Source organism: Streptomyces sp. HNM0574, assembly GCF_012726235.1.
In the GTDB taxonomy this organism is placed as follows: domain Bacteria; phylum Actinomycetota; class Actinomycetes; order Streptomycetales; family Streptomycetaceae; genus Streptomyces.
The window spans coordinates 1-57,671 of record NZ_JAASAH010000002.1 but is presented as its reverse complement, the minus strand read 5'-3'; the positions used below and the strand labels follow the sequence as shown (position 1 = coordinate 57,671).

Annotated in this window: 44 protein-coding genes, 2 tRNA genes and 1 pseudogene (1 of these 47 running past the window's edge); 33 read left to right on the top strand and 14 right to left on the bottom strand. The window is 71.6% G+C overall.

The annotated features are described in order from the left end of the window. The 3 genes from HCC30_RS03870 to HCC30_RS03860 all read right to left on the bottom strand — a co-directional run. On the bottom strand, nt 1–494 hold the 5' end (the start) of the coding sequence (locus HCC30_RS03870; RefSeq protein WP_169440582.1) for a 6-phospho-beta-glucosidase. Its footprint begins 778 nt before the window's first position; 494 of the gene's 1,272 nt are visible here — the first part of the coding sequence; the start codon lies at nt 492–494; its stop codon lies off the left edge, out of view. 64 nt (nt 495–558) lie between these two features. After that, nucleotides 559–1,761 carry an ROK family transcriptional regulator gene (locus HCC30_RS03865; protein ID WP_169441363.1) on the bottom strand — a complete coding sequence of 401 codons (1,203 nt, stop codon included), beginning with the start codon at nt 1,759–1,761 and terminating at the stop codon, nt 559–561. Nucleotides 1,762–1,986: 225 nt separating this feature from the next. Beyond that, the gene (locus HCC30_RS03860) at nt 1,987–2,949 is read right to left on the bottom strand and encodes a mechanosensitive ion channel family protein (protein ID WP_169441361.1); all 963 of its coding nucleotides are present in this window, start codon (nt 2,947–2,949) and stop codon (nt 1,987–1,989) included. A 378-nt stretch (nt 2,950–3,327) separates the two neighbouring features. On the opposite strand from HCC30_RS03860, the gene HCC30_RS03855 reads away from it, so the two are divergent. After that, nucleotides 3,328–3,867, top strand: a complete 540-nt coding sequence (locus HCC30_RS03855) for an HNH endonuclease (RefSeq protein WP_169440581.1) — start codon at nt 3,328–3,330, stop codon at nt 3,865–3,867. 76 nt (nt 3,868–3,943) lie between these two features. Here the strand turns inward: HCC30_RS03855 and HCC30_RS03850 are convergent, their stop codons facing one another. Then, nucleotides 3,944–7,318, bottom strand: coding sequence for a beta-N-acetylglucosaminidase domain-containing protein (locus tag HCC30_RS03850; RefSeq protein WP_346776484.1), 3,375 nt, complete (start codon nt 7,316–7,318; stop codon nt 3,944–3,946). A gap of 383 nt (nt 7,319–7,701) precedes the next feature. On the opposite strand from HCC30_RS03850, the gene HCC30_RS03845 reads away from it, so the two are divergent. The 5 genes from HCC30_RS03845 to HCC30_RS03825 all read left to right on the top strand — a co-directional run bounded on the left by HCC30_RS03845 (nt 7,702) and on the right by HCC30_RS03825 (nt 12,910). Next, nucleotides 7,702–7,977, top strand: coding sequence for a hypothetical protein (locus tag HCC30_RS03845; RefSeq protein WP_346776483.1), 276 nt, complete (start codon nt 7,702–7,704; stop codon nt 7,975–7,977). Then, nucleotides 7,977–10,064, top strand: coding sequence for a 4-alpha-glucanotransferase (gene malQ / locus HCC30_RS03840; RefSeq protein WP_169440578.1), 2,088 nt, complete (start codon nt 7,977–7,979; stop codon nt 10,062–10,064). The genes HCC30_RS03845 and malQ overlap by 1 nt, the downstream gene beginning before the upstream one ends. A gap of 53 nt (nt 10,065–10,117) precedes the next feature. Beyond that, nucleotides 10,118–10,357, top strand: a complete 240-nt coding sequence (locus HCC30_RS03835; RefSeq protein WP_169440577.1) for a hypothetical protein — start codon at nt 10,118–10,120, stop codon at nt 10,355–10,357. A gap of 219 nt (nt 10,358–10,576) precedes the next feature. Then, on the top strand, nt 10,577–11,710 hold the full coding sequence (gene alc / locus HCC30_RS03830) for an allantoicase (protein ID WP_169440576.1): 1,134 nt from the start codon (nt 10,577–10,579) through the stop codon (nt 11,708–11,710). Between the two features lie 132 nt (nt 11,711–11,842). Further along, nucleotides 11,843–12,910: a hypothetical protein gene (locus tag HCC30_RS03825; protein ID WP_169440575.1), complete on the top strand. Its 1,068-nt coding sequence runs from the start codon at nt 11,843–11,845 to the stop codon at nt 12,908–12,910. A gap of 135 nt (nt 12,911–13,045) precedes the next feature. On the opposite strand, the gene HCC30_RS03820 is transcribed toward HCC30_RS03825, so the two are convergent. Both HCC30_RS03820 and HCC30_RS03815 read right to left on the bottom strand, forming a co-directional pair. After that, on the bottom strand, nt 13,046–14,203 hold the full coding sequence (locus HCC30_RS03820) for a serine hydrolase domain-containing protein (protein ID WP_169440574.1): 1,158 nt from the start codon (nt 14,201–14,203) through the stop codon (nt 13,046–13,048). 59 nt (nt 14,204–14,262) lie between these two features. Beyond that, entirely contained in the window at nt 14,263–15,372 is a 1,110-nt protein-coding gene (locus tag HCC30_RS03815) for a DMT family transporter (RefSeq protein ID WP_169440573.1), read from the bottom strand. Between the two features lie 91 nt (nt 15,373–15,463). Here HCC30_RS03815 and HCC30_RS03810 point away from each other — a divergent pair, with 91 nt between their 5' ends. Beyond that, nucleotides 15,464–16,363 (top strand): LysR family transcriptional regulator, encoded by a 900-nt coding sequence (locus HCC30_RS03810; RefSeq protein WP_169440572.1) that lies wholly within the window; start codon nt 15,464–15,466, stop codon nt 16,361–16,363. 3 nt (nt 16,364–16,366) lie between these two features. Here HCC30_RS03810 and HCC30_RS03805 read toward each other — a convergent pair whose 3' ends face one another. After that, entirely contained in the window at nt 16,367–18,067 is a 1,701-nt protein-coding gene (locus HCC30_RS03805; RefSeq protein ID WP_169440571.1) for a TIGR03767 family metallophosphoesterase, read from the bottom strand. A 268-nt stretch (nt 18,068–18,335) separates the two neighbouring features. Here HCC30_RS03805 and pepN (HCC30_RS03800) point away from each other — a divergent pair, with 268 nt between their 5' ends. Continuing rightward, the gene (pepN, locus tag HCC30_RS03800) at nt 18,336–20,924 is read left to right on the top strand and encodes an aminopeptidase N (RefSeq protein WP_169440570.1); all 2,589 of its coding nucleotides are present in this window, start codon (nt 18,336–18,338) and stop codon (nt 20,922–20,924) included. 133 nt (nt 20,925–21,057) lie between these two features. On the opposite strand, the gene snpA is transcribed toward pepN (HCC30_RS03800), so the two are convergent. Then, nucleotides 21,058–21,774 (bottom strand): snapalysin, encoded by a 717-nt coding sequence (snpA, locus tag HCC30_RS03795; RefSeq protein WP_169440569.1) that lies wholly within the window; start codon nt 21,772–21,774, stop codon nt 21,058–21,060. A 232-nt stretch (nt 21,775–22,006) separates the two neighbouring features. Between snpA and HCC30_RS03790 the strand changes: the two genes are divergently transcribed. Continuing rightward, entirely contained in the window at nt 22,007–23,002 is a 996-nt protein-coding gene (locus tag HCC30_RS03790) for a LysR family transcriptional regulator (RefSeq protein WP_169440568.1), read from the top strand. Between the two features lie 64 nt (nt 23,003–23,066). Here HCC30_RS03790 and pepN (HCC30_RS03785) read toward each other — a convergent pair whose 3' ends face one another. Continuing rightward, entirely contained in the window at nt 23,067–25,700 is a 2,634-nt protein-coding gene (gene pepN, locus HCC30_RS03785) for an aminopeptidase N (RefSeq protein WP_169440567.1), read from the bottom strand. Between the two features lie 223 nt (nt 25,701–25,923). On the opposite strand from pepN (HCC30_RS03785), the gene HCC30_RS03780 reads away from it, so the two are divergent. Further along, nucleotides 25,924–26,553 (top strand): DsbA family protein, encoded by a 630-nt coding sequence (locus HCC30_RS03780; protein WP_169441359.1) that lies wholly within the window; start codon nt 25,924–25,926, stop codon nt 26,551–26,553. A 127-nt stretch (nt 26,554–26,680) separates the two neighbouring features. On the opposite strand, the gene HCC30_RS03775 is transcribed toward HCC30_RS03780, so the two are convergent. Then, nucleotides 26,681–27,322: a superoxide dismutase gene (locus HCC30_RS03775; RefSeq protein ID WP_169440566.1), complete on the bottom strand. Its 642-nt coding sequence runs from the start codon at nt 27,320–27,322 to the stop codon at nt 26,681–26,683. 122 nt (nt 27,323–27,444) lie between these two features. Next, nucleotides 27,445–29,001, bottom strand: coding sequence for an amino acid permease (locus HCC30_RS03770; RefSeq protein ID WP_206323362.1), 1,557 nt, complete (start codon nt 28,999–29,001; stop codon nt 27,445–27,447). Between the two features lie 356 nt (nt 29,002–29,357). Between HCC30_RS03770 and HCC30_RS03765 the strand changes: the two genes are divergently transcribed. From HCC30_RS03765 to HCC30_RS03750, 4 genes are all read left to right on the top strand, one after another. Further along, nucleotides 29,358–29,966 carry a biotin transporter BioY gene (locus HCC30_RS03765; protein WP_169440564.1) on the top strand — a complete coding sequence of 203 codons (609 nt, stop codon included), beginning with the start codon at nt 29,358–29,360 and terminating at the stop codon, nt 29,964–29,966. A gap of 92 nt (nt 29,967–30,058) precedes the next feature. Next, nucleotides 30,059–30,547, top strand: coding sequence for a ribose-5-phosphate isomerase (locus HCC30_RS03760; protein ID WP_169440563.1), 489 nt, complete (start codon nt 30,059–30,061; stop codon nt 30,545–30,547). Further along, nucleotides 30,547–31,398, top strand: a complete 852-nt coding sequence (locus HCC30_RS03755) for a DNA glycosylase (protein ID WP_169440562.1) — start codon at nt 30,547–30,549, stop codon at nt 31,396–31,398. The genes HCC30_RS03760 and HCC30_RS03755 overlap by 1 nt, the downstream gene beginning before the upstream one ends. Nucleotides 31,399–31,676: 278 nt before the next feature. Beyond that, the gene (locus HCC30_RS03750) at nt 31,677–32,834 is read left to right on the top strand and encodes a PP2C family protein-serine/threonine phosphatase (RefSeq protein ID WP_169440561.1); all 1,158 of its coding nucleotides are present in this window, start codon (nt 31,677–31,679) and stop codon (nt 32,832–32,834) included. A gap of 102 nt (nt 32,835–32,936) precedes the next feature. Here HCC30_RS03750 and HCC30_RS03745 read toward each other — a convergent pair whose 3' ends face one another. Further along, on the bottom strand, nt 32,937–34,223 hold the full coding sequence (locus tag HCC30_RS03745) for an acyltransferase family protein (protein ID WP_206323361.1): 1,287 nt from the start codon (nt 34,221–34,223) through the stop codon (nt 32,937–32,939). Nucleotides 34,224–34,848: 625 nt separating this feature from the next. Between HCC30_RS03745 and HCC30_RS03740 the strand changes: the two genes are divergently transcribed. Further along, nucleotides 34,849–35,043 (top strand): hypothetical protein, encoded by a 195-nt coding sequence (locus tag HCC30_RS03740; protein WP_169440560.1) that lies wholly within the window; start codon nt 34,849–34,851, stop codon nt 35,041–35,043. Between the two features lie 178 nt (nt 35,044–35,221). On the opposite strand, the gene HCC30_RS03735 is transcribed toward HCC30_RS03740, so the two are convergent. Next, nucleotides 35,222–35,295, bottom strand: a tRNA-Gly gene (locus HCC30_RS03735). Nucleotides 35,296–35,419: 124 nt separating this feature from the next. On the opposite strand from HCC30_RS03735, the gene HCC30_RS03730 reads away from it, so the two are divergent. From HCC30_RS03730 to clpX, 5 genes are all read left to right on the top strand, one after another. Beyond that, nucleotides 35,420–35,496, top strand: a tRNA-Pro gene (locus HCC30_RS03730). 111 nt (nt 35,497–35,607) lie between these two features. Then, the gene (tig, locus tag HCC30_RS03725) at nt 35,608–36,996 is read left to right on the top strand and encodes a trigger factor (protein ID WP_169440559.1); all 1,389 of its coding nucleotides are present in this window, start codon (nt 35,608–35,610) and stop codon (nt 36,994–36,996) included. Between the two features lie 231 nt (nt 36,997–37,227). Further along, nucleotides 37,228–37,833 carry an ATP-dependent Clp protease proteolytic subunit gene (locus tag HCC30_RS03720; protein WP_169441357.1) on the top strand — a complete coding sequence of 202 codons (606 nt, stop codon included), beginning with the start codon at nt 37,228–37,230 and terminating at the stop codon, nt 37,831–37,833. A 65-nt stretch (nt 37,834–37,898) separates the two neighbouring features. Further along, nucleotides 37,899–38,570 carry an ATP-dependent Clp protease proteolytic subunit gene (locus HCC30_RS03715; protein WP_169440558.1) on the top strand — a complete coding sequence of 224 codons (672 nt, stop codon included), beginning with the start codon at nt 37,899–37,901 and terminating at the stop codon, nt 38,568–38,570. 187 nt (nt 38,571–38,757) lie between these two features. Continuing rightward, on the top strand, nt 38,758–40,044 hold the full coding sequence (clpX, locus tag HCC30_RS03710) for an ATP-dependent Clp protease ATP-binding subunit ClpX (protein WP_169440557.1): 1,287 nt from the start codon (nt 38,758–38,760) through the stop codon (nt 40,042–40,044). Nucleotides 40,045–40,113: 69 nt separating this feature from the next. Here the strand turns inward: clpX and HCC30_RS03705 are convergent, their stop codons facing one another. After that, on the bottom strand, nt 40,114–41,127 hold the full coding sequence (locus HCC30_RS03705; RefSeq protein ID WP_169440540.1) for a hypothetical protein: 1,014 nt from the start codon (nt 41,125–41,127) through the stop codon (nt 40,114–40,116). Nucleotides 41,128–41,266: 139 nt separating this feature from the next. Between HCC30_RS03705 and HCC30_RS03700 the strand changes: the two genes are divergently transcribed. The 13 genes and pseudogenes from HCC30_RS03700 to HCC30_RS03640 all read left to right on the top strand — a co-directional run. Next, complete coding sequence (locus HCC30_RS03700; RefSeq protein WP_346776482.1) at nt 41,267–43,930, top strand: valine--tRNA ligase; 2,664 nt, start codon at nt 41,267–41,269, stop codon at nt 43,928–43,930. 233 nt (nt 43,931–44,163) lie between these two features. Beyond that, the gene (locus tag HCC30_RS03695) at nt 44,164–45,675 is read left to right on the top strand and encodes a folylpolyglutamate synthase/dihydrofolate synthase family protein (RefSeq protein ID WP_169441356.1); all 1,512 of its coding nucleotides are present in this window, start codon (nt 44,164–44,166) and stop codon (nt 45,673–45,675) included. Further along, a complete protein-coding gene (locus HCC30_RS03690) occupies nt 45,675–46,001 on the top strand; it encodes a DUF4233 domain-containing protein (RefSeq protein ID WP_169440555.1) in 327 nt (108 codons plus the stop codon). Before HCC30_RS03695 ends, HCC30_RS03690 begins: the two co-directional genes overlap by 1 nt. Nucleotides 46,002–46,111: 110 nt before the next feature. Next, nucleotides 46,112–46,525, top strand: coding sequence for a nucleoside-diphosphate kinase (ndk, locus tag HCC30_RS03685; RefSeq protein WP_169440554.1), 414 nt, complete (start codon nt 46,112–46,114; stop codon nt 46,523–46,525). A gap of 302 nt (nt 46,526–46,827) precedes the next feature. Then, on the top strand, nt 46,828–47,847 hold the full coding sequence (locus tag HCC30_RS03680) for a rod shape-determining protein (RefSeq protein ID WP_169441355.1): 1,020 nt from the start codon (nt 46,828–46,830) through the stop codon (nt 47,845–47,847). Between the two features lie 230 nt (nt 47,848–48,077). Continuing rightward, nucleotides 48,078–49,016 carry a rod shape-determining protein MreC gene (gene mreC / locus HCC30_RS03675; RefSeq protein ID WP_169440553.1) on the top strand — a complete coding sequence of 313 codons (939 nt, stop codon included), beginning with the start codon at nt 48,078–48,080 and terminating at the stop codon, nt 49,014–49,016. Nucleotides 49,017–49,020: 4 nt separating this feature from the next. Beyond that, nucleotides 49,021–49,788 carry a rod shape-determining protein MreD gene (mreD, locus tag HCC30_RS03670; RefSeq protein WP_169440552.1) on the top strand — a complete coding sequence of 256 codons (768 nt, stop codon included), beginning with the start codon at nt 49,021–49,023 and terminating at the stop codon, nt 49,786–49,788. Beyond that, nucleotides 49,785–52,124, top strand: a complete 2,340-nt coding sequence (gene mrdA / locus HCC30_RS03665) for a penicillin-binding protein 2 (RefSeq protein ID WP_169440551.1) — start codon at nt 49,785–49,787, stop codon at nt 52,122–52,124. The genes mreD and mrdA overlap by 4 nt, the downstream gene beginning before the upstream one ends. Continuing rightward, a complete protein-coding gene (gene rodA, locus HCC30_RS03660; protein ID WP_169440550.1) occupies nt 52,121–53,320 on the top strand; it encodes a rod shape-determining protein RodA in 1,200 nt (399 codons plus the stop codon). Before mrdA ends, rodA begins: the two co-directional genes overlap by 4 nt. Nucleotides 53,321–53,528: 208 nt before the next feature. Further along, nucleotides 53,529–55,454, top strand: coding sequence for a TIGR03960 family B12-binding radical SAM protein (locus HCC30_RS03655; RefSeq protein ID WP_169440549.1), 1,926 nt, complete (start codon nt 53,529–53,531; stop codon nt 55,452–55,454). A gap of 73 nt (nt 55,455–55,527) precedes the next feature. After that, nucleotides 55,528–56,082, top strand: coding sequence for a GNAT family N-acetyltransferase (locus HCC30_RS03650; RefSeq protein WP_169440548.1), 555 nt, complete (start codon nt 55,528–55,530; stop codon nt 56,080–56,082). A 242-nt stretch (nt 56,083–56,324) separates the two neighbouring features. Then, the gene (locus HCC30_RS03645; protein WP_169440547.1) at nt 56,325–57,095 is read left to right on the top strand and encodes a TIGR03936 family radical SAM-associated protein; all 771 of its coding nucleotides are present in this window, start codon (nt 56,325–56,327) and stop codon (nt 57,093–57,095) included. A 262-nt stretch (nt 57,096–57,357) separates the two neighbouring features. Then, nucleotides 57,358–57,671: pseudogene (locus HCC30_RS03640) on the top strand (hypothetical protein); the annotation flags it as partial.

Genomic DNA, 57,671 nt, shown 5'->3' with positions numbered 1-57,671 from the left:
TTGCACAGTCCGACGGCCTTGTGCCCCTCCCGCAGCAGGGCGCGGGTGACGATGCCGACCGGGTTGGTGAAGTCGATGATCCAGGCGTCCGGGTTGGCGCGCCGGACCCGCTCCGCGATGTCCAGCACGACCGGTACGGTGCGCAGCGCCTTGGCGAGCCCGCCCGCGCCCGTCGTCTCCTGGCCCAGGCAGCCGCACTCCAGGGGCCAGGTCTCGTCCTCGGCGCGGGCCGCCTGCCCGCCGACGCGCAGCTGGACCAGCACCGCGTCCGCGCCCGCGACGCCGTCCTCCAGGCGCGAGGTGGTGACGACGGTGGCGGGGTGGCCCTGGGCGGAGAGGATGCGGCGGGCGAGTCCGCCGACGAGTTCCAGCCGTTCCGCGGCCGGGTCGACGAGCACGAGCTCCGTGAGCGGGAACGACTCCCGCAACCGCGCGAATCCGTCGATGAGTTCAGGGGTGTAGGTCGAACCGCCACCCACCACTGCGAGTTTCACGCCAGTCAGCCTTTCGCTCCGGTCCTGCGGTTGCGGTTTGCGGTTGAGGTCCCGACGAGGGACGTCAGGCGGAGGTGTCGAACACCTCGTCGCGGGTCGTGGCCAGCGCGCTCTGCAGGGCGCCGCCGAGCACGGGCCCGTCCGTGACGGTGCCCAGCACCACCCGGGGCACCGGCACGGCGATCTCCCCGAGTTCGCCCTCCACCCGGGCGCGCAGCGGTTCGCCGCCGGCCTGCGGCAGCCCTCCGGCGAGCACCACCAGCTGCGGGTCCAGCACGGTCACCACGGCAGCCAGTCCGACGGCGAGCCCGGCGGCGAACCGCCCCAACAGCTCGCGGTACACGCCCCGTTCACCCGCGCCGTCCGTCGCCGGGGCGTGCCCCGGGCCGACGACGCGGGCCGCCGCCGACAGCAGCGCGGCGGCCGCGTCCTTCGGCTCGGCGGACGGGTCGTGCGGCAGCCCGAGCTCCCGCGCGGCCCGCAACACCGCCTCGGCGCCCGCGAGTTCCTGGTAGCCGCCGCTGCCCCGCCGCCCCGGGTCGCGGACGAGCGGGGCGCCGGGGACGGGCAGGAAGCCGACCTCGCCCGCGCCGCCGGTCCGCCCCCGGTGCAGACGGCCGCCGAGGACGACGGCGGCGCCGATGCCCTGCTCGTTCCAGAGCAGGACGAAGTCCTCCCGCCCCTGCGCCGCGCCGAGCCGCCACTCGGCGACCGCGGCCAGGTTCACGTCGTTCTCGTACCGCACGGGCGCGTGGACGGCGGCGGCGATCTCGTCGAGCAGGGTGGGGGAGTGCCAGCCGGGCAGGTGCGAGGCGTAGCGGAGCCGTCCCGTGCCCGGGTCGAAGGCGCCCGGGGTGCCGATGACGATCCGGTGCAGCGCCCCGGCGTCCACCCCGGCGTCGGCGGCGGCGCCTTCGACGGCTGCGGCGACCTGTTCCGCCGTCCCGTCCGGTGCGTCTCCCGCCGTCGTGTCCAGCGTGTACCGGCCGACGGTGCGGCCGGTGATGTCGGCGACGGCGGCGCGGATGCCGGCGGTGGTGACGTCCAGTGCGGCCACGTGCGCGGCACGCGGATTGACCTCGTACAGCTGGGCGTTGGGGCCGGGGCGGCCCTCGCTGCGGCCGCTCACGACGACCAGTCCGGCCGATTCGAGGCGGGCGAGCAGCTGGGAGGCGGTCGGTTTGGAGAGGCCGGTCAGGGTGCCGATCCGGGTGCGGGAGAGCGGTCCTCGGGCGAGCAGCAGGTCGAGTGCGCTGCGGTCGTTCATCGCGCGCAGCACCTGGGGGGTGCCCGGTCCGTTCACGTGGGCTGCCTCCTCCCGGCCGGGACAACTGTTAGGAAGGTTTCCTATTGCCGTCAGGACGGTAGGCGCACGCCGCTCCCGCGTCAACGGTGGGCCCGGATCCGCCGTCGCCCGGACGAGGGGCGGGAGACCGAAAAGCAGCGGGGTCCGGAGCCGTCACCCGGCTCCGGACCCCGCTCCCGACGCGGCTCAGCGCTGCGGCGGCACCCTGGACTCCTTGGCGCCCTCGTCCTTGTGCAGGTCGACCCGCGACCGCGCCTCCAGGGCCAGCGACTCGTCGTCCACGATCTCGATGCCGCGCCCGTCCAGCTCCTGCTTGATCCGCCAGCGCAGCTCGCGCTCCACGCCGAGCGCCTTGCCCGGCATGGTCTTCGCCGACACCCGGATCACCATCGAGTCGAGCGTCACCGAGTCCAGGCCCAGGACCTCGACCGGCTCCCAGAGCACCTCGTCCCACGGCGTGCCCTTCGCGAGCTGCTCGCCGGCCGTGGCGATGGCGGACCTGACCTCGTTCATGTCCGCGTCGGACCGGACCTGTACGTCGAGCGCGGCCGTGGCCCAGCCCTGGCTCAGGTTGCCGACGCGCTTGATCTCGCCGTTGCGGATGTACCAGATCTCGCCGTCGTCGCCGCGCAACTGCGTCACCCGCAGCCCGATCTCCAGGACCGTTCCCGACGCCTCGCCCACGTCGACCCGGTCGCCGACCCCGTACTGGTCCTCCAGGAGCATGAACATGCCCGCGAGCAGGTCGGTGACGAGGTTCCTGGCGCCGAAACCGAGCGCCACACCGGCCACGCCGGCACTGGCCAGCAGCGGCGCGAGGTTGATGCCGAGCACCGAGAGCACCATCAGCACGGCGGTGCCCATGATGACGAACGAGGCGACGTTGCGGAGCACCGAGCCGATCGCGGCGGAGCGCTGCATCCGGCGCTCCCGGTTGACCAGCAGCCCGCTCAGCGCGTTCCGGTCGCTCGCCTCCGACCTGCGGTTGGTGCGCTCGATCAGCTTGGTGATGGCCCGTCGTATGACGTAGCGCAGCACCACGGCGATGACCGTGATGAGGAGGATGCGCAGCCCCGTCGCGAGCCAGTCCGACCAGTTGGCCTCTATCCAGCCGGCGGCGTTGGTGGCCCGCTCGTGAGCCTCCTCCAGCGAGGTGGCGCCTCTCGCGCCGGAGGTCGAGTCCGCGAGGAGGGGCGCCCCGGTCTCCGGGGTGGCGGTGAGCAGCGAGAACACAGCAGTACCTTCCGTGCGGGCGCGTCCGCCGGGGGGCCGTCGCGAACGTGCGACCACACTAACGGCGCACGTCCTTCACAAATGGCGGTCAGGGGCCGCGCTGAACCCGATCCCGCCCCGCACATCCCCATGTTGGAGGGAGGAAACCCGCGATGCGGGGGATGAAGAGGGTGTGGCTGAAAACACGCTCAGTGCGTGACGTGGTCGTGGTGGCGAAGTCGCAGGGACACGGGACACACTGAGGAGAGATCGTCCCGGCGCGAGCCACGCGCCGCCGACGGAACTGGAGGCACCGTGCCGCATGTCCTGGTCCTCAACGCGTCGTACGAGCCGCTCGGCGTCGTACCGCTTCGCCGCGCGCTCATCCTCGTACTCAACGACAAGGCTGTCAGTCTCGAGGACTCCGGCGCCCTGATGCACAGCGCGACCCATGTCATACCCGCCCCCAGCGTCGTCCGCCTCAAGCGGTTCGTGAAGGTGCCCTTCCGCGGTGCCGTGCCGCTGACGCGCCGCGCCCTGTTCGCCAGGGACGGCGGCAGGTGCGCGTACTGCGGTGGTGTCGCAACCAGCGTCGACCACGTGATCCCGCGCAGTCGCGGCGGACAGCACATCTGGGAGAACGTGGTCGCGGCCTGCCGTCGCTGCAACCACGTCAAGGCGGACAAACACGTCGCCGAGATCGGCTGGCGGTTGCGCCATCAACCCGCACCCCCCTCCGGACTGGCCTGGAGGATCATCGGCACGGGACACAGGGACCCGCGCTGGATGCCCTATCTCCAGCCATACGGAGCGGACGACGCCCTGGCCCGGATCGAAGGCAGATCACCTGCCTGAGTCCGGGCTTCGTCATGTCCGGGCCGGTGGCCGCCGCACCGCGCGCCACCGGGCCCGGCCGTCCCCTCGCGAGGGCTCAGCCGCCGCCCGCGCCGTGCCCCGCACCGGAGTTGCCCGGCTGCTCCGTCCCGTGCCGCTCCCGGGCCCGCGCGTCCTCCGGGGCGCCCCGTCCCTTGCCCGCGTGGTCCGCGGGACGGCCGGTGTGCTTCCCGGCGGAGCCGTGCGCGTTCCGGGACGCCTTCCGGGGGCCGTACGCCTCCACCGCCCACAGCGAGTACCCGAACTCGGTGGCCCGTTCGTCGCCCTGCACCCGGATGTAGCGGGTCTTCTCGCCGGACGGGACGCGCACGGACTCCCGGCCGCCGCCGCTGTCCCGCACGGTCGCCGCGGTGCGCCAGCGCTTGCCGTCCGACGAGAACTGCACGCGGTACCGCTCGGCGTGGGCGTCCTGCCACCACAGCACCACCTCGCCCACCCGCGCGGGCTTCGCCAGCTCCAGCTGCACCCACTCGCCGTCCTTCGCGGGGGAGGACCAACGGGTGTCCCTCCGGCCGTCGTTGACGGCGCGGGCCGGGAAGTCGGCCGTCTCGTCGGCCGAGGACGTCGCCCGCGCCTCCCGCGCCAGGTCGGGCCCGTCCGGCTTCGGGTACGCGTGCACGGTGACGGTGCGCTTCTCGCCGCCGAAGGACAGCGTGACGCGGTGCTCTCCCGGCTCGGCCGACTTCCCGGCCGCGATCCGGACCGGGCTGGAGGCCGTCCCGCCGCGCGGGACGGTGGTGCGTTCCGGGGTGTGCACGGTGAAGCCCTCGGGGGCCGAGGCGCGGATGCGGTCGCGGACGTTTCCCGGGCGCTGTGCGCCGAGTTCGGCGGAGAGTTCGGCCGGCTCGCCGCCGATCGGCACGTACACCTCCTTCTCGGACAGTGCGAGGGACGCCTCGGGGGTGTCCGCGTACCAGGGGGTGATCTCGTTGACGACGGGTGCGGCGGAGCCCTTCGTCCAGGACAGCCGCAGCGCGTCGGCGCGGGTGTCCGCCCCGGCCTGCGTCCAGCCGCTGCCGGAGAGCGCGCCGAGCCGCCGCCAGCCCTCGCCGGGGACGTGCGCCTCGATGTCCGCGCGGGTGCCGGAGCCCGGCTCGGTGAGGACGGAGACGGCGGAGAGCCGCCGGGGCTCGGGCAGCCGCACGGTGAGCGAGCCGGGCGCCGACGGGTCGCGCCCCGGCGCGGCGGGGGCGATCCCGGGCCGTGCGCGTCCCGAGGTGAACCAGCCGGTGGCGGGCGCGGTGGCGCTGCGGTACGCGGTGGACGGGTCCCCGTCGACCGCGTCGGCGGCCGAGGAGCCCTCGCGGGCCCGGGGCGCCGCGTCCACGGTGGTGCCCTTGCCGAAGGCGTCCCGCTTCTCCTTCCCGGGGCCGTCCTTCTTGGTGAGGCCGTCGGCGCCGCCGGGGACGCCGGTCCACTTGTCGGCGGCCTTCAGCGCCTTGTCGGTGAAGGCGGACAGGACGCCCTTGCCGACCGTCGCCGGGCCCTTCGCGATCGCGCCGCGCGACTCCCGCAGTGCGTGCTGCGCGCGCCAGGCCGCCGCCCCGTCACCGCGGGACTGGGCCAGCAGCATCGCCACGGCCTGCTGCCCGGCCTCTCCGTGCAGCGCCAACTCCTCCAGCCAGGGCTGCACTTCGCGGCGCAGCTCCTCGGGCACGTGGTCGCCGGCCTCGCGCATCGTGCGGTAGGCGTCCTCCAGCCGGCCGGCGGCGCGGCGCAGCCCCGCGCGGTCGTGGCTCTCGTACGCGGACCAGAAGTCGTCCATCAGGGGCCGCAGGTACGCCGATTCCTCGCCGCCGAGGACGGACGAGGCGTCGTTGCCCGCGAGCGCCCGCACGGCCTCGCGCACCCGGGGCTCGGCCGCCGGGCCGCCCGCGAGGTCGTCGATCGCGGCCCGCCAGGAGGCGTCCGGCCGGTAACCCCTCGGGTTCCAGGCGTAGTCGGCGGCGGTGAACAGCGGGATGCGGGAAGCGGTGGGCTGCTTCATCGCGTTGGTGAGCAGCCCGGCCGAACCGGCGGCCACGGCGGGCTCCCGGCCGCGGTAGGGGCCGAGGAAGATGCGGTCCTGCGCCCAGTCGTTGACGGGGTAGTTGTCCATCGTGACGAGGGGGTGCTGCTGGAACGCCTCCCGTGCGCCGGCGAGTTCACGCCCCGTGATGGTGCGCGGGACGACGCCCACGCCCGTCCACGCGACCTCCACGCCGTCGTCCAGCTTGTCCGCGAGCGCCGTGCGGTACTCCGTTGCGCCCTTCTGGTAGTACTCCGTCGGCATCACGGACAGCGGTTCCGCGTCCGGGTGCCGCTCGGCCAGGTGGCGGGCGACCTCGTTGGCCAGTTCCGCGTGCGCCCTGGCGGCGGCGCCGGGGCCCGAGCCGTAGGTGTCGGCGTCGTCCCCGCAGTGCCATTCGCTGTAGCTGACGTCCTCGAACTGGAGCTGGAACGCGGTGAATCCCAGCGCCCGCATGGAGTCCACCTTGCGCAGCAGCGCCTTACGGTCGTCCTCGGAGGAGAAGCAGAGGCCCTGCCCGGGCGAGACGGCCCAGCCGAGGGTCACGTGGTTGGCGCGGGCCCGCTCGGCCAGCGCGCGGAACTCGGCGCGCTGTCCGGCCGGGTACGGGTCGCGCCACCGCGTCGCCTGGCGGAACGGGTCGTCACCCGGCGCGTACAGATAGCGGTTCTGCTTCGTGCGGCCCAGGAAGTCGAGCTGGGAGAGCCGTTCGCGCTGCGACCAGGACTGCCCGTAGAAGCCCTCGGTGACGCCGCGGACGGCGGCGGTGGGCCAGTCGCGGACGGTGGCGCCGGCGAAGCCGGTGCTGCCCTCCCGGGCGGTGATCAGCTGGCGCAGGGTCTGCGCGGCGTGGAACAGCCCCGCGCCGTCCGTGCCTTCGAGCGCGACGGTGTCCCGCTCCCGCTCGCCGTCCGGGGCGCGGCCCACGGCGAGGCGGTAGCCGCCCGCCGGGAGGTCGCCCTTCGCGGGCGCCTTCAGCGCGCGCAGGGCCGCCGCGGCGGACTCGCTGCCCGCGCGGACGACAAGTCCGCGGCCGGGGGCGCCGGTTGGCGCCTCGTCGGGGGTGGAGTCGTGCACGCTGCGGGCGCCGGCCTCGCGCAGCGCGGAACGGAGCACCTCCAGCGCCGCCTCGTCCGCGTCCGCGTCGGCGACGAGCGTGACCTCCCGGCCCACCGGTACGAACGCGCCCTGCGCGCGTATCGACTGGGGGCGCGGCCAGACGGAGGGCAGGCCGCTCGCCGTGCCGGTGTCCTCCTCCGGTGCGTTCGCCGCGGCGCCGTCCGGCGCGGGTGGCGGTGCCGCCTGCGCCGCCGGTGCTCCCGAGAGCAGCCCGCCGATGAATGCCGCCGCGACGGCAGTGGCGCCCGCCCGGCGCCGTACCCCTCCGCGTGACGCTGTGCCCACTTGCTTCCTCCCCGAGGCCAGAAGAGCGCCAATCGGCTGTGAGCCCATCACCAGCGGGTTGTGGGTGTCAATGTGAGGATCGGGTGCATGCGCCTCATTCGTGGAGCACACATGTCGGCCCGTCGCGTGCCGGGCGTACCGGCGGTGAACACTCGACCGGCGCGGCTGCTCGCTCAGCGTGACCCTCGGCCACCCCTCCGCAAATAGTGGCGCGGGATGCCCGATATGATCGTGTCTCTTCGCTCCGTACGGTCCGCCGCCGTGGATTTTTCCTGCCGCCGGGGAGTGAGCTGGACCACGTTCCCCCGCCGGGTACGTCTGCGCGGCCGCCGAATGGGTATGGCGAGTCGTGACCGCCTGATGTCGACGAACGGAGGCCCGTCGTGGCCGCGTCCGCACTTCTGATGTCCGCCCTGACTCCGCTCCCGCAGCAGACGCTGTCCAAACAGGGGCACGGGCCGGTAGCCCTGTCCGGTGTGTCCGACCCCGACTCCGGACTGGACGGCTCGTGCTCCTGCGGCTGCTTCGAAGCACCGCTCACCAGCGAACCCCCGCTCGCCGACGTCGCTCCGCTGACGAGCGAGCCGCCCCTCGCCGAGCTGCCGCTCACCAGTGAGCCCACCGGCACCGGCTTCGGCACGGAGTCCTCGGACATCTGATGAGCCGCCTGGCGCGGCTCGCGGCGGCGCACGGCGTCGCCACGTCCTACGCTCCGGCCCCCGGCCGGACCGTGGAGGTTCCCGACGACACGGTCGTCGCCGCGCTCGCGGCCCTCGGGGTCGACGCGTCCACGCCCAGGGCGCTGCGCGCGGCCCTGGAGCGCCACGAGCAGGACGCGCTGCGCCTCCTGCCGCCCACCGTGGTGCTGCGCACCGGCTCCGGCCGCCACACGCTGCCCTCGTTCCCGGACGGGACCGTCCTCCGCGTCCTGGCCGAGAGCGGCGAGACCCTCGACTGGGGCCCCGGCGTGAAGCTGCCCCCCGGCGTGCACAGCCTGCGGGCCCAGGCGCCGGACGGCCGCGCCGCGCACGCCACCCTGATCGCCGCGCCCGACGGCTTCCCCGCGCCGCGCACCCGCGCGGGAGCGGGGCGCGGTTACGGACTGCTCGTCCAGCTCTACTCCGTGCTGTCCTCCCGGTCCTGGGGGATGGGCGACCTCGCCGATCTGGCCGACCTCGCCGACTGGTCGGGCCGCACCCTCGGCGCCGACTTCCTCCAGCTCAACCCGCTGCACGCCGCCGTCCCCGGCGCCGCGGGAGCCCCCTCGGACCCGTCCCCGTACCGGCCCTCCTCGCGGCGCTATCCCGACCCGGTGCACCTGCGGGTCGAGGACGTGCCCGAGTACGGCGCGCTGCGGGGCGCGGACCGGGAGCGGGCGGGCGCGCTCCTCGCCCGGGCCGACGCGCTCCGCGCCGGCGTGCTGGAGGGCGGGGCGCACATCGACCGGGACGCCGTGTGGGCGCTCAAGCGGGAGGCCCTCGCACTCGTCCACCGCGTCCCGCTCCCGCCCGGCCGCCGCGCCGCCTACTGCGACTACCTCGCCGAGCAGGGCACGGCGCTGGAGGACCACGCCACCTGGTGCGCGCTGGCCGAGCTGCACGGCCCCGACTGGCGCGACTGGCCGCAGGGCCTGGACGACCCGCGCTCGGCGCGCACCGCGCGGGCCCGCGGCGAGCACATGGAGCGCGTCGACTTCCACTGCCGGCTCGCCTGGCTCGCCGACGAGCAGCTGGAGCGCGCGCAGCGGACCGCCAGGGAGGCGGGCATGCCCGTCGGCCTGGTGCACGACCTCGCGGTCGGCGTCCATCCGCACGGGGCGGACGCCTGGGCGCAGCAGCAGGTCTTCGCGTCCGGCATGTCCGTCGGCGCCCCGCCGGACGCGTTCAACCCGCACGGACAGGACTGGGGGCTTCCCCCGTGGCGCCCCGACGCGCTGGCGCGCACCGGGTACGCGGCGTACCGCGAGGTCCTCGCGGGGCAGCTGCGGCACACCGGTGCGCTGCGCGTCGACCACGTGATGGGGCACTCCAGGCTCTGGTGGATCCCGGAGGGCCGGAAGGCCACCGAGGGCTGTTACGTGCGCTACGACTCGGAGGCGATGTTCGGCTGCCTCGCGCTGGCCGCGCACCGCGCGGACGCGGCCGTCATCGGCGAGGACCTCGGGACGGTCGAGTCGGGGATACGGGAGGACCTGGCCCGGCGCGGTGCCATGGGGACCTCGGTGCTCTGGTTCGAGCGCGACTACGCCTCGGCCTCCCCGGGCGGCGAGGCCGAGCCGCTTGCCCCGGCGGACTGGCGGGCCGACTGTCTGGCCACGGTGACGACGCACGATCTGCCCAGTACCGCCGCGCGGCTCACGGGCGAACACGTCGCGCTGCGGCACCGGCTCGGGCTGCTCTCGCGCACGCTGTCCGAGGAGCGGTGCGCGGACAGTTCCGAAGTGGCCGAGTGGCTCAGCCATTTCGTCCGGCTGGGGCTGCTGCCGGAGGGCGTCGGCGACGAGGAGGGCGAGGTGCGGGCCGCGTACCGGTTCCTCGCCCGGACCCCGGCCCGGATGCTCGGCGTCTGGCTGCCGGACGCCGTGGGTGACCGGCGTCCGCAGAACCTGCCGGGGACCAGCAGCGAGTACCCCAACTGGCGCCTCCCCGTGGCCGATGCGGACGGACGCCCCGTGAGCCTGGAGGACCTGGCCGCCTCGCCGCGTGCGCACGCGCTGCTCGCGGACGTGCGGGACGCCCTGAGGTGACCCAGGGGGCACCCGGTCGCGCGGGCCCCGAGGGCGTCGGATATGTTGACTGCGTGAGCAACAAGGTCAACAAAAACGCCCTGCGCGCCGGCACCGTGACGGCCGGCTCCGCGCTGCTGATGCTGCTGTCGTCTCCCGCCTTCGCGCTCACGCGAGACGATGGCGACGACCCCGGTCCGGGCCTGAGTGTGATCGAGACACTCGGCCTCTATGTCGTGACACCCATCGTCCTGTTCCTGGTGATCGCCGGCCTGGTGGCCGTGGGCGACAAGTCCCGCAAGAAGCAGGGCTGAGTCGCAGGATCCCGGGACACCGGACCAGACCTTCATAGGTCGAGGACGCCCCCGCACCGGGGGCGTCCTCGACGTTTTTCCCGGCGTAGTGCGTGCCGCCTCGAATGTTCAGTTCGGCTGAACGGCGCCGGTGGATTGTTTCGATGGACCTGACAGCTCGGCCGCTGCCAGGGTCGTAGACGTCCACGGACGACCGCAGACCCGACGGAAAGGTCCCAGGTGACGCACTCCTACGACGCTCAGCCCTACCGCTCCGGCGACCCCTACGCCGACTACACCGACCGCATCGGAACCGGCCCCTCCGGGGAGGACTTCACCCGGCTGGCCGACCTCGCCGACCGGCGGTTCGGCGCCGGTGTCATTGCCGCCAACGACGAGTTCTTCGCCGAGCGCGAGAACCTCCTCAAGCCCGGCCCCGCCCGGTTCGACCCCACCGCCTTCGCGCACAAGGGCAAGGTCATGGACGGCTGGGAGACCCGCCGCCGCCGAGGCCCCGGGGCCGGCTCCCCGCACCCCGGCGCCGACGACCACGACTGGGCGCTGATCCGGCTGGGCGCCCCCGGCGTGATCCACGGAGTCGTCGTCGACACCGCGCACTTCCGCGGCAACTACCCGCAGCGCGTCTCCCTGGAGGCCGCCGCCGTCGAGGGCACCCCGGGCCCCGAGCGGCTGCTCGCCGACGACGTCACCTGGCACGAACTCCTGCCGCCCACCCGCGTGTACGGGCACTCCGCCAACGGCTTCGCCGTCGCCGACGGCCGGCGCTGGACGCACCTGCGGCTCCGGCAGTACCCCGACGGCGGCATCGCCCGGCTGCGGGTGCACGGCGAGGTGGTGCCCGATCCGTCGTGGCTGGACCTGCTGGGCACCAGCGACCTGGGCTCCGCGCTGAACGGATGCAGCGTCGAGGACGCCTCGGACCGGTTCTTCTCCGACCCGGCCAACATCACCCTGCCCGGCATCTCGCTGAAGATGGACGACGGCTGGGAGGTGCGCCGGAGGCGGGACACCGGGCACGACTGGGTGCGGCTGCGCCTCGCCGCCGAGGGCGAGATCCGGGCCGTCGAGATCGACACGGCCAACTACAAGGGCAACGCGGCCGGTTGGGTCGCCCTGCACGGCTCGGCCGACGGGGGTGAGACGTGGAGCGAACTGCTGCCGCGCACCGCGCTGGAGCCCGACGCCCCGCACCGCTTCGCCCTCTCCGCACCTGCGGCGGTCACCCACGTACGCCTCGACGTGTTCCCGGACGGGGGCATCGCACGGCTCCGGCTGCACGGGGGTCTGACGGAGCGCGGGCGGGAGGAGCTGCGCCGGAAGTGCGCACGGTCCGCGCCGGACGGGCGGGACTGAGCGGGCGGGGCGGCGGTGGGCGACTCTGCTCGGCATTCGAACTCCCGTACTTTAGGGCAGGCTTGTCCGGCTTTGTCGACGAACTCGTAACAGAGGATTGGGAGTTGGGCCGGACGGGGGATTCGCCGGAGCATGACGTACGACACCCCGCTCTCTCCCTGTTCGTCCGGCGACCTCACCGGCGGCGCGCGCTGCCGGGTCGCCACGGCCCGTGCCCTGCGCGAGTTGGGCGTCACCGCCGCCGCGGCCGGTGAGCGCTGCCGTCCCGGAGGCCCCTGGCAGATGCTGCTGCCAGGGGTCTACCTGTTGCACGCGGGGCCGCCGACGAGCGAGGAGCGCCTGCACGCCGCCCTCCAGTACACCGGGCGCCTCCCCATCCCGACCCAGCCGGGACCGTCGCAGGCGGCCGACGCCGCGGGGTCCGGCGAGCCGCCCGGGGCCCGGCCCGAGCCCCAGCCCGAGGTGATGATCACGGGGCTGGCGGCGCTCGCGCTGCACGGGTTCGACGCCGCGCCGCCGCTGCGCGCGCTGGAGGAGATCGACGTTCTCGTCCCGCGCACCAGGCGGCTGCGTTCCATCGGGTGCGCCCGCATCGTGCGGGGGAGTGATCTGCCCGAGCCGGAGCAGATCACCGGCGTCCCCGTCGCCCCCGTGCCGCGTGCGCTCGCCGACGCGGTGGCCCGTACGCCGGACGCGCTCGCGGCGCGCCGGCTGCTGACCGAGGCCGTGCGCGGGGGGCACTGCGAAGCCCAGCCCGTCGTGCGGGAGTTGAGCAACGCGCGGCTGCTGGGCCGGCCGCACATGGTGGACGCCGTCGACAGCCTGCTCGCCGAGAGCCGGGCCGTCACCGAGGGGCTGCTCTACGACATGGTGTTCTGCCACGGGCTGCCCGACCCGTGCTGGAACGTCGACCTGCGGCTGCCCGGGGCGCCGTCGGTGGGCCGGGTGGACGCCTACTGGCCGGACGAGGCGGTGGCCGTGGAGATCGCCGCGGACGCGCACGGGCAGGGCGACAACGGGCCCTGGCCCGACCTCGCGCGGAAGCGGGAGGCGCTGGAACGTCTCGGGATCACCGTGGTGCACATCCCGCCGGGGCGGCTGCGGGAGGACCGGCGGCTGCAGGCCGCGATTGTGCGTACCGCGCTGATGGCGGCGGTGGAGCGGGCGCCCGCCGAGTACGTGGTCGTCCGGCCGTACTGAGCGGTGGCCGGGTGGCCGAGTGGCCGGGTGGCTGAGCCACTGAGCCGCCGTGACGTGTGCGCGGCAGGTTGGAGGAGTGGCCGAGTGGATGAGCCACTCGTCCTCCGGCCGGACGGGGCTCGTCGGGTGACCGGTTCACTGGCTGAGCCACTGGACCGGGCGCGTCGGGCAGAACTCGGCCTCCAGGAGGTCCAGGGTGTCGCCCGCCCAGTCGCCGTTGAGGTTGAACGCCGCCGTGTGGGAGCCGTCGGACGTGGTGACGGCGGTGGAGCGCGAGCCGTGGATGGTGCCGTCGTGGCCCCACACGGTCGTGCCGCAGGACAGGGTGCGCCGGGTCAGCCCCAGCCCGTACCGGCTGCCGTCGTCGGCCGGCACCGTCCGCTTCATCTCGGCCAGTTGCTCCGGCGGCAGCAGCTCACCGGTCATCAGCGCACGTACGAAGCGCACCAGGTCGTCGGTGGTCGAGATCATCTCGCCGGAGGCGCCGGCCAGTGACGGGTCGAGCGCGGTGACGTCGTGGACGGCGGGACGGCGGCCGGGCGCGAACAGCGTGGAGTAGGACCGCCCGTGATCGCCGCGTACGCGCGGGGAGTTGCCCGGGAGCGAGGTGCCGTCGAGGCGGAGGGGGCGCAGCACGCGCCGCTCGATCTCCTCCGCGTACGGGCGGCCGGTGACTTCCTCGACCACCATTCCGGCCAGGACGTAGTTGGTGTTGGAGTACTCCCAGTCGGTGCCCGCGGGGAAGTCGGCGGGGAGCCGGGTGGCGGTGCGCACCAGGTCCGACGGGCGGTGCGAATCGAACCTGTTCCGCAGGAACTCGCGGCTGAAATAGGCGTGCTGGAACTCCGGATCCTCCACGAAGTCCGGTACGCCGCTGGTGTGCTGGAGGAGCTGCCGCAGGGTGACCGGCGGGGCGCCGCCGTCCTCCGTCCGCTCCAGGACCCCCGGCAGCACGCTCTCGACCGGTGCGTCGAGGTCCAGTACCCGCTCCGCCTCCAGTTGCAGGAGGACGACGGCGAGGAACGGCTTGGTCAGACTCCCTATCCGGAAGCGGTCGTCGGGGAGCCGGGGACGCCGCGTCTCCCGGTCGGCCACCCCGGAGGCGCCGTTCCACACGCCGCCGCCGTCCTCGGCCTGACCCAGTACGCCGGGCAGCCGTTCCCGCTCCACGGCGGCGTCCATCGCGTCCTGGGTGGCGGAGTGCCCCATGTCGGCGGCCGCGGACGAGCTGACGGAGAGGGCCGCGACCGTCGCGGTCACCACCAGGGCCACGACAGTCGAACGGACGAACATGCCGAGTGACCCTAGCCGTTCGAAGATCACCAGGGAAAGCCCTGGTCAGGGCTGTTTCCTCAGGTGTTCGCGCGGTCGTCGCCGCGGGTGTCGGCGGATGATCCGGAAGGTTCGGATTGGGTGTTTCGCGACCGGTGGATGTGGCCGCCTCTGTGCTGTGTGACCGTTTTCGACGGACGGCTGTCGCCTTCGTCACCCCGCCGTCCCGCCCGCCAGACCACCAGCACGATCAGGACGCAGCCCGCGTACTGGGTGGGCGTGGGACGTTCGCCGAGTGCGCCGATGCCGATCGCCATGGCGAGCACCGGCTGGAGGAGCAGCAGGGTGGCCCCGGTGTCCGGACTGAGGCGCGGGAGCGCGGGGTTGATGAGCAGCCAGGCGAGCACCTGGCCGAAGAGCGCCATCGGGACGATCCAACCCCAGGCGGGCCAGCCGGGGTTGAGGTCGATGCCCGTCCAGGCGGCGCCCAGTACGCCGGAACCCACCGCGGCGCCGAGCGTCGACATGCAGACGGGAAGGAACATGTGCGGCCGGCCCGTCCCGTCCGGTTTCCGGTCCGTGCCCCGGGTGCCGCCGAGCCGGGTGAGGAAGAGGTAGCCCGCGAAGGCCACTCCGGCCGCGGTGCCGTACGCGACGCCGGAGACCGGCTCGCTGCCCGGCTCGGGGCTGCCGAGCGCACCGCTGGCCAGCGCCACCCCGGCCATCATCAGCGGCGCGGTGACCCAGAATCCCCGGGACAGCCGCGCCCCGGTGAGCACGGCGAGCAGCGGGAAGACGACGAGCTGGACGTTGAGCAGGACGGTGGCGATGGAGGCGCCCACGTCCTGGATGCTCTGCGACCAGAAGACGAAGTCCACGCCGAGCAGCAACCCGGCCCCCACGTCGAGCAGTTGGAGCCGCAGCGGTCTCCCGCCCGCCCTGCGGTACTCGGCGATTGCGAAGGGCGCGAGGACGAGCAGCGCCAGCACGCAGCGGAGGAACGCGGCCGTGCCCGCGTTCACCTGGGAGAGCTTGATGAACGTGCCCGAGGCCGAGGTGCAGGCCGAGCCGAGGACGACGAGCAGCGCGGGCCCCGGCCGTACCGGCAGCCGTGCGCGCAGGCCGGGGAGGCGTCCTCCCGGAGCCGTCGTACCGCCGTTCCCCCGCGTGCCGCTCTCCCGCCGTCCCATGTGCTTCACTCTGCCTGCGTGCACGAGAAAGCAAAAGCAACGATTTGTTGTCGGTACTGTTGAGCGCTTCTTACTGATTGGCCTGGCGCCCGTGTTCAACCTGGAGAGACTCCGCGTCCTCGACGCCGTCGCCGTCCACGGCTCCCTGGCCGCCGGCGCGCGGGCCCTGCACATCACCCCGTCCGGCGTCTCGCAGCAACTCGCCAAGCTGGAACGGGAGTCGGGCCACCGGCTGTTCGAGCCGCACGGCCGCACCGTCCGGCTCACCCACGCGGGCCGGGTGCTCGCCGCGTACGCCGCCCGCGTCGTCGCCCAGGCCGCGGCGGCCGAGGCCGACCTCGCCGATCTGGACGACGAGATCCTCGGCCCGCTGCGGCTCGGCGGCGTCGGCAGCGCCCTGCGCGCGCTCCTGCCGGACGTCCTGGCCTCGCTCACCGCCGCCCACCCGCGGCTGACGCCCACCCTGGTCGACGGCGAGGGCGTCGACATGATCCCGCGACTGGCCCGCGGCGACCTCGACCTGCTGCTCGTCGAGAGCTGGACGAACCGCCCGGTGCGGCTGCCGGAAGGGCTCGCGCTGCGCACGCTCGCCGTCGAGCCGGTGCACGTCGCGCTGAGCGAGCGGCACCCGCTCGCCGACCGCGGCACCCTCGACCTCGCCGCACTCGGCGACGAGATCTGGACCAGCTGCCCACCCGGCACGGAACCGTACGAGGCGCTGCTCCAGGCGATGCGCGCCCAGGGTCCCGAGCCCGAAATCCGCTACACGGTCAGCGAGTTCGCGACCCAGCTGGCCCTGGTCGCCGAAGGGCTGACGCTCGCCCTGCTGCCCGAGGCGGGCCAGCGCCCGGCCCCGCCCGGCGTCCGTTTCCTGCCCACCAGACCGTCGTTGGGGCGCGAGGTGATGGCGGTGTGGCGCGCCCGGGCGGAGAGCCCCGCCGTACGGGCCTGTGTCGGGGCACTGGCGGAACGGGCGGGGACGCGGGACTGAGCCTCAGCGCTTGGGGAGCAGCAGTTCGGTGTTCCGGTCGCCCGGTTCGCCCGCCAGGGTGTCCCGCGCGCCGGGGGCGTTGAAGGACAACTCCCGGTAGAGCGCGGCCAGTCCCGTCTGCGAGAGGTCCTCGAAGTCCGTGCCGTGCGGCGCCGCCGACTCGACGAGGCTGGTGAACAGCGACAGGGTGCCGTCCTTGTTGTCGGTCACCTCGACGATCCTGGCCAGCTGCGGGAAGTCGATGTGCGAGGCGGTGGAGATCTCCCAGAAGGTCTCGCGCGGGGTGATGGCGTTCTTGTGGCTGTGCCCGTTGATCCACGCCAGGACGTGCGGGTTGCGCCGCAGCAGGTCGACGACCTCGGGGCCGCCCTCCGGGGTGGTGCTGCTGGTGTGGTGGCTGAAGAGCAGGACGTAGCCGTCCTCGTGCCGTCTCAGCTGCCGCTCCAGCCAGCGGAGTTGCTCCGTGCCGACCCGGCCCTCGAAGTGGCCGTCCGGGCGGGTGGTGTCCAGGCTGATGCCGACGACGTCCTCGGATATCCGGAAGGTGTAGTACAGCCGGTCCTCCGCGACGGACTCCTCGGTGTAGCCGTGCCCCACGGGCCCGGCGCCGCGGAACTCGGGGCGCAGATGGGCCCGCAGGTATTCCTCCCGGGTGAACGGGGCGCGCTTCTCGTCGGCCGTCACCGGACGCATCTCGCGTTTCCGGGAGCGCAGCAGCTCCCGGAACAGCTCACCCTTCGGGTCGCCGCCCTCCTTCACCGTCTTCCACAGCTGCTCGCCCTCCTTCTCCGAGGCGAGCTCCATCAGCTTCCTGCCGCCCACCGAGAACTCCCCGAAGAAGCTGTCCCCGGACGCGTAGCAACCGCCGGGCAGCAGGTCGTGGTTGCCCACCGTGGAGTACCAGGGCAGCGTCAGGCCGGGGCTGTTCACCTCGCGGATGGCGGCCTGGAGGAAGCCGTCGAGTGCGGGGAAGCCCAGTGCCTTGTCGTCGTCCCTGAGCGTGTCGTCCGGGTGCCAGTACAGCTTCAGGCCACTGTTCTGCACGCCCTCGTAGCGGCGCGGGTCCCCGGTGTTGGGGGTGATCCGCCCGCCGCTCATGACGGTGAGGAACCATTCCAGTTCGGCCCGGCTGTTGTTGTCCGTGTTGTCGCCGGTGGTGACGACGAACGACAGCGGGGCGCCCGTCGCGGGCCCGCCCTTCAGGCCGTTCACCCGCTCGACCAGGGACACCGCGCCGGCCACCGACAGGGCCTCCTGCGGGCGCCAGGCGCTGCTGGTCTCGGTGCGCAGGTACTCGTAGCGCAGCGGGTGCTGCACGTCCACGATGTGCAGGTCGGTGAACTGGACGAACGAGGCCAGGGCCGTCCGCCTGTCCTCCCGCCCGCCGGAGGCGGAGGCCAGCTCGGTCCGTACCACCCGCTGCCACGCGGCGCCCCGCTCCAGCCGCAGATAGCCCTCGCCCGAACCGTCCCCGCGCGGCGCGGAGACGGCCTCCAGCGTCGTGCCGGACACCGACGGCGTCGCCGCCGTCCCGCGCGGCGCGAGCGGCCGCGCGCCGGGGACCGCGCGGGCCGTCGCGGGCTGGCCCGCCGTGGCCGTGCCCGCCGTGAGGCCGAGGCCCGAACCGAGCCCGGCGGCCGCGCCCGCGGCTGCGGTGGCGAGCAGGGTACGGCGGTCGAGTGCGAGACGGCTGCTGCGTGACATACGCGGTCTCCCGAGTGCGAACGCGTCCGGTGCGGCGGGGCCTGCCCCCGCCCAGGTGGATGCTTGGCAGCCGGAATGGCCTGCGGCTGAACGGCACGGGAACGCCGTACGCCCATTGGCCTCCCGCGACGTGCCGCACCCCGCCCGCCGGTACGCACGGAAAGCCGGTCGCGGCGGTCTTCCCGGTGCCCGGACCGCGCGGCGCCGGGCGTGGAAGGATGGCGGGACTACGACAGAACAGAGGCCCGCGAGAGTTGGGAGACCACACGTGCCTGGCACGAATCTGACACGAGAAGAGGCCCAGGAGCGGGCACGGCTGCTCACGGTGGACTCCTACGAGGTCGAGCTCGACCTCGGCGGGGCGCAGGAGGGAGGCACCTTCCGGTCGGTCACGACCGTCCGTTTCGACGTCGACGGGGACGCGCTCTCCGGGGCCTCCGGCACCTTCATCGACCTCGTGGCGCCGACCGTGCACGAGGCCGTCCTCAACGGCGAGTCCCTGGACCCCGGGCAGGTCTTCCAGGACTCCCGGATCGCCCTGCCGTCGCTCGTCGCGGGCCGCAACGAACTGCGGGTGACCGCCGACTGCGCGTACACCAACACCGGTGAGGGCCTGCACCGGTTCGTCGACCCGGTCGACGACCAGGCGTACCTCTACACCCAGTTCGAGGTGCCGGACGCCCGCCGCGTCTTCGCCAGCTTCGAACAGCCCGACCTGAAGGCCACCTTCCGGTTCACCGTGACGGCGCCGGAGGGCTGGAAGGTCATCTCCAACTCGCCGACGCCCGAGCCGGAGGGCGCCGCGAAGAACGTGTGGCGCTTCGCGCCCACCCCGCGCATCTCCACCTACATCACGGCGCTCATCGCCGGCCCGTACCACGAGGTGCACAGCAGCTGGGAGGGCCAGGGCAGGACGGTGCCGCTGGGCATCTACTGCCGCCCCTCGCTGGCCGAGTTCCTCGACGCGGACGCCATCTTCGCGATCACCCGGCAGGGCTTCGACTGGTTCCAGGAGAAGTTCGACTACCCGTACCCCTTCGAGAAGTACGACCAGCTCTTCGTGCCCGAGTTCAACGCGGGCGCGATGGAGAACGCCGGCGCGGTCACCTTCCGCGACCAGTACGTCTTCCGCAGCAAGGTCACGGACGCCGCCTACGAGAGCCGCTCCGAGACGATCCTGCACGAGCTGGCGCACATGTGGTTCGGCGACCTCGTCACCATGGAGTGGTGGAACGACCTCTGGCTGAACGAGTCGTTCGCCACCTACACCTCCATCGCCTGCCAGGTGCACGCCCCCGGCAGCCGCTGGCCGCACGCCTGGACGACCTTCGCCAACCAGCTGAAGACCTGGGCGTACCGGCAGGACCAACTGCCCTCCACGCACCCGATCATGGCGGACATCCGCGACCTGGACGACGTGCTCGTCAACTTCGACGGCATCACCTACGCCAAGGGCGCCTCCGTCCTGAAGCAGCTGGTGGCCTACGTCGGCATGGACGAGTTCTTCAGCGGCGTGCAGCGCTACTTCAAGCGTCACGAGTGGGGCAACACCCGCCTCGGCGACCTGCTCGGCGCCCTGGAGGAGACCTCGGGCCGCGACCTGACCGCCTGGTCGAAGGCGTGGCTGGAGACGGCCGGCATCAACGTCCTCCGCCCCGAGATCGAGACCGACGCCTCCGGCACGGTCACCTCCTTCGCCGTCCGCCAGGAGGCACCCGCCCTCCCGGCCGGCGCGAAGGGCGAGCCCACGCTCCGCCCGCACCGCATCGCCATCGGCGCGTACGAGCTCGAAGGCGGCAAGCTGGTGCGGACGGACCGGGTGGAGCTCGACGTCGACGGCGAACTGACCGACGTCCCCGCGCTGACCGGACGCAAGCGCCCCGCCGTCTTCCTGCTCAACGACGACGACCTCACCTACGCGAAGGTCCGCCTCGACGCCGAGTCCCTCGCCACCGTCACCCGGCACCTGGGCGACTTCACCGAGTCCCTGCCCCGCGCCCTGTCCTGGGCCTCCGCCTGGGACATGACCCGGGACGCGGAACTCGCCACCGGCGACTACCTGGACCTGGTGCTCTCCGGCATCGTCAAGGAGTCGGACATCGGCGTCGTGCAGTCCCTGCACCGCCAGGTGAAGCTCGCACTGGAGCTGTACGCGGAGCCCGGGAGCCGGGAGGCGGGGCTGCTGCGCTGGGCCGAGGCCGCGCTGGAGCAGCTGCGCGCCGCCGAACCCGGCAGCGACCACCAGCTCGCCTGGGCCCGCGCCTTCGCCGCCGTCGCCCGCACCGACGCCCAACTCGGCCTGCTGGCCGGGCTGCTGGACGGCACGGAGACGGTCGAGGGCCTCGCCGTCGACACCGACCTGCGCTGGGCGCTGCTCCAGCGGCTGGCCGCCACGGGCCGCGCCGGTGAGAAGGAGATCGCCGCGGAGCTGGAGCGCGACGCCACCTCGGCGGGCGAGCGGCACGCCGCGACGGCCCGCGCCGCCCGGCCGACCGCCGAGGCGAAGGCCGAGGCGTGGGCGTCCGTCGTCGAGCGGGACACTCTGCCCAACGCGGTGCAGGAGGCGGTCATCGGCGGCTTCCTCCAGACCGACCAGCGGGAACTCCTCGCCCCGTACACGGAGAAGTACTTCGCCGTGGTCAAGGACGTCTGGGAGCAGCGCAGTCACGAGATGGCGCAGCAGATCGCCGTCGGCCTGTACCCGACGCTCCAGGTCTCGCAGGACACCCTGGACGCGACGGACGCGTGGCTCGCGGGCGCCTCGCCCAGCCCCGCGCTGCGGCGTCTGGTGACCGAGTCCCGGGCCGGGGTGGAGCGCGCGCTGAAGGCGCAGCGCGCGGACGCGGCCGCCGGCTGATCCGTCCCGCCCGACGGCGAAGGGCCCCCGGACTCCGAGGAGTCCGGGGGCCCTTCGCCTGTGGGGAGGCAGGTGGTGCGGTGTGACAGGTGCGGTGTGGCGTGGTGCGCGTGGCGCTGCTGCGCGGGTGCCGTTACTTGGCGTATGCCGTCTGGCCGTACGCCGCCTGGCCGAAGAAGAACTGGGCGAGGCCGTTGGCCCACAGCTGGTCGACCTTGGCGGACTCCTGCGCGTTGGGCTTGTCGTTGGTGCAGGACGGGCCGGGGCCGCCGCCGGACATCAACTCCTCGCAGGGGCCCTGGTAGTTGTCCGGCAGGCCGAGCACGTGACCGGTCTCGTGCGAGGTCACGCGGTTGGAGTCGAACTCCTTGTTCTGCTTGTAGTCCAGGAAGATGAAGCCGTTGCCGTGCCCGTCCGTCTGCGCGTACGAGCCGCGCGGGTCGTCGCCCTCGCGGTACTCGAAGCTCGCGTTGCTGCCCTCCTGCAGCTGGACGTTCTTCACGGCCGAGTTCCACACCTGGGTGCTGTTGGCTATCTGGCTCTTGAACGTCGGGGCCTTGCTGGCGTCGTAGGTCACCGTGACCTGCTGGATGCCGGGTTCGGCCTTCTGCTTCTCCAGGGCGTGCTTCATGACGGCCCTGAAGAACGCCTCGTTGCCCTTCTGGTTCTCGCCCGTGTAGCCCGCGCGCTGGACGCCGGAGGCGTCGGACTCGGCCGCACCCTGCGCGGCGGTGACGGTGCCGGAGGAGCCGGCCGGTGCCGCGGTCGAGGCGCCCGTCGCGCCCAGTCCCAGGCTCGCCGCCAGGCCGAAGCCGAGCGCTGCGGTGAGTGCGGTCTTCCGGTATCTCATGGGGGGTCTCCTTGTCGTCCGTGGCACCGGCCGCCGCAGGGCAGGACGCGGCCCGCCGGCGCCACCGGCGTACTCTGCTGCCGGAGAGTCTGTGCGAGACGGCACGGCCCCGGGATGATGGCAAGTGGCGATAGCGCGGCCCCATCACCCGATGTGCGCCAGATGTTCGGCCTGCGGCCACGGGGGCGATCCGTGGCCGTGAGACGTCTGGTGTGACATGGACACGCGCCGTATGCTCCGACGCGTGGAGCTCGAAGTGAGGCACCTTCGTGCGCTGTGCGCGATAGCCGAGACGGGCAGTGTGCACAAGGCGGCCCGGCAACTGGGCATGACGCAGCCCTCGTTGACGACGCAGCTCCGCCGCATCGAACAGTGCGTAGGGGGCCAGCTCTTCTTCCGCGGACGCTCCGGCAGCACCCCCACCCCCTTAGGGCGCTCGGTGCTGAGCCGGGCCCGCCCGATCATCGCCGAGATGGCCGCACTCGTCAGCGAGGCGCAGGAGGCGGCGGGACGCGCGGCGGGGGAGCGGCTGCGGATCGGCAGCACCGGCTCGCCCGCGGTGCCCGGCTGGCTGCGCCGCATCCACGACCGGCTCCCGGAGACGGACACCACCATCCACATGGACGTCTCCGCCAACGCGCTGCTGCGGATGGTGGCCGCCAACCAGCTCGACGCGGCCTTCGTGCACGAGGTCGAGGGCGTCCCGCTGTCCGTGCCGGAGGGGCTGGAGACGCGCGTACTGGTCGAGCGGGAGCCGCAGTTCGTGGCGCTGCCCTCGGGCCACCCGGCGGCCGGTGAGCCGGCGCCCCGCCTCACCGACCTCGCCGACTCCCGCTGGATGGTGGACCCGAGCGTCGACGGCGACTGGCCGGGCCTGCGCCGGGTGTTCGCCGAGGCGGGCATCGAACCGCGGGTGGTGTTCGGCGACTATCTGGCCGCCGCCGACCTGGTCGCCTCCGGCGAGGTGGTCATCGCCTGCCAGCCCACCGCACGCGCCCGCCCCGGCACCGTCATCCGTCCGCTGTGCGGCGACCCGCTCGCCGTACGGCTGCTGCTCGCCACCAGGACGGCACCGGGGACGCGCCGCACGGCACCCGGAGGCACGGACGCGCTCTTCGACGACCTGGAGTCCGCGTACGCCGAGGTCGCCCGCGCCAGCGAGAGCTACCGCCGCTGGCTCCAGGGCGGCAGCGGCGACTCACCGCTGCTCACGCCCGTGGTGGCCTGAGCGGACCGGGTCGCTGCCCAACTCCCCTGCGGCACAGGCTGTTTGGCGGCGACCCGGTTTCCCGTCAGATCCGCGGTACGCCGTCGGCCGCGCGGAGGCCCGTGGCGCCCGCGTCGCACTCCTGGGCGCGCAGCGCCCGCGCCAGGTCGTCCCGGGACTCCAGCACGAGCCGGCGCAGCGCGGGGGCCGCGTCCTCGTGCGCGGCGAGCCAGGCGTCGGTGGCGTCCAGGGTGGCCGGGTCGTCCTGGAGCGAGGGGTACAGGCCGCGCACGATCGCCATCGCGATCTCGATGGAGCGGGTGCGCCACACCTCCTCCAGCGCCGCGAAGTAGCGCTCCGTGTACGGCGCGGTCAGCTCGCGCTGCCCCGGCTGGGCGAAGCCCGAAATGGTGGCCTCCACCAGAGCGTTGGAGAGCTTGTCCGAGGCCACGACAGAGGCCCACGCCTGGTCCTTGACCGCGGCGGACGGACGCGAGGCCAGGCAGCGCACCTGGTGCCGCTTGCCCGACGCCGTGTCGTCCCGCGCCAGTTCGGCGCCGATCACCTGCTCGTCGGCCACCCCCTCGGCGGCGAGGGTGCCCAGGAAGGACCAGCGCAGCTCCTGGTCGATGTCCAGACCGTCGATCCGCGCGCTGCCCGCCAACAGCCCCTGCAGCAGCCGCAGATCGTGCTCGCGCACCGCGACCCCGGCGAAGAACCGAGCCCAGGCGAGCTGGTGGCCGCTGCCGGGCTCGGCCTGCCGCAGCCCGCTGACCGCGCCCTCGGCCAGCGCCTGCTGCCCCTCCTCGCGCCAGGACGGGTCCACGTAGTGCGTGACGGCGGTCCGCACCCAGGCGTGCAGCATCTGGAGCACGCCGATGTCCGTCTCACGGCCAGCGAAGCGCAGCACCAGGGAGACGAAGTCGCGGCCGGGCAGCAGCCCGTCGCGGGTCAGGTTCCACATCGCGGACCAGCACAGGGCGCGGGCCATGGGGTCGGCGAGCTCGCCGAGGTGGTCCCGGAGCGTCGCCAGGGACACCTCGTCGAAGCGCACCTTGCAGTACGTCAGGTCCGCGTCGTTCACCAGGACCAGGTCGGGGCGTTCGCTGCCCGCCAGTTCGGGCACCGTCGACCGGGCGCCGGTGACGTCGGTCTCCGCACGCGCGTAGCGCACCAGGGCGCCGTCCGCGTCGCGCCGGTACAGGCCCACGGCGACGCGGTGCGGGCGCAGGACGGGCTGCTCCCCGCCGGCCTCCTGGAGCACGGCCAGCTCGGTGACGCGGCCCTCGGCGTCGTAGGTCACCTGCGGGGTGAGGGTGTTGACGCCCGCGGTGCCCAGCCACGCCCCGGCCCATTCGCCCATGTCCCGCCCGGAGGTCTCCTCCAGGACGGAGAGCAGGTCCCGCAGCGTGGTGTTGCCCCAGGCGTGCCGCTTGAAGTACCGCCGCGCGCCCTCCATGAACGCCTCGCGCCCCGCGTAGGCCACCAGCTGCTTGAGGACGGAGGCGCCCTTCGCGTACGTGATGCCGTCGAAGTTGAGCTTCGCGTCCTCCAGGTCACGGATGTCGGCCGTCACCGGGTGGGTGGAGGGGAGCTGGTCCGCGCGGTACGCCCAGGCCTTGCGGCGGTTGGCGAAGGTGATCCAGCCGTCCGAGAAGCGCGTCGACTCGACCAGCGCGAGCGCGCCCATGAAGTCGGCGAAGGACTCCTTGAGCCACAGGTCGTCCCACCACTCCATGGTGACCAGGTCGCCGAACCACATGTGCGCCATCTCGTGCAGGATGACGTTCGCTCGGCCCTCGTACGACGCCTGCGTCACCTTGCCGCGGAAGACGAACTCCTCGCGGAAGGTCACACAGCCCGGGTTCTCCATGGCGCCGATGTTGTACTCCGGCACGAACGCCTGGTCGTACTTCCCGAAGGGGTAGGGGAAGTCGAAGTGGTCGTGGAAGAAATCCAGTCCCTGCTTGGTGACGGTGAAGATGTCGTCCGCGTCGAAGTGCTTGGCCAGCCCCTTGCGGCACAGCGCCCCCAGCGGCACCTCCAGCTTGTCGCCGCCCGGCAGCTTCCGCTTGTAGGTGTCCGTGACGTAGTGGTACGGACCGGCGACGACGGCGGTGATGTACGTGGAGACCGGCCGCGTCCGCGCGAAGCGGTGCAGCGCCGCCGCCCCGTCGTCCAGCGGGCGGGGCTCGCCCAGCGCCGCGCCGTTGCTCAGCACCGTCCAGCCGGCGGGCGCGGTGACGGTGAAGTCGAACGGGGCCTTCAGGTCCGGCTGTTCGAAGTTGGCGAAGACGCGGCGCGCGTCGGCCGGCTCGTACTGGGTGTAGAGGTAGACCTCGCCGTCCTCGGGGTCGACGAAGTGGTGCAGCCCCTCGCCGGTGCGGCTGTAGGCGCAGGACGCGTCGACGGTCAGCTCGTTCTCGGCGGCCAGCCCGCCCAGCGCGATCCGCGCGCCGTCGAAGGCGGTGTCGGCGTTCAGCGAGCGGCCGTTGAGCGTCACCGAGTGGACGGAGGGCGCGACCAGGTCGACGAAGGTGTCCGCGCCGGGCTCGGCGCAGCGGAAGCGGATCGTCGTCGTCGAACGGAACGTGCGGGGGCCGCCGTTCGGCGGGGGAGCGGTGGCTGAGCGCAGATCCAGCGCCACCTCGTACCCGTCGACGGACACCAGCCGGGCCCGCTGCCGCGCCTCGTCACGGGTCAGGTTCTCTCCGGGCACTACGTGACTCCCTCGTCTCGCATGTCGAACAGTCCGGATCAGCATCGCATGCGGTAGTGGTGCACCCGCGGCACACACCGGCCCGGACGCCGGGATGGGGCGGCCCGGCGCGGGAATGGCGGCGGGCCGCCCCGCGTTCCCGTTGCGTCGGTACCGTCCGTACGCGTCACACGCCGGTGCCGCACCATCCCGTATGTCCATTCCGCACGAGGAGTTCATGGCCATGCCCGAGAAGACCCCCGCCGATTTCTGGTTCGACCCGCGCTGCCCGTGGGCGTGGCTGACGTCGCGCTGGATGCTGGAGGCGGAGAAGGTCCGTGACGTGGAGGTCCGCTGGCACGTGATGAGCCTGGCCGTCCTCAACGAGAACAAGCTGGACGAACTCCCCGACGAGTACCGCGAACTGCTCACGCAGGCATGGGGCCCGGTGCGGGTCTGCGTCGCCGCCGAGCAGAAGTACGGCAACAAGGTCCTCGGCCCGCTCTACACGGCGCTGGGCACCCGCTTCCACCCGCGCGGCGAGGAACAGAGCCGCGAACTGTACGTCAGCGCCCTGGAGGAGGCCGGCCTCCCGGCCGAGCTCGCGGACGCGGCCGACTCCACCGAGTACGACGAGGTGCTGCGGGCCTCGCACAAGGAGGGCATCGACCTCGTCGGCCAGGACGTCGGCACCCCGGTCATCGCGGTCCCCGGCGCGGACGGCGAACGGCTGGGCTTCTTCGGCCCCGTCGTCACCCCGGCCCCGAAGGGCGAGGCGGCCGGACGGCTGTGGGACGGCACCCTGCTGGTGGCCTCGACCCCCGGCTTCTTCGAGATCAAGCGCACCCGCGACACCGACCCCGTCTTCGACTGAGCCCCGCGCACGGCAGGAGGGCCCCCGTACGTCACGTCCGTACGGGGGCCCTCCCTCTGTGCGCCGCCTGCCCTGTGAGCGGTGAGAAGACGATCACGAGGACAGGGGGTTCTCCGGCGTACCGGCGTCAGGGCGCCAGCAGCAGGTTGTTCGCGCGCTCCTTGGCGGCGGTGTAACGCCGGGCCACGTCCTGCCAGTTGACGACGCGCCACATCGCCTCGACGAAGTCCACCTTCTGGTTGCGGTACTGCAGGTAGAAGGCGTGCTCCCAGGCGTCGAACACCAGGATCGGGACGGAGCCCTGGCCGACGTTGCCCTGGTGGTCGTAGACCTGCTCGACGATGAGGCGGCCGGTGACCGGCTCGTACGCGAGGACGCCCCAGCCCGAACCCTGCGTCGTGGCGCTGGCCTTGCTGAGCTGGGCCTTGAACTTCGCGAACGAGCCGAAGGACTCGTGGATCGCGTCCGCCAGCTCGCCGGTGCCGTCCTTCTCCAGCGGCTCCCCGCCACCGTCACCGGTCATGTTCTGCCAGTAGATGGAGTGCAGGATGTGCCCGGAGAGGTGGAAGGCCAGGTTCTTCTCGAGGCCGTTGATGTTGCCCCACTGGTCCTTGTCACGCGCCTCCGCTAGCTGCTCCAGCGTGTCGTTGGCGCCCTTCACGTACGCGGCGTGGTGCTTGTCATGGTGCAGCTCGATGATCTCGCCGCTGATGACCGGCTCCAGCGCGGAGTAGTCGTACGGCAGATCCGGAAGTGAATAGGTAGCCATATGCGGTCCCCTCCGCTATTGCACATTACTTGCAAGAAGAAGTTAGCAGCAAGAGCGCATACGACTGCGGAGCGACCCCTCCATCAGGGGCCGCTCCGCAGGTCGTCGGGGGTTTCGCCGGGTCAGTTCCCGCTGCCGCCCGCGCTGTTGTCGCTGTCACCGGCACCGCTGCCGCCGTCCTCGGCGGGGGCGTCCTCCTTGGCGAGGGCGACGCCCGTCGCCGGGACGGCGGCCTCGCCCGCCGGGGCCGCGCCCTCGGCGGAGCGGGCGCGCAGCTTCTGGCGCAGCAGCCCGACGACGGCGAGGACGACGGTGAGCCCCGCGGTGAAGGCCAGCTGGGTCCTGGTGTCCCCCTCGCGCAGCATCAGCCCGAGCACCGCGACGATGCCGACGATCGCCACGCAGGTCAGCCACGGGAAGCCCCACATCTTCACGACGAGCTTCTCCGGCGCCTCACGCTCCAGCCGGCGGCGCGTGATCAGCTGCGAGACGGCGATGAAGCCCCAGACCACGAGCGTCGCGGCGCCGACCATGTTCAGCAGCCACAGGAACACCGTGTCCGGCCACCAGTAGTTGAAGAGCACCGCGACGAAACCGATCACCGAGGAGGCGATCACCGCACGCCGCGGAACCCCGCCCCGGCTGACCTTGCCGAGGAAGGCAGGACCCTCGCCGCGGTCGATCAGCGAGAAGGACATCCGGGAGGCGCCGTAGATGTTCGCGTTCATCGCGGACAGCAGGGCCACCAGCACCACGATGTTCATCAGCTGCGCGGCGGCCGGAATGCCCACGTAGTCGAGCACCGCGGCGTAGGGGCCCGCGAGCACCGACTTGTCGTCCCACGGGATCAGCGTGACGATCACCAGCATCGAACCGACGTAGAAGATCGCGATACGCCACACCGCGGTACGCACGGCCTTGGCCACACCCCGCACCGGGTTCTCCGACTCGGCCGCCGCGATCGTCACCGTCTCCAGGCCGCCGTACGCGAAGACCGAGGCGAGCAGGCCGACCACGAGACCGTTGGCGCCGTTCGGGAAGAATCCGCCCTCGCCGGTGAGATTGCTGGCGCCCGGCGCCTCGACACCCGGCACGACCCCTATCACCGTGAAGACGCCCAGCAGCAGGAACGCCGTGATCGCGAAGATCTTCAGTGCGGCGAACCAGAATTCGGCCTCACCGAAGTTCCGCACGGCTACCAGGTTCGTCCCGCAGAAGAGGGCCATGAACAGCGCGACCCACATCCATGATTCGGTGCCGGGAAGCCAGCCCGTCATGATGTCGGCCGCCGCCGTCGCCTCCGTCGCGATGGCCACGCACAGCAGCGTCCAGTAGATCCACCCCGAGGTGAATCCGGCCCACGGCCCGAGCGCGCGCTGGGCGTGCACGGAGAAGGAACCGGAGGCCGGGTGCGCCGCGGACATCTCGCCGAGCATGCGCATCACGAGCATGACAAGCGCACCCGATGCGGCATAGGCGATGACGATCGACGGACCGGCGGCCGCGATGCCCGCGCCCGAGCCGACGAAGAGGCCGGCGCCGATGACGCCGCCCAGGGCGATCATCGAAAGGTGGCGCTGCTTGAGGCCGTGAGAGAGGGAAGGTTTCGCCGGATCGGCGCCCGCAGAGTTCTGCGGACCCTGAGGAGGCGGCGCGTCGGAAAGCGCGGTGCGCGACATGTATGGCCGTTCCTGGGGATTGAGGGGAAGAGAAACTGGTCCGTGTTCCGCACGGATCAGTGTCGGCAGCCTCTCGCGGCACTTCAATAGCCGTGCATAACGTTCCGGCATCCGGACGGGACCTCACGGGTCGTAGCCGGATGATACGGGCGGAATGTATCCGCGATGCCGCCGGGGGTCCAGGGAAAACCCCCGCGCATTGCCGCCGATTCCGGGCCGCCCCCGTTTCCGGGCCCGCAGCGCACCGGAACAAGTTTTGCCGCTCCGCTTTGTCACCAAGCTCACGCCGTCATACGGGCCCCCGTCGGCTAGCGTCGAACAGTCCGCGCACCGACGACATACAGGGAGTCACCTCGATGAGCGCCCTCACCCCCACCGCGACCGCACTGCGCCCCGGCGCCGTGCTCGCCGACCTCTTCCCCGCCGCGTCCGCCGCGCGCGCCCGCACCCGTGACGCGGCCTTCGTCGTCGGCGGTGCCGCGATCACCGGCATCGCCGCGCAGATAGCCCTGCCCGTCCCCGGCTCCCCGGTGCCCGTCACCGGCCAGACCTTCGCCGCGCTGCTCGTCGGCGCCGGTCTCGGCGCGGGCCGCGGGTTCCTCGCCCTGGCGCTGTACGCGCTCGCCGGCGTCGCCGGGATGCCCTGGTTCGCCGAGGCCCAGTCCGGCATGGGCGCCCCCTCGTTCGGCTACGTCCTCGGCATGCTGATCGCCGCCACCATGGTCGGCGCCCTCGCCCGCCGCGGCGGCGACCGGGGCGTGCTGCGCACCGCCGGGACGATGGCGCTCGGCACGGCCGCCATCTACGCCGTCGGCGTCCCCTACCTGGCCTTCGCCACGGGCATGTCGCTGGGCGAGTCCCTCGCCGCCGGGCTCGTGCCGTTCCTCATCGGTGACGCGCTCAAGGCCGCGCTCGCCATGGGTGCGCTGCCCACCGCGTGGAAGCTCGTCGGCCGCCGCGGCTGACGTTCCCCCTCGCCGCGCCCCGCTCGCGCCCTGCCGCCGCGGTGGCGCGAGGGGGCGGCGAGGCCGGGCGGCGGGCGTCATAGACTCGCCCCATGCGCGTGTACCTCGGCTCCGATCATGCCGGATATGAACTCAAGAACCACCTCGTCGACTGGCTGAAGTCCGCCGGGCACGAGCCCGTCGACTGCGGCCCGCACATCTACGACGCCGACGACGACTACCCGCCCTTCTGCCTGCGCGCCGCCGAGCGCACCGTCGCGGACGGCGAGGCCCTCGGCATCGTCATCGGCGGCTCCGGCAACGGCGAGCAGATCGCCGCGAACAAGGTGAAGGGCGCCCGCTGCGCCCTCGCCTGGAGCGAGGAGACGGCGGCGCTCGGCCGCGAGCACAACAACGCCAACCTCGTGAGCATCGGTGCGCGGATGCACACCACCGACGAGGCGGTGAAGTTCGTCGAGACCTTCCTGAAGACGCCGTACTCCGAGGGCGAGCGCCACACCCGCCGCATCGAGATGCTCGCGGACTACGAGACCAGCGGGAAGCTGCCCGCCGTTCCGGCCCACCACCCGCAGCAGGACTGATGCCCGAAGGGCACACGATCCACCGGCTGGCCGCCGATCACGAGCGCGTGTTCGGCGGCCGGTCCGTCTTTGCCGCCAGCCCGCAGGGCAAGTTCGCCGACGGCGCCGCGCTCCTCGACGGACAGGTGATGACGGGCTCCGACGCCCACGGCAAGCACCTCTTCCTCGGCTTCGAACCCGTCGGCTGGGTGCACGTCCACCTCGGCCTGTACGGCAAGTTCGGCTTCGGCACCGGCCCCGCACCGGCCCCCGTCGGCCAGGTCCGGCTGCGGCTGGCGACCGAGGAGGACTACGCGGACCTGCGCGGGCCCACCCGCTGCGCCCTCGTCACCGACGAGGAGAAGCAGGCCGTCCACGACCGCCTCGGCCCCGACCCGCTCCGCGCCGTGCACACCTACTCCGGCAGCGAACCGGCCGTCGACGGCCCCGGCACCGACCCCGATGTCGCCTGGGCGCGGATATCCCGCAGCAGGACGACCGTCGCCGCGCTGCTGATGGACCAGAAGGTCATCGCGGGCGTCGGGAACGTCTACCGGGCCGAGGTCCTCTTCCGTCAGGGCATCGACCCGTACCGCGCCGGCCGCGACCTCACCCGGCGCGAATGGGAAGCCGTCTGGGACGACCTCGTCGGATTGATGCGCGAGGGCGTACGGAACAACCGCATCGACACCGTGCGCCCCGCACACCTGCCGGAGGCCATGGGACGCGCACCGAGGGTGGACGACCACGGCGGCGAGGTGTACGTCTACCGCAGGGCCCTGCGGCCCTGCCACATCTGCGGCAGCGAGATCCGCACCGCCGATCTCGCTGCGCGCAACCTCTTCTGGTGCCCGGGCTGCCAACGCCGCTGACCAGCACATCCGCCGCCGCGGCCCGGGCCGGCCCGGTGCCCATCTCCCGCGTACCGCGGGTGAGTTGAGCGGACGCCCGCGGTGCCGGACCGGCAACGCCCGGACCGCCGCGGTCACTTCGGACGGCGAGGGGGCGCCGCCACGCGCGCGCCCGCCGCCCGCACCGCCCCGAGAGGGCCGACGCCGCCTCCGCGCAGGTATCCGCGCACGGTGTGCGCCGGGCACGGACGGCGCCGGGAATCGACGTGCCGCAGGGGGTGTGGATAAGGTCCCGGGGCATGGCGGCACGTCGTCCGGGCTTCTCACCCCTGGCGGCCCGGTGGCAGCGGACGCGCAAGGCTCTGCACCGGGCCCGCACCAGCATGCGCCGGTCCGCCGTCGACTACTTCAGGGGCGGCACGTCCGACTGGTTCGCCTTCGTCACGCTGCTCCTGGCGATCGTCCTGCTCACCGCGGCAACCGTCCAACTCCCGCTGTGGAGCGCCCCCGAGGCCCTCGTGCTGCCCATCATCGCGGGCGGTCTGCTGCTGCGCCCGTCCAACCTGATCGCGCTGTACGCGGCGGGCGCCGTCGCCCTCGTCGTCGAGTCCTCGGTGCTCGGCCCCTTCGAGGACGGCGCGGGCCGGGTCACGCCCGGCACCGTCCTGGTGGTCGCCGCGGCCGGGCTCTCGGGGCTGCTCGTCGCGCAGTTCCGCAGCCGGGTCGGGGTGCCCTGGCGGCGCGGCGGCACCATGCTCTTCGACCTGCGCGAGCGCATCCGGGTGCAGAGCAAGCTGCCCAAGCTGCCGCCCGGCTGGCACCGCGAGATGGCGCTCCGCCCGGCGGGCGGGCAGTCCTTCTCCGGGGACTTCGTGGTCGCCGCGCGTACCGGCCCGGGCAACCGCATCCTCGAACTCGTCCTCACCGACGTCTCCGGCAAGGGCATGGACGCCGGCTCCCGCGCGCTGCTGCTCTCCGGCGCCTTCGGCGGCCTCCTGGGCTCCCTGCCGCCGCACGCCTTCCTGCCCGCCGCCAACGGCTACCTGCTGCGGCAGGACTGGCAGGAGGGCTTCGCCACCTCCGTCCACCTCGTCCTCGACCTGGACAGCGGCGACTACGAACTGTTCTCCGCCGGACACGTCCCGGCCCTGCACCGCACCGCCGGAACCGGCACCTGGGAGGAGAAGGCGGGGGACGGGCCGCTGCTCGGCGTCTACGACGGCGCCCAGTTCGACCCGGTCAAGGGCACCCTGCGGAACGGCGACGTCCTGATGCTCTTCACCGACGGACTCGTCGAGACCGCCGAACGCGAGCTCTCCGACGGCATGGACCGCCTCACCGGCGCCGCCGACCGGTACGTCGCCCCCGGCTTCCACGGCGCCGCCTGGCACCTGATCGAGTCCGTGGCCCGTGACGTCAACGACGACCGCGCCCTGCTCCTCCTCCGCCGCGACTGACCCGGCCACGGCACGGCCGGGCCCCGTGAACGGACGAAGGGCCCGCGGGACCGAAGTCCCGCGGGCCCCGCACGTCACCGGGCCGGTGTCACACGCCGTGCCTCACACCACGCGGGACTGCTGCGCGTGCTCGGACTGCGCGGAACCCGCCTGCCCGCTCTGCGAACCGGCGTCCGCGCCCTGGGCCCCGGCTCCGGACGCGACGGCCGCGCCCTCGCCGGAACCTGCCTGACCGCCGGGCGCCGACTGCTCGCGCTTGCGCGCCTCCGCCGCCGGATCGGGCCGGAAGAACCACTTCATCTCCGGCTCCATCGCGAAGCGGAAGACCTTGCGCACGGGCGCGGTGCACAGCAGCGTCATCATCACGGCGGCGAGCACGGTGATGGCGACCCGGCTGAGCGGATGATCCACCCAGGCCATGTCGTACCAGTCGAACTCGCGGGAGATCTTGATCGGGTAGATGTGCAGCAGGTACGCGTACAGCGTCCCGGCGCCCAGCGCCGTGAACCACATGTGGCGACGCGGCACCCAGGCCAGGAAGCACACCGTCATCACCAGGCCGCAGCCGAAGACGGCCAGGTACATCACGAGCCCCACCCAGGCGGGGACGCCCAGGTCCTGCGCGGCCTTGTCGTGCAGGAACCAGCCCTTCGACATCCGGGGCACCGCCCAGTACGCGAAGACCAGCGCGACCAGGGCGGCGGCCGCGGTGACCGGACGCATCCCCTTCCGCTTCACCATCTCGAAGTGCTCGGGCCGCAGTTGGAGCCCCAGCACGAAGAACGGCAGGAACTGCAGCACCCGCATCAGGTTCAGGTCGCCCGAGACCGTCGGCGTGACGCTCGCGGCGGCACCGATGGCGAGCGCGACGGGCAGCGGCCAGCGCAGGTTCTTCCAGATGGGCGTCGTCAGCCGCCACAGGAAGAGCGCGATCAGGAACCACAGCGCGAAGCCGGGCTCCTGCAGGTGGAACTCGCGGTCCGGGTTGTCCGTCGCCCACCGCATGAAAAAGGTGTAGACGACCTGGAAGATCACATACGGAACCGCGACCCCGGTGATCAGCCGCTGGATCTGTTTGGGTTTGCCCTGGAAACTTCTGGACAGATAGCCGGAGATGATGATGAACGCCGGCATGTGGAACGTGTACAGCACGAAGTAGAGGGCGCCGGCCGTGCGGCTGTCGTCGCGCAGCGGGTCCCAGGCGTGACCGACGGCCACGAGCAGGATCGTGAGGTACTTGGCGTTGTCCAGAAAAGGATCACGCTGCTTGCCCGCGGGCTTTCCCTTCTCCGGCGCGGAGGAGCCCTTCGGCGACGCGTGACGCGCCGCCCGGGCCTTCTCCGGGCGGGCGGGGGGAAGCGGGTTGCGCTCATTACCGGCGTGCAACATCTGCCGCACGATAGCCCTCACACCTGTTGCCCGTAAATTCTTGTCACGGTTCCTCGACAACTTCCCGCCGGGTCATTTCGTCACCCTCGAAAGGGGTCTTGAACAGCCACGACGGGTTTCCTCGCAGCTCGGAACGTTGTCCGGGGAGCCGTAAGTCGTCCGGATACGGGCGAGTTGAGGGTTCTGCCCCCTTGCGCCCCGTCCCTCCGGGCCTCTCGGGCCGCGCCGCCGCGAGTGTGTCCTACTCCACAATCACCGTGCCCCGCGCCGGGGTTCACCGCCCCGTCCCCGTGATCTCCTCGCTTTCCCCCGCTTCTTCCCAGGATTTTCCCGCCCCGTGACGGGCCGCGTATGCGCTGCGTACGCCGGTGATCCCGGTCCGTGGCGGGTGCGGGGGCGTGCTCGCGGGTGCGCGCGCCGTGTGTACGCCGTGCCGCGCTGGGGCAAGAACCGCAACGACCAGTGACCGGCCCCGTCCGCGGGGCTGCCCGGCCACGGGTCGACAAAGAGTCACCCGGCTCCAGCCGTACGGGAGTTGGTGGCACGATGGTGTCCGGCGGGGGTGGGAATCAGTGACGGCCCCCGGTCCGGGTGAGGTGTACCGACCGCGAGGGTGTGATCAGTTGTGGCCATTTCACTGTCTGTAGTGGTGCTGTTGGCAGTCATCATGGTCGTTCTGATCCGGGGCAAATCCCTGAAGCCCGGACCCGCCGTCGTGGCGGTGCTCTTCGGCTTCTTCCTCGCCTCCAGCGGCATCGCCCCGTCGATAAACCGCTTCCTCAACTCGATCGCCGACACGATCAACGGCATCAGTCTCTGACACTCCCTGAGTGCGGGAAGCCCGCGGCAATCCGTGCGCGCCGTATTGCGCGCACGGAACGCGGTCAACCGCGCACGGCGGCAGGGCAATTGTGATCACGCCGGCGGAACGAACGCCGGGTACGCGGCGCACAAACAGAACGGCCCGGCTCCCCCGAGAGGAGCCGGGCCGTTCTGTGTGGAGCGGGCGACGGGAATCGAACCCGCGTAGCTGGTTTGGAAGACCAGGGCTCTACCATTGAGCTACGCCCGCGAGCGGCGCGCTGCTGACGCCGGGCCTGAGACTACCAGCCCCCGAGGGGCCTCAACCCGGGCCCAGGACGTCCGCCGAGCGGCACAGACGCACTGTACGGCATGTACTCTACGTGTCGCACCGACGGGGTGTGGCGCAGCTTGGTAGCGCGTCCGCTTTGGGAGCGGAAGGTCGTCGGTTCGAATCCGGCCACCCCGACCACGTACTATGAAAGACGCGCGTGCCTGTGTCGTGTCCGCATACGAGTCGCATCACATACGGGGCGCCCTCTCAAAGAACTACCCCCAGAAGTCAGCCCCAAGGAGACCGACCGTGAAGAGCGCCGTGGAGACCCTGAACCCGACCCGGGTTCGGCTCACTGTCGAGGTGCCCTTCGAGGAGCTCAAGCCCAGCCTCGACGCGGCGTACAAGAAGATCAACGAGCAGGTCTCTGTGCCTGGCTTCCGCAAGGGCAAGATCCCTGCGCGAGTGATCGACCAGCGCTTCGGGCGCGGCGCCGTTCTCGAGGAGGCCGTCAACGACGCGCTTCCGAAGCTGTACCAGTCCGCCGTCGAGGAGGGTGAGCTCAACCCGCTCGGCCAGCCCGAGGTCGACATCACCGACCTGAAGGACAACGAACTCCTCGCCTTCACCGCCGAGGTCGACGTCCGCCCCGAGATCGAGATCCCGGACTTCTCCGGCATCTCCGTCGAGGTCGACGCCACCGAGGTCTCGGACGAGGACGTCGACAAGGCCGTCGAGCAGCTGCGTGAGCGCTTCGCTTCCACCAGCGCCGTGGAGCGCGCCGCCGCCGAGGGTGACGTCGTCAAGATCGACCTCGAGGCCAAGGTCGATGGCGAGGTCCTCGAGGACGGCGTGGCCGAGGGCGTCGACTACACCATCGGTTCCGGCGAGCTGCTGGACGGCATCGACGACGCCGTCACCGGCCTGGAGGCCGGCGGCGAGGCCACCTTCACCTCCGAGCTCAAGGGCGGTTCCGCCGCGGGCAAGGAGGCCGAGGTCAAGGTCACCGTCCAGACCGTTTCCGCCCGTGAGCTGCCCGAGCTGGACGACGAATTCGCCCAGCTGGCCAGTGAGTTCGACACCCTCGAGGAGCTGCGCGGCGACAGCCGCAAGCGCCTGGAGCAGCAGAAGAAGAACGACCAGGCCACCCAGGCCCAGGAGAAGGTCCTCGACGAGCTGCTCGGCCTGGCCGAGATCCCGGTTCCCGAGAAGCTGCTCGAGGACGAGGTCCAGTCCCGCAAGCACAACCTGGTCAACCACCAGCTGGGTCAGATGGGTCTCGACCTGGAGACCTACCTGAAGATCCAGGACAAGTCCGAGGAAGACTTCGAGGCCGAGCTCAAGGAGCAGGCGGAGAAGGGCATCCGGACCCAGTTCCTCCTCGACGAGATCGTCAACAAGGAGCAGCTGAACGTCAGCCAGGAGGAGCTCACCGAGCACCTCATGCGCCGTGCCCAGTCCTCCGGCATGAGCCCCGACCAGTTCGCGCAGGCCGTCGTCGAGGGCGGCCAGGTGCCGATGCTCGTCGGCGAGGTCGCGCGCGGCAAGGCGCTGGCCACGGTCGTCGAGGGTGCCACCGTCAAGGACACCAACGGTGAGACGGTCGAGCTGGACGACGAGGACGAGACCGCCGAGACGGTCGAGGCCGAGTCCGCGGACGCCAAGTCCGAGGAGAAGGACGAGAAGGCCGAGGCCTGATCGCCCCCACAGGCTGAGACGGGCCCGTACGCAAGCGCGTACGGGCCCGTCGCGCTACAACGCGCAAGCCCATGACGTGCGGGAACCGGCCCTGCGCTCACAGCGAACAGCTCTGAGACCGGGATGGCGCCGGACGGGCCGCGCGTTAGGGTCCCAAGTACACGAAGACCCCAGTGACGGCACGCCACGGCGACCGTCCGGATACGAGCAGGTGGACACGTGACGCTTCCGATGCCTTCCGCCGCCGCTGAGCCCAACATTGGTGGTGGCCTCGGCGACCAGGTCTACAACCGGCTGCTCAACGAGCGGATCATCTTCCTGGGCCAGCCCGTTGACGACGACATCGCCAACAAGATCACCGCGCAGCTGCTGCTCCTTGCCGCCGACCCGGACAAGGACATCTACCTCTACATCAACAGCCCCGGCGGCTCGATCACGGCCGGCATGGCGATCTACGACACCATGCAGTACATCAAGAACGACGTGGTCACCATTGCCATGGGCCTCGCCGCTTCGATGGGCCAGTTCCTGCTCAGCGCCGGTACCCCGGGCAAGCGCTTCGCGCTGCCGAACGCCGAGATCCTGATCCACCAGCCGTCCGCAGGGCTGGCGGGTTCCGCCTCGGACATCAAGATCCACGCCGAGCAGCTGCTCCGCACCAAGGCGAAGATGGCCACGCTGTCCTCCCAGCACACCGGCCAGACCGTCGAGCAGTGGACGCACGACGCCGACCGGGACCGTTGGTTCTCCGCGCCGGAGGCCAAGGAGTACGGCCTGATCGACGAGGTCTACGGCTCCGCGGCCCAGCTGCCGGGCGGTGGCGGCACGGGCGCGTGAACCGCGCCGCACGCACGGCACGCAGCCACCGACCGCAGTCAGCCCAGCACCAGGAGAAGGCTCCGATGACCCAGAACCCCGGTTCCTCCGGTTTCCCCGGCTCCGGCCTCTACACCGGCCCCCAGGCCGAGTCGCGCTACGTCGTCCCGCGCTTCGTCGAGCGCACCTCGCAGGGCACCCGCGAGTACGACCCGTACGCGAAGCTCTTCGAAGAGCGTGTGATCTTCCTCGGCGTGCAGATCGACGACGCCTCGGCCAACGACGTCATGGCGCAGCTGCTGTGCCTGGAGTCGATGGACCCGGACCGTGACATCTCCATCTACATCAACTCGCCCGGCGGCTCGTTCACCGCGCTCACGGCGATCTACGACACGATGCAGTTCGTGAAGCCGGACATCCAGACGGTCTGCATGGGCCAGGCGGCCTCCGCCGCGGCCGTGCTGCTGGCCGCCGGTACGCCCGGCAAGCGGATGGCGCTGCCCAACGCCCGTCTGCTGATCCACCAGCCGTACAGCGAGACCGGGCGGGGCCAGGTCTCCGACCTGGAGATCGCCGCGAACGAGATCCAGCGGATGCGGGTCCAGATGGAGGAGATGCTCTCCAAGCACTCCACCAAGGAGATCGAGCAGATCCGTGACGACATCGAGCGCGACAAGATCCTGACCGCCGAGGAGTCGCTGGAGTACGGTCTGATCGACCAGATCGTCACGACGCGCAAGACGTCGGTCGGCGTCTGACGGGCGAGGCGGGAGCACTCGTCCCGTTTCGAGGGGGACGTAACTGTCCCCGTCCCCCCTTGGGTTGTCCGGATGTACGGAGTCGGTCCAAGGGGGGCCCAAACCGGCGGCCCGGCAGGGTACCGTCAAAGAGCACGTACCTCGGTTCGTCACAGTTGACGGATCCCAGGCGAAGGGGAAGCACCTCGTGGCACGCATCGGTGATGGCGGCGATCTGCTCAAGTGCTCGTTCTGCGGGAAGAGCCAGAAGCAGGTGAAGAAGCTCATCGCGGGACCAGGTGTGTACATCTGCGACGAGTGCATCGACCTGTGCAATGAGATCATCGAGGAGGAGCTCGCCGAGTCCTCCGAGGTGCGCTGGGACGAACTTCCCAAGCCCCGGGAGATCTCGGAGTTCCTGGAGAGCTATGTGGTCGGCCAGGACGCCGCCAAGAAGGCGCTCTCCGTCGCGGTCTACAACCACTACAAGCGAGTGCAGGCCGGCGAGAACGGCGGCCCGCAGGGCCGTGAGGACGGCATCGAACTCGCCAAGTCCAACATCCTGTTGCTCGGTCCGACGGGCTCCGGCAAGACGCTGCTCGCGCAGACGCTGGCCCGGATGCTCAACGTCCCCTTCGCCATCGCCGACGCGACGGCGCTGACGGAGGCGGGTTACGTCGGCGAGGACGTCGAGAACATTCTGCTGAAGCTGATCCAGGCGGCGGACTACGACGTCAAGAAGGCCGAGACCGGGATCATTTACATCGACGAGATCGACAAGGTCGCGCGGAAGAGCGAGAACCCGTCGATCACGCGCGACGTCTCCGGCGAGGGTGTCCAGCAGGCCCTGCTGAAGATCCTGGAGGGGACGACGGCCTCGGTGCCGCCGCAGGGCGGACGGAAGCACCCGCACCAGGAGTTCATCCAGATCGACACGACGAACGTGCTGTTCATCGTGGGCGGCGCGTTCGCCGGTCTGGACAAGATCATCGAGTCGCGGGCCGGTGCCAAGGGCATCGGCTTCGGCGCGGACATCCGCTCCAAGCGGGAGACGGACGCGGCGAACAAGTTCGAGGACGTCATGCCCGAGGACCTGGTGAAGTTCGGGATGATCCCCGAGTTCATCGGCCGTCTCCCGGTCATGACGAGCGTCCACAACCTCAACCGCGAGGCGCTGCTGCAGATTCTGCTGGAGCCGCGGAACGCGCTCGTCAAGCAGTACCAGCGGCTCTTCGAACTCGACGGCGTGGAGCTGGACTTCGACCGCCCGGCCCTGGAGGCCATCGCCGACCAGGCGATCCTGCGCGGCACCGGGGCGCGTGGCCTGCGGGCCATCATGGAAGAGGTCCTGATGTCGGTGATGTACGAGGTCCCGTCCCGCAAGGACGTGGAGCGCGTCGTCATCACCGAGGAGGTCGTGCACTCCAACGTGAACCCGACGCTGGTGCCCCGCTCCCGCGGCGGCGAGTCCCAGCGGCACGAGAAGAGCGCGTAGACACCTCACGCAACGCACAGGGCCCCGGCGGTGGTTCACCGCCGGGGCCCTGTCGCGTGTGCGCGCGGATCACCTGGGGACGGTGATCTCTTCCTTGATCGTGGCCGTCGTCCGCGCGAACTCCTCGATGTCGACCTTGTCGAGCGAGGCGTTCGCGGCGCCGAACTCGGCGACCGTCGCCATCGTCGAGCTGTCGGCCCAGGTGCAGGCGGGGACGTAGACCGGGACGGCGCCCTGGTCCATCTTGAAGACCTCGCAGGTGAGTTCGGGACCGCTGGAGCCGCGCGGGGTGAACTCGCGCCGGGCCTCGGCCGAGGAGGCGCTCGGGTTGTTGCCCATGCCGTCGAGCATGTCGTTGCGCATCTTCTCCGAGCCGGCGTCGATCTCGCCGTACGCGCCGGAGATCACGAGGCCGCCCGCGGCGGGCGAACTGTTGCCGCCCTGCGAGTACATGCCGACCTTCGCGGTGCCGTCGGACGGCAGGCTGCCCTGGAGGCTCTGCTCCTGCTGCTTCAGCTGCGCGTTGTTCGGCATGCGCTCGTACTTGCCGCCCGCGATGGTCTCCGGCGTGGTGAGCTTCATCGAGCCGCTGGCGACCTCCTCGCTCGAACCGCCGCCGGTGCCGCCCGAGCCGCCCGAACCACCCGAGCCGCCGGAGTCACCGCTGCTGCCCAGCAGCCCGAACGCGAGGATCGCGCCGCCGATCAGCACGGCCGCGCCCACGACGATGCCGGTGATCGCGCCGGCGCTCATGCCGTTCTTCTGCGGCCCGCCGGGACCGCCGGGCCCGCCCGGGCCGCCCGGACCACCGGGGTACCCGTACTGCGGCGGGACGCCGGGCTGACCCTGCTGCGGGTAGCCGTAGGGCTGCTGCGGCTGGCCCTGCGGGGGCTGGCCGTACGGCTGCTGCGGCTGGCCCGGCTGCTGGGGCTGACCGGGCTGCTGGGGCTGACCGGCCGGGCCCTGCTGCGGGTAGCCGTAGCCGGGCTGCGGGGCGCCACCGGGCTGGCCACCGTACGGGTTCGGGCCTCCGCCGGGCTGCTGCGGTTGCTGGCCGTACGGGCCTGGCTGCTGAAAACTCATGGTGGCGCTTCCCTCCGTGGTTACCGCGCGCGAACGCGCTTAAGCGATCCCTACATCCTGTCGGATGGTCCGCCCGGAGGGGACAGCGGGCTGCAAACCGATTCGAGACCGCGACACGGGCGCCCGTACACTGGCGGTCGTGACCGAGAACACTCAGCAGAGCCCGGACTTCGACGGGCCCCACGCAGCAGCCCCAGCAGATCTGCCGACCCAGTACGCGCCGGCCGAGGTAGAGGGGAAGCTGTACGAGCGCTGGGTAGACCGGGGCTACTTCACCGCCGACGCGAAGAGCGAGAAGCAGCCGTACACGATCGTCATCCCGCCGCCGAACGTCACCGGCTCCCTGCACCTGGGCCACGCCTTCCAGCACACGCTGATGGACGCCCTCACGCGCAGGAAGCGCATGCAGGGCCACGAGGCGCTGTGGCTCCCCGGCATGGACCACGCGGGCATCGCCACGCAGAACAAGGTCGAGCAGCAGCTCGCCGAAGAGGGCCTGTCCCGGCAGGACTTGGGCCGTACGGCCTTCGTCGACCGCGTCTGGCAGTGGAAGCGCGAGTACGGCGGCAAGATCCTCGGCCAGATGCGGCGCCTCGGTGACGGCGTCGACTGGTCGCGCGAGCGCTTCACGATGGACGAGGGCCTCTCGCGCGCCGTCCAGACCGTCTTCAAGCGGATGTTCGACGACGGCCTCATCTACCGCGCCGAGCGCATCATCAACTGGTGCCCGCGCTGTCTGACGGCCATCTCGGACATCGAGGTCGAGTACCAGGAGGACGACGGCGAGCTCGTCTCCCTCCAGTACGGCGACGAGGAGGACGGCACCGCCGTCGTCGTCGCGACGACCCGCGCCGAGACGATGCTGGGCGACACCGCCGTCGCCGTGCACCCCGAGGACGAGCGCTACCGCCACCTCGTCGGCAAGCAGATCAAGCTGCCGCTCACGGACCGCACCATCCCGGTCGTCGCCGACGAGCACGTCGACCCGGAGTTCGGCACCGGCGCGGTCAAGGTCACCCCGGCCCACGACCCGAACGACTTCGCCATCGGCCAGCGGCACGACCTGCCGATGCTGACGGTCATGGACGAGCGCGGCGTGATCACCGTGCACGGCCCGTTCGAGGGCCTGGACCGCTTCGAGGCCCGCTCGGCGATCGTCGGCGCGCTGCGCGCGCAGGGCCGCATCAAGGCCGAGAAGCGCCCGTACACGCACAGCGTCGGCCACTGCTCGCGCTGCAAGACGACGGTCGAGCCGCGGCTGTCGATGCAGTGGTGGGTCAAGGTCGGCCCGCTGGCGCAGGCCGCGGGCGACGCGGTGCGGGACGGCCGCGTGCGCATCCACCCGCAGGACATGTCCTCCCGGTACTTCGACTGGGTCGACAACATGCACGACTGGTGCATCTCCCGCCAGCTGTGGTGGGGCCACCGCATCCCCGTCTGGTACGGCCCCGACGGCGAGGTCCGCTGCGTCGGCCCCGACGAGGAGCCGCCCTCGGAGGCGGACGGCTGGACGCAGGACGTCGACGTCCTCGACACCTGGTTCTCCTCCGGCCTGTGGCCCTTCTCCACCCTCGGCTGGCCCGACGAGACGCCCGACCTGGAGAAGTTCTACGGCACGGATGTCCTGGTCACCGGCCACGACATCATCTTCTTCTGGGTCGCCCGGATGATGATGTTCGGTCTGTACGCGATGGACGGCGTCGCGCCGTTCCACACCATCGCGCTGACCGGCCTGGTGCGCGACGAGCGCGGCAAGAAGATGTCCAAGTCCTTCGGCAACGTCGTGGACCCGCTGGACTGGATGAACGAGTACGGCTCCGACGCCCTCCGCTTCACCCTGGCCAACGGCGCCAACCCCGGCACGGACGTGCCGATCGGCGAGGACTGGGTGAAGGCGTCCCGGAACTTCGCCAACAAGATCTGGAACGCGACCCGCTTCGCGCTGATGAACGGCGCCACGGTCGAGGGCCCGCTGCCGGACCCGGCCGAGATGTCCGGCGCGGACCGCTGGATCCTCTCGCGGCTCAACACCGTCGTCGCCGAGGCCGACGCGCACTACGACGACTTCCAGTTCGCGAAGCTCAGCGACACCCTCTACCACTTCGCGTGGGACGAGGTCTTCGACTGGTACGTCGAGCTCTCGAAGACGACCTTCTACGCGGGCGGCCGCCCGGCCGAGGTCGCCCAGCGCGTCCTCGGCGAGGTCCTCGACGTGATGCTGCGCCTGCTGCACCCGCTGATGCCGTTCGTCACCGAGGAGCTGTGGACCGCGCTGACGGGCCAGGGCTCGGCGGAGGAGTCGCTCGTCGTCGCCGCCTGGCCGCAGGACTCGGGCTTCCGGGACGCCGCCGCCGAGGAGGAGATCGCCACCGTCCAGCAGGCGATCACCGAGGTCCGCCGCTTCCGCGCCGATCAGGGGCTCCAGCCCGGCCAGAAGGTCCCGGCCGAACTGAGCCTGCAGGGAACGCCGTTGGCGGCGCACGAGGCCCCGATCCGGCAGCTGCTGCGCCTCCAGCCCGCGGGCGAGGGCTTCCAGGCCACGGCCTCGCTGCCGGTGGCCGGCGCCACGGTCGCGCTGGACCTGTCCGGCGCGATCGACGTGGAGGCCGAGCGCAAGCGGCTGACGAAGGACCTCGGCGCGGCCGAGAAGGAGCTGAAGCAGACCACGGCGAAGCTCGGCAACGAGGGCTTCCTGGCCAAGGCTCCGGACGAGGTCGTGGAGAAGATCCGCGGCCGCCGGGCCGCGGCCGAGGCGGACATCACCCGCATCAGGGAACAGCTGGAGCGCCTGCCCCAGGCGTGACGGCGAAGCCGTAGCAGCACCGGTGCCGCGCGGGCGGAAACGTCCGCGCGGCACCGTCGTATCCGGTGGCCGGAACCGGTCGCGGTGAGCGTGCGCGAGGGGTGCGGCGGGGGAGCGCGGCGAGCACCGGCCGCCCGGCCTGATCGTCGGCGCCGGTACGTAGACTGGGGCGCGTGAGCGACCAGCCCCAGCCCCCCGAGCCCGAGCCCGGCGACCACGAGTCCGACGACGAGCTGTACGACGAGATTCCCGACCCCTCCGAGGTCCCGGACTTCGAGAGCATCGTCGGGGAGGAGACGGACCGCGATCCCGACCTGGCGGTGATCGAGGCCGGCAGCCGCACCCTGCGCACCCAGGCGGGCCCGCCGCAGGCGGACGTGGTGCCCGCCCGCCCCGAGGACCCCGAGACCGACCGGGCGCTGCGCCGCGTCGAGGCCGAGCTGATGAGCCGCTGGCCGGAGACGAAGCTGGACCCGTCGTTGCAGCGCATCCAGGCCCTTATGCACGTGCTGGGCGACCCGCAGCGCTCGTACCCCTCCATCCACATCACCGGCACGAACGGCAAGACCAGCACGGCCCGCATGGTCGAGGCGCTGCTGAGCGCCTTCGAGCTGCGCGTCGGCCGGTACACCTCGCCGCACGTGCAGTCGATCACGGAGCGGATCAGCGTCGACGGGGCACCGCTCCCGGCCGAGCGGTTCATCGAGACCTACGACGACATCAAGCCGTTCCTCGACATGGTCGACTCCCAGCAGGAGCACCGGCTGTCCTTCTTCGAGGCGCTCACGGGCATGGCGTACGCGGCCTTCGCCGACGCTCCGGTCGAGGTCGCCGTCGTCGAGGTCGGCATGGGCGGCAGCTGGGACGCGACGAACGTGATCGACGCGGGCGTCTCCGTGATCACCCCGATAAGCCTGGACCACACGGAGAAGCTCGGCGCGACGCCGGAGGCGATCGCCGTCGAGAAGTCCGGTGTGGTGAAGCCGGGTTCGACGGTCGTGCTGGCGCAGCAGCCGGTCGAGGCCGCCTCGGTCGTGCTCAAGCACGCCGTCGAGGTGGACGCGACGGTCGCCCGCGAGGGCATGGAGTTCGGCGTGGTCTCCCGGGAGGTCGCGGTCGGCGGGCAGCTGCTGACGCTGCGCGGGCTCGGCGGCGAGTACCCGGAGATCTTCCTGCCGATGTACGGCGCGCACATGGCGCACAACGCCGCGGTCGCGCTCGCCGCCGTCGAGGCGTTCTTCGGCATCGGCGCCGAGCACGCGCGCACCCTCGATCTGGACGTCGTCCGCCAGGCGTTCGCCTCGGTCTCCTCGCCGGGCCGCCTGGAGCTGGTCCGTACGAGCCCGACGGTGCTGCTCGACGCCGCGCACAACCCGGCCGGCGCGCAGGCCACCGCCGCCGCCGTCGGTGAGGCGTTCAGTTTCAGCCGCCTGGTCGGCGTCGTCGGCACCAGCATGGGCAAGGACGTCCGCGGCATCCTGGAGGCGTTCGAGCCGGTCTTCGCGGAGATCGTCGTGACCCGCAACTCCACCACCCGCGCCCTGGACGTCGACGAACTCGCCGCGCTCGCGGTGGAGGTCTTCGGCGAGGACCGCGTGCAGGTGGAGCCGCAGCTCGACAGCGCGCTGGAGCAGGCGATCACCCTGGCCGAGGAGGAGGACGAGTACGCGGGCGCGGGCGTCCTCGTCACGGGCTCGGTCATCACGGCGGGCGAGGCCCGGCTGCTGCTCAAGAGGGGGCGCTGATGCGCACGCTCTGCGCGAGCACGCTCGTGGGCGAGTTCTTCGTGATCGGCCTCGCGGGCCTGGTGGCGATGCGGACGACGGACGTGCCCATGGGCACCTTGTGGACGGTCAGCGGCGTCGCGATGCTGCTCAGCCTGGTGCTCTGCGGAGTGCTGACGCGTCCGGGCGGGGTGCAGCTCGGCTGGGCTCTGCAGATCGCGTTGATCGCGTCGGGATTCATCGTTCCCACGATGTTCTTCCTCGGCGCGTGTTTCGCCGGATTGTGGTGGGCTTCGGTTCACTTCGGCCGGAAAGTCGACGAGGCAAAGGCGCGTTACGCGACGTGAGAGCGGGGGCGGGAGGAGCACTGTGTGAAAGCGGCAGCTGATCCCCGTGTAGCCTCGGGGAACCCGTTTTTGCAGCACAGCTTTCCGCTTCAGTACGAGGAGCATCCACCATGAGCCAGCGCACGCTCGTCCTGCTCAAGCCCGACGCGGTCCGCCGCGGTCTGGTCGGCGAGATCATCGGCCGTATCGAGAGCAAGGCGGGGTGGAAGATCTCCGCGCTGGAGCTTCGTACGCTGGACCGCCCGCTGCTGGAGACGCACTACGCGGAGCACGAGGGCCAGCCTTTCTACGAGCCGCTGATGACCTTCATGTCCTCGGGCCCTTCGGTCGCCATGGTGGTCGAGGGCGAGCGGGTCATCGAGGGGCTGCGCACGATGGCCGGTCCGACGGACCCGATCGCCGCCGCGCCCGGCTCGATCCGCGGCGACTTCGGCACGATCGTGCGGGAGAACCTCATTCACGCGTCGGACTCCGAGGAGTCGGCCGAGCGCGAGATGAAGATTTTTTTCCCGAACTTTGTCTGAGGGTTTTCTGACGGGGCATCAGCCCTGAAGTCCCTGGTGATCAGGGGCGGCCGAATCCAACGGCCGCCCCTGACGCATATGCACGCCTGTTCGGGGGAAGGCATCACCCGGACACGACGTCACTTTTCGCAGGTGCGACGTGTGTTGTGCGGAGAATGGCGGAGGCACCCTCGCCGCGTGTTCGAGCATCCGCGTCTACGATGGAACCTCGCGCCACTCAGTGCATGCGCGTCCCCCCTCTCCTGCCATCCTCCTACTTCACATCGCTACAGTTGGAAGGCCCGCATCCTATGGCGAACAACATGTCGTTCATCGGCCGTGATATGGCTGTCGACCTCGGGACCGCCAACACGCTGGTGTACGTCAGGGGCCGCGGGATCGTCCTCAATGAGCCCTCCGTCGTCGCCATCAACACGAACACGGGCGGAATTCTGGCGGTCGGCGCCGAGGCGAAGAAGATGATCGGCCGTACCCCCGGCAACATCGTGGCCGTCCGTCCCCTGAAGGACGGCGTCATCGCCGACTTCGAGATCACGGAGCGCATGCTCCGCTACTTCATCCTCAAGATCCACAAGCGACGCTGGATGGCGCGTCCCCGCGTCGTCGTCTGTGTCCCCTCCGGCATCACCGGCGTCGAACGCCGCGCCGTGATCGAGGCGTCCACGCAGGCGGGCGCCCGGCAGGTGCACATCATCGAGGAGCCGATGGCCGCGGCGATCGGTTCCGGGCTCCCCGTCCACGAGGCGACCGGCAACATGGTCGTCGACATCGGCGGCGGGACCACCGAGGTCGCCGTCATCTCGCTCGGTGGCATCGTCACGGCCCAGTCGATCCGCGTCGCGGGCGACGAGCTGGACAACGCGATCATCCAGCACATCAAGAAGGAGTACAGCCTCCTGCTCGGCGAGCGCACCGCCGAGTCCATCAAGATCACGATCGGTTCGGCGTACTCGCTCGACAAGGACGAGCACACCGAGATCCGGGGCCGGGACCTGGTCAGCGGCCTCCCCAAGACCGTGGTCATCTCCGCGGCCGAGGTGCGCAAGGCCATCGAGGAGCCGGTCAACGCCATCGTCGACGCGGTGAAGACCACCCTCGACAAGTGCCCGCCCGAGCTCTCGGGCGACGTCATGGACCGCGGCATCGTCCTCACCGGCGGCGGGGCCCTGCTCCGCGGGCTGGACGAGCGGCTGCGCCGGGAGACCGGCATGCCGATCCACATCGCGGAGGACCCGCTGGACTCCGTGGCCCTCGGCTCCGGCAAGTGCGTAGAGGAGTTCGAAGCACTCCAGCAGGTGCTCGACGCCCAGCCGAGGCGATGAACTGAATACGACGCCCCGCCGCGTGGATGGCTGACTGTCCGCGCGGCGGTTCGTTAACTGTTCCCGGACACCCTTTTCCGGACGACAGCCGAACGACAGCCGAGACCGGCCCCCGTCACCGGCGGCCGGCGGCACGGCGGGCGATGCCGGCCAGCGCAGGGCAGCGCCCGCCGTACCCACAACGACAGAGCACGACCCGTTCCGACTGAGGAAAGGCACGGCCGCCGCACGTGAGGGACACACGAGAAAGCCGGCTGCTGCTCGTACTGCTGATCGCCATCGCGTTCGCACTGATCACGGTGGACATCAGAGGCGGCGAGCAGTCCCCGCTCGACAGCGCGCGGCAGGGGGCGGCCTCCGTCTTCGGCCCCGTGGAGAACGGCGTTTCCGCCGCGGTCGACCCCGTCGGAAACGCGGTCGGTGCCGTACGGGACTCCGGAGAGCGTCACGACCGCATCAGCCGTCTGGTGCAGGAGAACGCCGCGCTCAAGCAGAAGCTCGGCTCCAGCGACCGCAACCGCTCCCGCTCCAAGCAACTCGACGACCTGCTCAAGACCGCCGGTGCCGGCGGCTACGGCATCAAGGGCGCGCAGGTCACCGCCATCGGTGCCGCCCAGGGCTTCTCCTGGACGATCACCATCGACGCCGGCAGCAAGGACGGCATCGTCCGCGACCAGAGCGTCATCAACGGACAGGGTCTGGTCGGCCGGGTCACCACCGTCGGCCCGGACAGCTCGACCGTCCTGCTCGCCAACGACCCGGACTTCACCGTCGGCACCCGGATGGAGAAGACCGACGAGCTGGGCTTCGCCACCGGCCGCGGCGGCAACGAGCTGACCGTCCAGCTCCTCAACGGCAAGGCCGAGGTGGACAAGGGCGACCGGCTGGTCACCTTCGGCTCGCAGGACAACAAGCCGTTCGTCCCGGGCGTCCCCGTCGGCAAGGTCACCAAGGTGGACCGGACCGGCGGCGACCTCACCCGGACGGTGAGCGTCCGTCCCTTCGTGGGCTTCAGCAAGCTCGACATCGTCGGCATCGTCGTCGAACCGCCGCGCGAGGACCCGCGCGACGAGGTGCTGCGGCCCGAGAAACCGGCCAAGCCCAAGCCCGCCCCGACGGTCACCGTCACCGAAAAGCCCAGCGCGAGCGCCACCGCCCCCAGGAGCTGACCCGATGCGCCTCAACCGGATGCTGCTTTCGACCTTCCTCGTGGTCGTCGCCCTGATCGTCCAGGTGAGTGTGCTCGCCAGACTCCAACTGCCGGGCGCGGTCCCCGATCTGCTGCTGCTCGTCGTCCTCGGCCTGGCCATGGTCTACGGGCACACGGCGGGCGCGCTGATCGGCTTCGTCGCCGGGCTGCTCGCCGACATCGCGCCGCCCGCCGACCACGCGGTGGGCCGGTACGCGCTGGTGCTCTGCGTCGTCGGCTACGTCGCGGGGCTGACCAAGCCGGAGTCGGGCCAGCACCGTTCGGCGACGGTGCCGATGCTCGTCGTCGGCGTCGCCGCGATCAGCTCCACGCTGCTGTACGCGGGCGTCGGCGCGCTGGTGGGCGACACCGCCGCCGGCACCGCGGGCATCCTCGGGCTGCTGTTCACCGCGACCCTGTACGACCTGCTGCTGGCGCCCTTCACAGTTCCCGTGATCATGGCGCTGGCCCGCCGTACCCAGCGCGACCCGGTCGCGACCGAGGGCGCGGGCGGCGGCACCGCCAGCGGCCGGGACCGCAGCTACGGCTGGCTGACCTCGGGCGCCGGGATCGGCATCGGCGGTTCGGGCGCCGGGATCTTCAGCAGGCCGGGCGGCCGCGGCGGCTTCGGCAAGGCCGAACGGAACGGCAAGACCGTCCGGTTCGGCGGCCAGAAGAGCGAGCTGCTCGGCAGCGGACGCCGTACGGCACGGAACAAGGCCGGGAAGATCAAGGGAGTGAAGAAGCTGTGAGCCGCCTTCCCGAGAAGGCCTCGCGGGTCTCCATCCGGCTCATCGCCATCCAGATTCTGGTCATGTCCCTGCTCGCCACGCTCGGCGGGCGTCTGTGGTATCTCCAGGTCCGCAACGGCGAGGAGTACCAGAAGGAGGCGTCGGGCAACCACGTCCAGCAGGTCGTCCAGCCCGCGACGCGGGGCTCCATCCTCGACGCGCGCGGCGTGCCGATCGCCGACAACGAGACCCGGCTCGTCGTCTCCGCCTCCCGCACCGACCTGATGAAGATGGACGACGGGGGCAAGGCCGTCCTCGAACGGCTGGCCAAGGTCCTGCGGATGGACCCGAAGACGGTGCGCGAGAAGGTCCGGCTCTGCGACGCGGAGACCCCGCAGCCCTGCTGGAACGGCTCTCCGTACCAGCCCATCCCCGTCACCGACGAGGCCACCACGCAGCAGGCCCTGCAGATCCGGGAGCGCGCGGAGGACTTTCCCGGGATCACGGCCGAGCCCACCGCCGTACGCCGCTACCCCGCTCCGTACGGGGCGAGCACCTCGCAGGTGCTCGGGTACCTCTCGCCCGTCACGGACGAGGAGATCGAGAAGGCGAAGAAGACCGATTCGCCGTTCCTCTCCTCCGACGAGATCGGCCGCTCCGGCATCGAGCGCTCCTACGACAGCGCGCTGCGCGGCAGTTCGGGCGTCACCCGGTACGAGGTGGACAACCTCGGCCGCGTGATGGGACGGGCCAAGAGCGACAAGGCGGTGCCGGGGTCGAGCCTCGTCACGAGCATCGACTCGCGGGTGCAGGCCGTCACCGAGAAGCAGCTCGACAAGGCGATGAAGGCGGCCCGCAAGGAGCACGACCGGAACACCGGCCGCAACTACGAGGCGGACGCGGGCGCGGCCGTCGTCATGGAGAACAAGACCGGACGCGTGGTCTCCATGGCCTCCAACCCGGAGTACGACCCCAACGACTGGATCGGCGGCATCTCCGGCGACAAGTACAAGGAGCTGACCGGGAAGAAGTCCAACTACCCGCTGCTCAACCGCGCCATCCAGGGCCTGGCGGCGCCGGGTTCGATCTTCAAGGTCATTCCGACGACGGCCGCGATCAACGCCGGTTACCCCTTCGACGGCAACTACGAGTGCAGCTCCTCGTACAGCGTCGGCGGGCAGGTCTTCAAGAACTTCGAGTCGCAGAGCCACGGCAGCATCGGCCTCGGCCGCGCGCTGGAGGTCTCCTGCGACACCGTCTTCTACCGGCTGGCCCACAAGGAGTGGCAGAAGGACGGCGGCAACAAGCCGAAGAAGGACACCAAGGACTGGTTCTACAAGACGGCCCACCAGTTCGGCCTGGGCAAGAAGACCGGCATCGACCTCCCGAACGAGGTCACCGGCCGGGTCCCGGACCGCCAGTGGAAGAAGGACTACTGGAAGGCCAACAAGGACGCCTGGTGCCAGCAGGGCAAGGACCCCAAGTCGTACGCGGACAAGATCGCCAAGGAGAACTGCGTCTCCGGCATGAAGATGCGCGCCGGTGACAGCGTCAACTACTCCATCGGCCAGGGCGACACCCTCGTCACCCCGATCCAGATGGCGACGATCTACGCGGGCATCGCCAACGGCGGCACTCTTTTCGACCCGACGATCGGCAAGGCCGTCGTCGACCCCAAGGGCAAGGACATAAAGGAGATCGAGCCGAGCCCGCACGGCAAGCTGCCCATCAGCAAGGAGAACCTCGCGAAGATGGACAAGGCCCTCGCGGGCGTCGCCGAGCGCGGCACCGCCGCCTGGCGCTTCGGGGACACCGGCTGGCCGCAGGACAAGATCCCGATGCACGCCAAGACGGGTACCGCCGAGGTCGCCGGGAAGCAGACCACGTCCTGGTTCGCGACCTACACGGACGAGTACACGATCGTCATGACGATCTCCCAGGGCGGTACGGGTTCCGGTGCCTCGGGCCCCGCCGTGCGCGAGATCTACAACGCGATCTACGGCGTCGACAAGGACGGCAAGATCCACCCGAAGCGGGCCCTGCTGCCGAAGCCGGAGAAGGCGCTGCCCCGCATCGACAAGCACGGCAACATCGTGGCCGAGCGCGGCAAGCTCCCGCCCGAGCAGGACGAGCCCGCCAAGCCGGGCGAGGACCCGGAGCAGGAGGCCCCCGCGCAGCAGGCGGGCGGTGACGGCGGCGGCGGAGCCGGTGACGGCAGCGGAGCCGACGGTGGTGACGAGCGGGCCGGCGGCGGGGACGCGCGTGGTGACGGCGGCGGGGGTGATCCCGGCGGCGGGGGCGCGGGTGCCGCGGCGCAGCCGGCGCGTCAGGAGTCGGAAGCAGAGGGCCAGGGATGAGCACGCACTCGTACACGCTCAGCGGTTACGGGCCGCGCAGCCGCAGCGTCTGGGACCGTCTCACCGGCCGTGACTCCGTCGTCTGGCGGCTCGACTGGATCATGATCGGCTCGGGCATCGTGCTGTCCGTCATCGGTTCGCTGCTGGTCTGGTCGGCCACCCGCAACCGGACCGACCTCAACCAGGGCGACCCGTACTACTTCCTCACCCGGCACTTCCTCAGCCTGGTCGTCGGGCTGCTGCTGATGGGCGGGATGGTGTGGCTCGGGCACCGGCGGGTGCGCGGGGCCGTGCCGGTGCTGTACGGGGCGACCCTGGTGCTGGCGCTGCTGGTGCTCACGCCGCTCGGCGCGACCATCAACGGGCAGCGGGCCTGGATCCAGCTGGGCGCCGGATTCTCCATCCAGCCCGCCGAGTTCATCAAGATCACGGTGATCCTGGCGATGGCGATGCTGCTCGCCGCCAGGGTCGACGCGGGCGATCTCGACCATCCGGCGCACCGCACGGTGCTCCAGTCGCTGGGCATCGCGGCCGCGCCGATCGTCGTCATCATGCTGATGCCGGACCTCGGCTCGGTGATGGTGATGGTGGTGATCGTGCTCGGCGTCCTGCTGGCCTCCGGTGCCTCGAACCGGTGGATCATCGGGCTGTGCACGGCGGGAGCCGGCGGCGCGGTCCTGGTGTGGGTGCTGGGGCTGCTCGACGAGTACCAGATCAACCGGTTCGCGGCCTTCGCCAACCCGGCCCTGGACCCGGCGGGCGTCGGCTACAACACCAACCAGGCGCGGATCGCGATCGGTTCGGGCGGGCTGCTCGGCAAGGGCCTGATGAACGGCACCCAGACGACCGGCCAGTTCGTGCCCGAGCAGCAGACGGACTTCGTGTTCACCGTCGCGGGCGAGGAACTCGGCTTCGTCGGCGGGCTGCTGATCATCGTGCTGCTGGGCGTGGTGATCTGGCGGGCCTGCCGGATCGCGCGGGAGTCGAACGAGCTCTACAGCACCGTCGTCGCCGCCGGGATCATCGCCTGGTTCGCCTTCCAGTCCTTCGAGAACATCGGGATGACGCTGGGCATCATGCCCGTCGCGGGCCTTCCGCTGCCGTTCGTCTCCTACGGCGGTACCTCGATGTTCGCGGTGTGGATCGCGGTGGGGCTGTTGCAGTCGATCAGGGTGCAACGCCCGGTCGCCGGATAGCGGCGCGGGCGGACCGGACGGAGCCACAGCGAGGGGCGTACACCAGCGGGTGTGCGCCCCTCGGCACGTCGGGGACCGGTACGTCGGCGCTGGCGGGAAACGCGCGCGGCGCGGGCGTTAGGCTGGATGGTCACCTGTGCACGTACAGCCCGCTGATGCTCTGACGCGAGCCCCCTGATCCGAGACACCAGATCCGAGGACACCACCCATGCCTGTCGAGTCGGTCTTCCCGCGCCTGGAGGCCCTCCTCCCGCACGTCCAGAAGCCGATCCAGTACGTCGGCGGAGAGCTGAACTCCACCACCAAGGACTGGGACGCCTGCGACGTCCGCTGGGCGCTGATGTACCCCGACGCCTACGAGGTGGGACTGCCCAACCAGGGCGTCATGATCCTCTACGAGGTGCTCAACGAGCGCGAGGGCGTGCTCGCCGAGCGGACCTACAGCGTGTGGCCCGACCTGGAGAAGCTGATGCGGGAGCACGACGTCCCGCAGTTCACCGTCGACGCGCACCGCCCGGTCGGCGCCTTCGACGTCCTCGGCGTCTCCTTCTCCACCGAGCTCGGCTACACCAACCTGCTCACCGCGCTCGACCTCTCCGGCGTCCCGCTGGAGGCGGCCGACCGGACGGAGGACCACCCGATCGTGATGGCGGGCGGGCACGCGGCGTTCAACCCGGAGCCCGTGGCCGACTTCATCGACGTCGCGGTCATCGGCGACGGCGAGCAGGCCGTCCTCGAGGTCACCGACATCATCAAGGCGTGGAAGCAGGAGGGCCGGCCCGGCGGGCGGGACGAGCTGCTGCTGCGGCTGGCGAAGACCGGCGGCGTGTACGTGCCGCGGTTCTACGACGTCGAGTACCTGGCGGACGGCCGGATCTCCCGCGTCGTTCCCAACCGCTCCGGCGTCCCGTGGCGGGTCTCCAAGCACACGGTGATGGACCTCGACGAGTGGCCGTACCCGAAGCAGCCGCTGGTGCCGCTGGCCGAGACGGTGCACGAGCGGATGTCCGTCGAGATCTTCCGCGGCTGCACGCGCGGCTGCCGGTTCTGCCAGGCCGGCATGATCACCCGGCCGGTGCGCGAGCGGTCGATCACCGGCATCGGCGAGATGGTCGACAAGGGCCTCAAGAACACCGGCTTCGAGGAGGTCGGCCTGCTCTCGCTGTCCTCCGCCGACCACAGCGAGATCGCGGACGTCGCCAAGGGCCTCGCCGACCGCTACGAAGAGGACAAGATCGGCCTCTCGCTGCCGTCCACCCGCGTCGACGCCTTCAACATCGACCTGGCCAACGAGCTCACCCGCAACGGCCGCCGCTCCGGCCTCACCTTCGCCCCCGAGGGCGGCAGTGAGCGCATCCGCAAGGTCATCAACAAGATGGTCTCGGAGGAGGACCTGATCCGGACCGTCGCCACCGCGTACGGCAACGGCTGGCGTCAGGTGAAGCTGTACTTCATGTGCGGCCTCCCCACCGAGACGGACGAGGACGTCCTCCAGATCGGCGACATGGCGGTCAACGTCATCGCCAAGGGCCGTGAGGTCGCCGGCTCCAACGACATCCGCTGCACCGTCTCCATCGGCGGTTTCGTGCCCAAGCCGCACACCCCGTTCCAGTGGGCGCCGCAGCTGTCCCCCGAGGAGACCGACGCCCGGCTCGCCAAGCTGCGGGACAAGATCCGCGGAGACAAGAAGTACGGGCGCTCCATCGGCTTCCGGTACCACGACGGCAAGCCCGGCATCGTCGAGGGCCTGCTCTCGCGCGGTGACCGCCGCGTCGGCGCCGTCATCCGCGAGGTGTACGAGCAGGGCGGCCGCTTCGACGGCTGGCGCGAGTACTTCAGCTACGACCTGTGGATGACCGCGGCCGCGAAGGCGCTGCCCGCCTACGGCGTGGACGTCGACTGGTACACCACGCGCGAGCGCACCTACGAGGAGGTCCTCCCCTGGGACCACCTCGACTCCGGTCTCGACAAGGACTGGCTCTGGGAGGACTGGCAGGACGCCCTCGACGAGACCGAGGTTCCCGACTGCCGCTGGGACCCCTGCTTCGACTGTGGCGTCTGCCCCCAGATGGACACCGAGATCCAGATGGGCCCGACGGGCAAGAAGCTGCTGCCGCTGACCGTCGTCAAGTAACCGCGCGCACCGGCGACTTCGCCGTCCCGCAGCTCTGTGGCCGGGCCCTTCGGGGCCCGGCCACACTGGTGTGATGCCGAAACTGACAGCGCCGACGCCCGCCGTGCACGCCTCGTTCCTCGACGCGATGGCGGAGTTCCGCGCGGAGGGCCGCGGCGGCCCGGACGACGGCTCGGCCGTCGCCCGCGAGATCCGCGCGTACGGGGACCGCTGGCACGACCCGGCGGTCTTCGCCGCGTACACGGCCTGGCTGCGGGAGCAGAGCGGGCCCGGACGGGACACCGGCACCGTGCCGTGCACCCACTTCTGGTGCACCGAGGGCGAGATCTACCTCGGTCGGCTCGCCGTACGGCACCGGCTGGACGACTTCCTGCGCGAGTACGGCGGCCACATCGGCTACGACGTACGCCCCTCGGCCCGCCGCCGGGGCCACGCCACCGCGATGCTCCGCGCGGCACTGCCCCGCGCGCGGGCGCTCGGGCTCGGCTCCGTACTCGTCACCTGCGACCACGACAACCTGCCCTCGCGCCGGGTGATCGAGGCCTGCGGCGGGATCTTCGAGGACCGGCGCGGCGCCAAACTGCGGTACTGGATCGACACGGCGGACACCCCGGGCACCGGCGGCTGAACCACCCGGAACGAGGAGCCGGGGCGGCGGCTCTGGACACGCCGCGTACCCTGGGCAGAAGGATTTCTCCGCCGACGGGGCGGACCGGCCCGGCGAGACCGGGCCCGTCCACACCGCCCGAGCGGACTTCCGCCCCCTTTGACAGACACACGAAGGGCGGCCGCTCGACGGTGCGCCGCCCGGCACCGAGGAGAGAACCACTGGGCAAGCGACAGCCCGAAGGCCCGCCGCCCGCACCCGCAGTGCAGCGTGTTCGACTTCGCTACACCAAGCGTGGCCGCCTCCGGTTCACCAGTCACCGAGATTTCCAGCGCGCGTTCGAACGGGCGCTGCGCAGGGCAGGGGTGCCCATGGCGTACTCCGCCGGATTCACCCCGCACCCCAAGGTCAGCTACGCCAACGCCGCACCCACCGGCACCGGCAGCGAGGCCGAGTACCTGGAGATCGCCCTCACCGAGCGGCGCGACCCCGAGGTACTGAGGGACCTGCTCGACGACTTCATGCCCGACGGGCTCGACATCGTCGACGCGGTCGAGACGGCCACGTCCGCCTCGGCCTCCGACTTCGCCCACCGGCTGGAGGCTTCCACCTGGGAGATCCGGCTGGACGGCGTGACGCCCCAGGAGGCCGAGCGCGCCGTCGCGGCCTTCCTGGCGGCGGAGACGGTGGAGGTCCAGCGGCAGACGAAGAAGGGCATCCGCACCTTCGACGCCCGCGCCGCCGTCGCCTCCCTGACCTCAGCGGAAGCCGATCCGCAGGACAGGGGCGATAGGCCGGGAGAGGGTCCCTGTGCGATACTGCGCCTGGTAGTACGACACCTGACACCTGTCGTACGACCCGACGACGTCCTGTCCGGTCTCCGCGCTACGGCCGACCTGGCGCCGCCGGTCGCCGCAGCGGTGACCAGGCTGGCGCAGGGGCCGCTCGATACGGAGTCCGGCACGGTGACCGACCCGTTGGCGCCCGACCGCGACGCAACCGCCGTCGCGACGGCGCCGGGCGGCAGCGCGTAGGCCACGGCCTGGAGGATCACCGTTGAATGCGCCACCGCTGATGCACGCGCCAGGGAGCCACCCTGGACCGCTGTCCGGCAGGCGAGCGCACTGACCAGCAGACTTTCGCCGTAGCCGGGTTCACGCACAGGCCCGGAACCGGCGAGCGACACGACAGCTCCCGTGTGGCGCCCACGCCCCGGAGTGCGGCCCCGCGCAGTGCGGGGCCGCACCCACAAGAGCCGGGCGCGGCGCCCGGGAGCGTGACGGGAGAACTGCCCGCATGCTCGAACCGATCGAATCCGCAAACGCGGAGAGCGAAGAGACCACCACACAGCAGCAGAACGGGGACGCGGCCGCCGCCGGCACCTCCCCGAGCGACACCCTTCCGCCGCGCCGGCGCCGCCGCGCCGCCACCCGCCCCGCGGGTCCCGCCGGCCCGGCCGAGAGCGCCGCGAGCGCGGTCGTCGAGACGGCCCCGGCGCCGCAGCCCGTGGACGCGGGCGAGAGCGCGGCCGCGACGGCCGAAGCCCCCGCGAGCGAGGCCGCCGCGCCCGCGCCCCGTGCGCGCCGCCGGGCCACCCGCAAGGCCAGCGC

Excerpts from the sequence above, each read along its gene's own strand:
- HCC30_RS03865 (WP_169441363.1), bottom strand. The coding sequence starts at position 1,761 with ATGAACGACCGCAGCGCACTCGACCTGCTGCTCGCCCGAGGACCGCTC.
- malQ (WP_169440578.1), top strand. The coding sequence starts at position 7,977 with ATGAGCCGCCTGGCGCGGCTCGCGGCGGCGCACGGCGTCGCCACGTCC.
- HCC30_RS03825 (WP_169440575.1), top strand. The coding sequence starts at position 11,843 with ATGACGTACGACACCCCGCTCTCTCCCTGTTCGTCCGGCGACCTCACC.
- HCC30_RS03820 (WP_169440574.1), bottom strand. The coding sequence starts at position 14,203 with ATGTTCGTCCGTTCGACTGTCGTGGCCCTGGTGGTGACCGCGACGGTC.
- HCC30_RS03815 (WP_169440573.1), bottom strand. The coding sequence starts at position 15,372 with ATGGGACGGCGGGAGAGCGGCACGCGGGGGAACGGCGGTACGACGGCT.
- HCC30_RS03805 (WP_169440571.1), bottom strand. The coding sequence starts at position 18,067 with ATGTCACGCAGCAGCCGTCTCGCACTCGACCGCCGTACCCTGCTCGCC.
- snpA (WP_169440569.1), bottom strand. The coding sequence starts at position 21,774 with ATGAGATACCGGAAGACCGCACTCACCGCAGCGCTCGGCTTCGGCCTG.
- HCC30_RS03790 (WP_169440568.1), top strand. The coding sequence starts at position 22,007 with ATGCTCCGACGCGTGGAGCTCGAAGTGAGGCACCTTCGTGCGCTGTGC.
- HCC30_RS03780 (WP_169441359.1), top strand. The coding sequence starts at position 25,924 with ATGCCCGAGAAGACCCCCGCCGATTTCTGGTTCGACCCGCGCTGCCCG.
- HCC30_RS03775 (WP_169440566.1), bottom strand. The coding sequence starts at position 27,322 with ATGGCTACCTATTCACTTCCGGATCTGCCGTACGACTACTCCGCGCTG.
- HCC30_RS03770 (WP_206323362.1), bottom strand. The coding sequence starts at position 29,001 with ATGTCGCGCACCGCGCTTTCCGACGCGCCGCCTCCTCAGGGTCCGCAG.
- HCC30_RS03765 (WP_169440564.1), top strand. The coding sequence starts at position 29,358 with ATGAGCGCCCTCACCCCCACCGCGACCGCACTGCGCCCCGGCGCCGTG.
- HCC30_RS03760 (WP_169440563.1), top strand. The coding sequence starts at position 30,059 with ATGCGCGTGTACCTCGGCTCCGATCATGCCGGATATGAACTCAAGAAC.
- HCC30_RS03755 (WP_169440562.1), top strand. The coding sequence starts at position 30,547 with ATGCCCGAAGGGCACACGATCCACCGGCTGGCCGCCGATCACGAGCGC.
- HCC30_RS03750 (WP_169440561.1), top strand. The coding sequence starts at position 31,677 with ATGGCGGCACGTCGTCCGGGCTTCTCACCCCTGGCGGCCCGGTGGCAG.
- HCC30_RS03745 (WP_206323361.1), bottom strand. The coding sequence starts at position 34,223 with ATGTTGCACGCCGGTAATGAGCGCAACCCGCTTCCCCCCGCCCGCCCG.
- HCC30_RS03720 (WP_169441357.1), top strand. The coding sequence starts at position 37,228 with ATGCCTTCCGCCGCCGCTGAGCCCAACATTGGTGGTGGCCTCGGCGAC.
- HCC30_RS03715 (WP_169440558.1), top strand. The coding sequence starts at position 37,899 with ATGACCCAGAACCCCGGTTCCTCCGGTTTCCCCGGCTCCGGCCTCTAC.
- HCC30_RS03705 (WP_169440540.1), bottom strand. The coding sequence starts at position 41,127 with ATGAGTTTTCAGCAGCCAGGCCCGTACGGCCAGCAACCGCAGCAGCCC.
- HCC30_RS03690 (WP_169440555.1), top strand. The coding sequence starts at position 45,675 with ATGCGCACGCTCTGCGCGAGCACGCTCGTGGGCGAGTTCTTCGTGATC.
- ndk (WP_169440554.1), top strand. The coding sequence starts at position 46,112 with ATGAGCCAGCGCACGCTCGTCCTGCTCAAGCCCGACGCGGTCCGCCGC.
- HCC30_RS03680 (WP_169441355.1), top strand. The coding sequence starts at position 46,828 with ATGTCGTTCATCGGCCGTGATATGGCTGTCGACCTCGGGACCGCCAAC.
- mreD (WP_169440552.1), top strand. The coding sequence starts at position 49,021 with ATGCGCCTCAACCGGATGCTGCTTTCGACCTTCCTCGTGGTCGTCGCC.
- rodA (WP_169440550.1), top strand. The coding sequence starts at position 52,121 with ATGAGCACGCACTCGTACACGCTCAGCGGTTACGGGCCGCGCAGCCGC.
- HCC30_RS03655 (WP_169440549.1), top strand. The coding sequence starts at position 53,529 with ATGCCTGTCGAGTCGGTCTTCCCGCGCCTGGAGGCCCTCCTCCCGCAC.
- HCC30_RS03650 (WP_169440548.1), top strand. The coding sequence starts at position 55,528 with ATGCCGAAACTGACAGCGCCGACGCCCGCCGTGCACGCCTCGTTCCTC.